Source organism: Campylobacter concisus, assembly GCF_902460595.1.
Taxonomy (GTDB): Bacteria; Campylobacterota; Campylobacteria; order Campylobacterales; family Campylobacteraceae; genus Campylobacter_A; species Campylobacter_A concisus_BL.
This window is the reverse complement of record NZ_CABPVA010000004.1, coordinates 234,696-277,894: the sequence shown is the minus strand read 5'-3', so window position 1 is coordinate 277,894 and position 43,199 is coordinate 234,696. Positions and strand designations below refer to the sequence as shown.

Here is a 43,199-nt window from a genome sequence, read left to right as displayed (position 1 = left end):
ACGCTAAAGGGATTAAATTTAACGCTCAAGGGATAAAATGATAAATTTAGATAAAAGATATGGCATAAGTAAAATCTCACAAAGTAACAAGCGGATAAATGTAGAATTTTTTAAACAAAATAATGGCATCAGCTACCTAAAAAGCGAGATTTTATGCAACGATATCATAAAAAGAGAGAGCGAGGGAGATAAAAAATATCTATTTTTGATGTTTAACGAAGCAAAAGATAATCTTTGCTTCAAGCTTGATAAAAAAGAGTATCTTTTAAGCAGGGATGAGTTTTGCATAGGACTGGTAAATGATAGCTTAAAAGGTGTTTTTGAATATCAAAATAAATTTTATAAAACCAAAACCTTGCTTTTTGAAGAGCACTACGCAAATAAGCTTGAAATTTTTAGTGAGCTTAGGTTTGAAGAGAAATTCGATCTTATAAAATACAAAAAAGATAAGGATCAAATTTGCGTTTTAAACGAGCTTGAGACGACAAATTTATATGATGGCATGATGAGAGAGATCTTTATAGAGTCAAAAATTTTAGAGCTTATCTACAAGAGCAAAGCTTTAAAAGATGAGAAAATTTATTTTAGTAGCGACGAAGAAAAAGTGCTTTTAAAGGCTAAGAAAATCTTACTTACTCGCATGCAAAATCCCCCAAGCATCAAAGAGCTAGCGCATCTTTGCGGCACTAATGACTTTTGGCTTAAGAAAAATTTTAAACTCTTTTTCAAAGATACGATCTATCAGCTTTTAGCAAAAGAGCGACTAAAGCTGGCATTTGCCCTTTTAAAGCAAAATGATATCAGCATAAAAGAGGCTGCCAACATCGTTGGCTACACAAATGCAGCGCATTTTGCAAAAATTTTTAAAGGCACTTTTGGCTTTTTACCAAGCGAGCTAATAAGGCAAAAAAGCTACTTTTAAACTACGCTAAATGCCAAATTTCTTATAATCGCCAAAATTTGAAAAAGAGAGAAATTTGCAAGTTTATATCCACGTGCCATTTTGCGAGAGCAAGTGTCCTTACTGCGCCTTTGGCTCAAGCGATGACGAATTTAGCAAGGTTAGCGCCTATTTTAAAGCGCTTTGCCTTGATCTAAATTTCCAGCTAAAAAGCCAAAATGTAAAAGAAATTTCAACCATATTTTTTGGCGGCGGCACACCAAGTGCGGTAAATGCTAAGCTTTATGATGAAATTTTTAGCATTTTAGCTCCACTTTGCACGCCTAAAACTGAGATAACGCTTGAAGCAAATCCAAATTCTGCAAATTTAACCTGGCTAAAGCATATAAAAAATTTAGGCGCAAACCGCATCAGCTTTGGCGCGCAAAGCTTTTTTGAAGATAAGCTTAAATTTCTAGGGCGCATCCACAGCAGGGAGCAAATTTTTAAAGCAGTTGAAAATGCCCATGCAGCTGGCTTTAAGAGCATAAATTTAGACCTCATATATGACACTAAATTTGATACTAAAAAGCGCCTTTTAGCTGAGGTTGAAAATTTAAAAAGCCTTGCGATCACGCATCTAAGCGCCTACTCGCTCACACTTGAAGAAAACACCCCGTTTGCTGGCAAAAAAAGCTATAAAAAAGATAGCGACACTTTGGCTAAATTTATGATAGAGCAAACCCAAAGAGCTGGTTTTAGGCAGTATGAAATTTCAAATTTCGGAGAAATTTGCAAGCACAATCTTGGCTACTGGCAAGGCAAAAACTACCTTGGCATTGGGGCTTTTAGCGTGGGCTTTAAGGACGCCACCAGATACTACGCCAAAAGTAGCATAGACGCCTATATCACGCAGCCAACGCATAGAGAAAGAGAAATTTTAAGCCAAAGCGAGCTAGCAAGAGAGCATATATTTTTAGGGCTTAGAAGCATCGTAGGCGTGGAAGCTGGGCGCTTAAATGAAGCTCAGAAAAAAAGGGCAAATTTACTTGTAGAAAATGAAAAACTGCTCTTTAAAGAGGGCAAATTTTACAACCCAAATTTCTTACTAAGCGACGAGATCGCACTCTTTATCGAGGGCTAAATTTATCAAAATTTGAGCAAAGTCAAGATAAAATACAAAGCTTAAATAAAATTTAACAGAGGCAAAAATGTTTGGAATGAGTTTTTCTGAGATCTTGGTCATCGCCGTGATCGCTGTGCTAGTTTTGGGCCCTGACAAGCTGCCAAGCGCTATGGTGCAGATCGCTAAATTTCTAAAGATGTTTAAAAAAGGTATAAACGACGCAAAATCAACTTTTGATCAAGAGATGAAGATAGCCGAGCTCAAAGAAGACGCTCAAAAATACAAAGAGAGCATAACTCAAAGTGCGCAAAGCGTGCGTAAAAAGCTCACATTTGAAGAGCTTGATGAGATCAAAAAAAGTGCAAGCGACGTCACTGAGAGCATACAAAACGTCGTAAGCGACACCAAAAAAACGGTAGAAAATATACAAAATCCAACAAATTTAGTTAAAGATGCGATCTTAAACGATAAAAAAGAGGCGTGATGTTTGAAGAGCTAAGACCCCATTTGATCGAACTTAGAAAGAGGCTTTTTATAAGCATAGTAAGCGTTTTTGTCTGTTTTGGCATCTGTTTTACACTTTGGAATCCGATACTTGCATGGATGAGCGAGCCGCTAAAGCAGGTCTTGCCAGCTGGCTCAAACATCATCTTTACACAGATTCAAGAGCCATTTTTCACTGCGATGAAGGTCGCATTTTTTGCTGGCTTGGTGCTTGCTTTGCCTATCATTTTTTGGCAGTTTTGGCTATTTGTCGCACCTGGACTTTATGACAATGAAAAAAAATATGTGATCCCGTTTGTCCTCTCTGCTTCATTTATGTTTGCGTGTGGGGCGGCATTTTGCTACTACGTGGTCATCCCGCTTGGCTTTACATTTTTGGTAAATTTTGGCGGTCAGCTCTTTACAGCACTTCCAAGCATCGGCGAATACGTTGGCTTTTTTACAAAACTGCTGATCGGCTTTGGAATTTCATTTGAGCTACCAGTCATTACATTTTTCTTAGCAAAGATAGGACTTGTCGATGACAAGATGTTAAAAGATTACTTTAGATACGCAGTAGTCGTCATCTTCATCTTCGCAGCCATTGTCACACCGCCAGATGTTATAAGCCAAATTTTAATGGCACTGCCACTCATTGGACTTTATGGAATTTCAATAATAGTCGCCAAAAGAGCCGGCAAAAGCGACGACGATGAGCAAGATAGCGACGCAGATGATGAGTGATATAAACGATATCTCAAGTTATGATTATTTTCTGCCTAGTGAGCTCATCGCAAAAGAGCCAGTTTTGCCCAAAGAAGAGGCAAGACTGCTTGTTTATCTTAAAAAAACAAAAGAGATAAAACACTATAAATTTAAAGATCTAACCAGTCTCATCCCAGAGGACGCGGCAGTCATTTTTAACAATACAAAGGTAGTTAAGGCCCGCATTTTAGGGCACAAGCAAAGTGGTGGAGCCTGCGAAGTGATGCTAAATCAACCACTTGGCGATAATAAATTTAGCGTCTATATAAGAGGCAGAGTAGGCGTTGGTAGCGTTTTAAATTTCGCTGATGATATAAAGGTAAATGTGCTTGAGCTAAACGATGATGGCTCAAGGGTGGTAAATTTTACCAAAAATGGCGTTATTTTAGATACGGCGCGACTTTTTAGCGAGCTTGAAAAGATCGGTCATGTTCCGCTTCCGCCATACATAAAAAGAGCCGACACAAAGGACGATGAGAGCTGGTATCAAAGCATTTTTGCCAAAAATAGCGGCGCAGTGGCAGCTCCGACAGCTAGTCTGCACTTTAGCGAGCAGATGCTAGAGAGAATAAAGGCAAAACACGAGGTCGCCTACATCACGCTTCACGTGGGCGCTGGGACATTTAAAGGCGTGGAGTGCCAAAACATAAACGACCACAAGATGCACTCAGAATTTTACGAGCTAAGCGAAAAAGCTCAAGAGATCATAAGCTCAAATAAGCCCATCCTTGGCGTTGGCACGACAGTTACTAGATGCGTTGAAGAATTTGCTAGAAGCAAGCAGCCAAGTGGCTTTTGCAAGCTATTTTTAAATCTAAACAATAAGCCTATCAGACAAAACTACCTTTTAACAAATTTTCACCTACCAAAATCAACGCTGATAATGCTAGTTACTAGCTTCATAGGGCTTGAGGAGACGATGAGGATTTACGAAACGGCGGTTAGCGAAAAGTATAGATTTTACTCATATGGCGATGGGATGCTTGTGATATGAAAAATGTCGATTTTATCGCGCAGATGGAGCTATTTTTGGAGGCACTTTTTAAAGACGCAACCACTAGAGATAACGCCATCGTCTTTAACTACAATCCAAACTACCCACGCTATCTAAGCTTTGAAGCACACAAGCTAATAGGCGCGATCAAAAATTTAAGCAAATTTTACCTAAATAGCGTTAGCAACTCAAAACTGCTAATCTCCTTTACTCTAGTAAGCTATAGCCTAAGTTTGGTGCATTTTGACATACATATAAGATGTACTTCATGCCCGCAAAAGCCAAATGAGAAGCTAGTAAAAGAAGCTGGCGAGTTACTAAAAGAGCTAAATGCCAAGATGAGCAAAGCAGAGGACGGCTTTAATATAAGCATAAGCGTGCCACTACCAAAAAGCGGGACATTTAAAAGGCAAAGCGTCGAGATAGCCAGCCTTCTAGGCAAAAATGCGATAATAGCTTGCGATGATGAAAATTTATTTTTAACGCTAAGTCATGAGCTAAGCTTTACTGGGCTGAAGCTTAGCAAACAAAAGAGCTTTGAGAGTTTAAATTTACACATAAAAGATGCTATTTTTAAGCCAGACATTATCTTCGTGCAAAAGGAGTATCTAGGCGATAAAGCAAGGCTTGATGAGATGCTAACTTATCAAAAGCTTAAGAATTTCTACATCGTCATCATCAGCAAGGATGAAGCCAAAAGCATCAAAAGCGAGAAGATGACTACGCTTAGACAGCCATTTACTAGCGATAGTTTGCACGAGACTTTAGGGATAGTGGCTAGGAATTTATAAAATTTTTAGGTATCTCTTTAAGATGATGGTGGCTGAGACGCTATCAAGCCTGCCATCTCGCTTTGTGTTTGTGTAAATTTCACTTGCCTCGCTGCTGCTAAAGGCCTCGTCTTGATAGACGATATTAGCCTGCACGTCAAGAAGCGAAACAAAGTGCTCTATGCGCCTTCTCATCTCATCTTCGCTGCTACCACCGATCGGAACGCCCACCACTAGCGTGTTTGGAGCGTATTCATTTACTTTTTGGCTCACATCTCTTGCGGCTTGGTTTCTGTTTTTTCTGAGAACTGGCTCAAGGGGCGTCACGACCTCGCCAAAGCCAAAAGCAAGCCCTATGCGCTTTAATCCAACATCGATCGCCATAAATTTCTCTCTCATAGCGCGCTTTTTACTCTTAAATTTGAAATTTCAACTAGCCCATCAAGCTCGTACTCGTAGATGATCTCACCAAATTTAGACAATGCTTCATCAAGGCTAACTCCGTTTTTGCAAAATTTCAAGATCTCATCGCTTGTTTTTTCTTGCTCTTTTACCTCGCCAAAAAGCGAAGCAAATTTAACGTAATCATCGATAAGCTCGGCCTTTTTGCTGGCTAGCAAGGCATTTGTCCCATTGCTCTCATTTATGCGTTGAGGTAGGACAAAGAGAGGGATTTTAAGCTCATTTGCAAGCCTTGCACTTTGCATCGAGCCGCTTCTTAGATCAGCCTGAGCGACAACCAGAGCTTGCGCAAGCCCCACAACTATGCGGTTTCGCTCTAAAAACCTATACGCAATCGGCGGCTCGCCCTCGTCATACTCGCTTAGAGCCAAGCCTTTTTCGTAAATTTCTTTTATCGACGCCCTATTTTGAGCTGGATAGATGATGTCAAGTCCATTTGCAAAAACACCGATAGTTAGTGGCATGGCAGCCTTGTGCGCCGTGATATCCACGCCGATAGCCCCACCGCTCACCACGCAGACATTTGCGCTTTTTAGCGCTACGCAAAGTGCCGTGACACACTCTTTTGTATAAACGCTTGCCTTTCTTGAGCCAACGACTGCGACTTTTGGCATGCTAAGAAGCGAGGTGTCGCCTATAAAATTTAGCTCTTTCGGGGGATTTTTTAGCCTATTTAGTGCCTCTGGGATGGTTTCAAGCTTCATAAAATATCTTTTAGATAAACAACTTCTACATCTTTTAAGATATTGTTTTTGCTAGCTTTTATCACTGCGATCGTGTTTTTCTTTGGATGTCCGATAGCGATCGCGTAGCCCCTTTTTTTGGCTAAATTTACAGCAGCTATAAGCTCTCGCCTAACCGCACTAGCCGATGGATCATCATCTAAAAATATATCTCTTGAAATGTAAGGCTGGTTGTACTTTTTAGCAGCCCTTGCCACGGCTGTTTGAGCGATCGTCTTACTATCAACAAAGATAAAGCCCTGCTCTATCAGCGCTCTATAAGCCTTGTCCATCGCGTCATAATCACTTGTAAATCGTGATCCTGTGTGGTTATTTGTATATTTTGCGCGAGGGAAGTCTTTGCGTATCTTTTTTATCTTTTCATGCATGCTCTCAAAGCTCTCATTTACCGTGAGCGTGCCTATCTCTGGACTATCAAAGTGCTTTGCCTGCATCGGCAGATGTATCATATAAAACTCAAATGACCTAGCGATATTTGGCGTATCTGGATGAGTTTTTGTCGCTGGAAAAATGGACGGCGTTATCTTTAGACCAAGCGACTTTATCATGCTAGCATGCTCAAATGTCGCCACATCATCGATTATTAGCACTAGCTTAGCACGCCCTTTTACGCTACTATTTGGAGTAAATGGCACAACCGCAAAGTCATCTTTTTTCGCACTCTCTTTTTGCGGTTTTTCGCTGTAAATTTGCTTCTTATCTTTTTTGCCAGGCTCAACCTCACTTTTTTTAGTAGGTTCTGGCTTTAAAATTTCACTATGCTTTAAATTTTCTTTTATGCTTAAATTTGCTTCAGCGCTTTTGTTTTGCTCTGTTTTTGCATCTGCTTTTACTTCATTTTTGCCTGCGTAAAATGGCTCGATTATTTGCTCGACCTTTTGCTCAGGCTTTTCTTCACTCTTTGCTTCAGAGCTTGTATCTACGCTACTTTGCATATTTTTATATAAATTTGCAAGCAAATTTTTAGTATCGTTTTGCTCTTTTTTTGGCTCTTCTTTTTTAGCTTCTACTTTTACTTCAGGTTTTATCTCAGGAGTTATCTTTTTTTGCTCTTTTGGCTCAGTTTTTGGCTTTAGAGCAAGTTCGCTTTTGTGTTTAGGATCGGTAAAAATTTTACTTAAATTTTCATCTTCATCAAATTTTAGAGGGTATTTTCTCTTCTCATACTCTTGTTTTTTATCTTTGCTAGCAACTTTTTGCTCAGCTTTTTTTAAAATTTGCTTCTCGATCTTTGGCTCATTTACTTTACTTATCTGCTCAACATCTTTGTTTTTGATACTAAGAGCTGCGATGAGTGCTACTATCAAAATAGCAGCGATGACGCCAATACCAAGTAAAATTTTATTATGAGAGCGACCTGCACTCTTTTTCGCAGGACGCTTCTTTGTAGTCTTTTTTTCGCTCAAGGCTTAGTTTTTGCTTTGATCTATAAGTTTGCCGTTAGTTATCCAAGGCATCATTGCGCGAAGTTTTTTGCCAGTTTTATTTAGCAAGCTTCTCTCAGCTATACCGCGCTCAGCGTTCATTCTAACATATCCTGCTTTTCTCTCTAGGATGAAGTCTTTTGCAAATTTACCATTTTGAATTTCTTTTAAAACTTCTTTCATAGCTTTTCTGCTCTCTTCGCCAACTACTCTTACACCGCTTACGTAGTCGCCGTATTCAGCTGTGTTTGAGATAGAGTAGCGCATATCAGCCATGCCACCTTGATACATTAGATCAACAATTAGTTTTAGCTCGTGCAAGCACTCAAAATACGCCATCTCAGGCTCATATCCAGCCTCTACAAGTGTATCAAAGCCAGCATTTACAAGCGCGCAAAGACCACCGCAAAGCACAGCTTGCTCACCAAATAAATCTGTTTCAGTTTCATCTTTAAATGTTGTCTCAATGATGCCAGTTCTACCGCCACCTATGCCGCAAGCATAGCTTAGAGCGATCTCTTTAGCCTTTCCACTTGCATTTTGCTCAACAGCGATAAGATCAGGTATACCGCCGCCCCTTAAAAATTCACTTCTAACTGTGTGTCCTGGAGCTTTTGGAGCGATCATGATGACGTCTATGTTTGCTGGAGCTTTGATCTGTCCAAAATGAACGTTAAAACCATGTCCAAATGCGATAGCAGCGTGATCTTTTAAATTTGGCTCGATCTCATTTTTATAAATTTCAGCTTGAAGCTCGTCCGGTATTAGGATCATAACTACATCAGCGCCTTTTGTAGCTTCACTTACAGTTTTTACTTCAAAGCCCTTTGCCTCAGCTTTTGCCCAGCTTTTGCCACCTTTTGCAAGACCGATTACGACGCTTACACCATTATCTCTTAAATTTTCAGCGTGTGCGTGACCTTGTGAGCCAAAGCCAATGATTGCTACTTTTCTACTCTGAATAAGGCTTAAATCACAGTCTTTATCATAATAAACATTTATAGCCATTGTTTCTCCTATTGTTAAAATTTGGCGAAATTATACATTTTAGCAACAAAAACGTTGCTGAAAAAGAGCAAAAAAGTATCTTTAAGTTTTATGCTGCAGCTTTTTGCTATAATGTGACAAAATTTTTAACCAAAAGAGTCACTTTACATGAATGAATCAATTTTTAAAAAAATCAAAGCGCTTCCGCCACTAGACGACACTGTCATACAGATCCAGCGCCTACATGCTGACGAAAATAGCTCGATAAATGACCTCACAAAAGTGGTCGAAAAAGACCCTATGCTAACAGCAAATATCTTGCGTTCAGCAAACTCACCACTTTACGGATTTTCTCAAGAGATCACAACTATCGCAAGAGCCATTTCACTTTTTGGTATGGCTACTATCCGCGGTTTTGCGCTATCAAGTGCTATTAAAAAGACCTTTTCTATAAATTTAGAGCCGTATGACATTACCGCACAAGATTTTTTAAATATCTCAATCATGCAAAATGCTTTGATGTATCACTGGTACTCTAAGATAAAACCTAAAAATCTAGAAATTCTCTCTCCTGCTTCATTTATGCTTGAAGTTGGCAAGATCGTTTTAGCACATGAGCTCACAGAAAATAATCAAGTTGCTGAGTTTAAAACAAAGTTAAAACAAATTTCATCTACTTATGACCTTGCGCTTTTAGAGTCTGAAATTTTAGACATCACAAACGAAGAGGTTACAGCTCAAATTTTTGAGCAGTGGAATTTAGAGATCGAGCTTGGAAATTCTATCCTCTACTCAAACACTCCTGAAGAGGCACCTGACCACATAAAAGAGTATGCAAGGGCTCTAAAGGTAGTAAAAACAGCGGTTAATATCTTTAACCAGCTTGACGATGTAAGCGTAAATAATGCAACACTTCTTATAAATGAATATGGCTTTGAGAGAGATACATTTTTAATGGCTGTTAGCAAAGTCAAAGACAATTTGTGAAAGAATTTTTAACATCACTTCTAGTTGGCATCAAAGAAAAAGAGATATCAAACGAAGATAAAGAGGTCTTACGTAATCTCCTAAATCTTGGTGCCGTAAGTTCCCATAAAGATAAATTTTACCTAAACAACGGCTATGTCTGCGGCAAGCTAGACATCAGCCAAAACGCAACTGGCTTTATCATGCCATTTGACAAGCGCTTCAAGCAAGATATCATCGTAGAAAATAAAAATTTAAACAACTCTCACCTTGGCGATATCGTGCTAGCAAAGCTTTTGCCGCTTAAGAAAAAACGCCAAAGCGCTAAAATAGTGATGAGCCTAAAGCTTGCAAATGAGACAAGCGTGGTCTATACAAAACGCTTTGGGGCGGCCATTTTAGGGGTAAATTTAAAAACTGGGCTAAGCACAACCCTAAAGGCAACTCAAAAAAGCCTAAAGATACTCCCGCTTGGGACGCTGCTAAAGATAAACAACCTAAATAACGAAATAGTCGAGGTTTTAGGAAATTTAGAAGATCCGCTAAGCGACGAGAAAATTTCGCTCGCTATTTATAATAAAAACGATAAATTTAGCGAGGCTTGCGAGCTTGAAGCAAAGGCATTTGGCGATGAAGTCGATGCTAGCATGTATCCAAACAGGGTCGATCTAAGAAATTTAGACTTTTGCACGATCGACCCAGTCGATGCCAAAGACTTTGACGATGCCATATATTTTGATGAGAAAAAGCGCGAAATTTACGTCGCAATCGCCGATGTAAGCGAGTATGTGACCGCATATAGTGCCATTGATAGCGAGGCTAAAAAAAGAGGCTTTTCTATCTACTTTCCGCACATCTCAGTGCCGATGTTGCCGCGCGCGCTAAGTGAAAATATCTGCTCACTAAAGCCAGACGTGCCGCGCCTTGCATTTTGTTTTAAAATTTCACTCGATGCAAACAACGAGGTAAAAAAAGAGGAGCTTTTTGAGGCGATCATCCTTTCAAAAAGGCGCTTTAACTACGATGAGATCGATGAAATTTTAGAGGGCAAAAGAGAGTGTGAAATTTCATGGGTCAAGCCACTTTTTAAACTCACCACAAAGCTTCGCAAAAAAAGGCTTTTGCACGCATTTGACTTTAGGACAAAAGAGCTTAGAATGAGCCTTGATGATGAGGGGCAAATTTCACAAACTAGGTTTGAAAGCGACTCTGACTCGCATAGACTAGTAGAGGACTGCATGCTTTTAGCAAACAAGGCTGCTGCAAAGCTCATCACAAAGGGCGTTTTTAGAAACCACGCTTCGCCTGATTTTAAAAAGATAGATACCTTGCTTGAGGACCTGCAACTTTTAGGACTTGACTTTACCTACGAGAGCGACCTTGCAAATTTAATAAGAAAGATCCAAGCAAAGGCCGATGAGATGGGCAACCGCGAAGAGATAGACAAGCTCATCATCAAGTCACAAAAAAAGGCTGAATATTCAAGTGAAAATTTAGGCCACTTTGGGCTTGGATTTGATAGATACACACACTTTACAAGCCCTATTAGACGCTATTCTGACCTTATTTTGCACAGACTTTTAAAGGCTAAAATTTCAAAAGACGAGAAGCTTTACAACTTCTTACTTTTAAACATCCAAAGCACATGCGCAACCTTAAGCGAGCTTGAAAGAGAGGCCGACAAGGTAGCCTACGACTTTATGGATAGGAAATTTGCACGCTGGGCAGCCGCAAACATCGGCAAAGAGGTGCGTTGCTACGTGAGTGAAAACCAAAGTGTTTTGGTTGCCAAGCTTGATGATCATTTTGTTGGCGCTAGGATTTTCATCACTGGATACAGCGCAAATTTACTTCAAAAGCTTGTCGTAAAGATCACAGAGGCCGACATCGCGAGCGCTAAAATTTTTGCAAAAGTGGTAAGAAAGATCGATGTATAGAAAAGATTTGGAGCTAAATTTAGCAAATGCAAATTTAAGCAACTACTTCTTGCTTTTTGGGGCAGACGAGTTTCAGATCGAGCTTTTTGGCAAGGAAATTTTGAGCTTTTATGCAAGCGAAGATGCAAATTTATTAAGCCTTTATTTTGACGAGTATAACTACGCGCAAGCAAGCTCTCACCTAAGCGAGCAGTCGCTCTTTGGCGGCAAAAATATCCTCTATGTAAAAAGCGACAAAAAGATCCCGGCAAAAGAGCTAAAAGAGCTCATCTCGCTTTGCTCAAAGAGCAAGGACAACTACTTTTTATTTGAGCTTTACGAGGCCGATATGAAGCTAGTTTTTGATACGCAAAAGGCTTTTGGAACAAATTTTGCTAGATTTTTCAAGCCCTCAACTCCAGATGAGGCGATAAATTTACTAGCCAAAAACTCAGCCAAAATAGGCCTAAATATAACCAAAAACGCGCTTTATGAGCTTTATTTTACGCATAATGAAAATTTATACCTTGCAGCAAGCGAACTTACAAAACTAAAGAGCCTAAACACCCACATCGAACAAGACGATGTAAAAAGGCTGGTTTTTGGACTTGGCGGGATAAATTTTGATGATTTTTTCAATAAATTTATGGCTCTAAAAGATATAAAAAGCGACTTTTTTACCTATCTAGAAGATCCAAATTTTAATGAAATTTTACTTCTAAACTCGCTCTACAAAGCATTTTTTAGGCTATTTAAAATTTACTCTTACATCAAGATAAATGGCCGCTTAAATTTAGATGAAGCGATCGGTTATCAGCCACCAGTAAATGTGGCAAATTTACTAAAAGCAAATAGCTTAAAGCTAAGTTTAAATGCCTATTTAGAGATATTTAAAACGCTAAATTTAGTCGAGCTAGAGCTAAAAACAAATACAAAAATGGATAAAGAAATTTTCGTTTTATCGACCATTTTAAACCTCCAACACCTAATATCAACAGCAAATATTAAGTAAATTTAAGCTAAAATCCACCCTTGCTTAACGCAAAATCCTTGCTCACAAAGTGAGCTAAATATCCATAAGGAGAAAAAATGAAACATTATGAGCTTTTATTTATTCTTAAGCCGACATTGACGGAAGAGGAAGTTAAAGCTAAGGTTGATTTCGTAAAAGAAGTCATAACAAAAAACGGCGGTGAGATCGCTACTGTCGTTGAGATGGGTACTAGAAAACTAGCTTATGCCATCAAAAAATATGAGCGTGGAACATATTTTGTTATCTACTACAAAGCTCCACCAGCACTTCTTGCAGAGCTTACAAGAAACGTAAGGATCACAGAAGATATCATAAGATTTTTAAGCGTTAAATATGAAAACAAACGCGAAATCGCAGCTTGGGAAAGACTTTGCAAAGGTATCAAGCAAACTATAAAAAAAGAGACTCGCGAGCCAAGAGCACCACGTGAGCCAAGAGCTGAAAAAGTAGACGAGCAAACATTTACAGAAGAATAATCAAGGATAAAAAATGTTCAATAAAGTAGTATTAGTTGGAAATTTAACCAGAGATATAGAGCTTAGATATACTACTAGCGGCGTTGCCATAGGAAATTCTAGTATAGCTGTGACACGCAAAATCACCTCAAATGGGGAAAGAAGAGATGAGACTTGCTTTATTGATATATCATTTTTTGGCAAGAGTGCAGAGATAGCAAACCAATATCTCAACAAGGGATCGAAGCTGCTTATCGAAGGAAGACTTAAATTTGATCAGTGGACCGACAATAACGGACAAAATCGCTCAAAACACTCTATCGCCGTTGAGAGCATGGAAATGCTTGGCTCAAATAACCAAACGCAACAAGGCGGATACTCTATGAATAGCCAAAATAGCGGTGGCTACGGACAGCAAGGCGGATATCAAAATAACCAATATAACCGCCAACAAGAAGCTAGACCACAAGCTGCGCCGCAAAGAAAGCAAGAGAGTTATTCAGAAGTTCCTGATATAGACGTTGATGCTGATAGTTTCAACAATGAAGAAATACCGTTTTAATTTTAAAGGATAAAAAATGGCAGAAAAAAGAAAATATTCACGCAAATATTGCAAATTTACAGAAGCAAAAATTGATTTTATAGACTACAAAGATACTTCACTTTTGAAGTATTGCTTGTCAGAGAGATTTAAAATCATGCCAAGACGCCTAACTGGCACATCAAAAAGATACCAAGAGATGGTAGAAAAAGCGATTAAGAGAGCTCGCCATGCAGCTATCATACCTTACATAGTTGATCGCAAAGACGTAGCTACAAACCCTTTTGAAGGTCTATAATCCATAAATTTTAGCCCTATCTTGGGCTAAAATCTTTTAAATTTAACTCTTAATTTTTACTATTTCTAAGTTTTTATAAAATTTGCTCATCAAAATCTTAAATTTATAAACATTTTAAAATCACCAAGCTAGCCAAATTTATTTAGATGTTGTCTGGTTTTTAAATTTGCATCTTAAATTTTTATCAAGTTTTGGAAAACTTTTTTACAAATTTCACTCGCTAAATTCTTAAATTTATACGCCACTTCTAAACAACAAAATACTCCACGAAGGATTTAAATTTGGCTATGCAGTTTTATATTATTTGCAAGTTAAATTTAGAGCTTGTCCATGAAATTTCCGCTGCACAATACAAAATAAAATTTGAAATTTAAAACAAGAGTTAAAAGTGGGTAATAAATTTAGGGGCAAAGCTGCCCCCTAGTTTTAGTAAAGACCGAAAGTTCCGTCTGTTCTTTTGTAGATGACACGCATTTTGGCATCGACGTCGTTAAATACGTAAAATTGCTTATCGCTTGATTTTAGTTTATCAAGTGCCTCTTCGATCTCGAGCGGTTTGTAAATTTCAAGCTCCATTGGCACGATCTCCTCGACACCTTCGATCTTTTCTTCGCCTATTCTCGAGCGAAAATCTTTATCATCAGCCTTGCCTTTTACAGTAAATTTCTTATCATGCTCTCTTCTTAAAACTTTTGAAGCCTTTTCGATAGCAATATCTATCGCCGCATAGAGATCTTTGTCCTTTTGGCGAACGACTATCGTGTCTTTATGTGCCATATTTAGAGAAAATTCTGCATTAAAGCCCTTTTTGCCTTGCTTTTCGTCTGCTCCTACTACGCATCTTGCTGAGATGATGTCAAGGTTGTACTTGCCAAGGGTGTCAAAAGCGTCTTGGATATAGTTTTTGATGGGCTCTGTTAGCTCAAATTGTTTTCCTACAATGCTTATGTTCATCGCAATCTCCTTTATAGAAAGTATGATGATTATAACACGGCGAAACTAAAAGCAAATTAAAGTAAAATCTTTATAAAATTTTAAAGTTTCTGAAGAGTTCGTTTGTGAAAATTTATAGGATTTGAGGCTTTTCCTGGTTTTGAGCTGACAAAGACATCGAGCATTATCGTGCCTTGATTTGTTCCTTTTACTATTACAGCATCTTTGTTTTTGCAAGCATTGCCCATATCGCCAAAGTATTTTACATATACTTTAAAAGTAAAGAGATCGCCAAATTCACCAGCTATTGGATTATGCTCGTCGCCAAGGCAAACTGCTCCAGTTTTATAAAAGTCATTGCTTATGATAGCTAGCATGGCGTATTCTGTCGCCGCACGAGCCACAAGCTCGCTTTGCTCTCTTAGATAAATTTCACTATTTTGCTTCACTGACGTTGTAGCGATCGAAAGGGCTAGCATGCAAATAGAGCTTGCGATTACCACAAAAAATATCGCCGCAATGAGTGTAAATCCTCGTCTCATCAATAAACCGCCTTTGATTTACAGATAGTTATCTCTGAGTTTTTTGCCCTCATGCAAAGTTTTAGCACGATGACGCCGTTTTTTTCAGTAAAGACAAATCTCGTCACATTTTTAACAAGAGTTGCCTTTTCGCCGGTTTTATAGCCCTGCCCCATCCATGGCTTGTAGTTGTAATATAAATTTAGATCAAATACACCATTATCTTTATCTGCTTGGCTCTGGCTCTGCTCTGGTACTATGGCATTTGCTGTGTAGGCTAGATGATACTGCTCTGAAATTTGCTTGCCACCAAAACCCGAAATTTCTAGCGTATCGCCGTTTAACCCACTTTGACCGCCTTTTACACCAACTTTTGCTATGTCTAGACTGACAGGCACAGTTCCGTTGCTATAGCCAAAAGAACTTTGCACATTGTAATAAACATCAGAAAATATCGCTACAACGCCACCATCTTTATTTTTAAAATCCACGCATTTACTATTTCTTGTGTCATCTTTGCAAGTTAGATCTTTTATGGTCTCGACCACTCCAGTAGTGAAATTGCTTCCAGGACTTATTAGACCAGTTGCTGGTGAGCTCTTAGCAAGATCCGCATAGCCACTATATCTGCCTGCCTTTCCGTCCTGCTCTATGACATGGTCATTAGCATCAAGAGATATAACGTCATTAAAAATTTCATACGCATAAGGTATAAATTCTAAAATTTCATAGTCTTGTGCCAGCGTAACCCCGCTATCGTTTAGTGCCAAAAAATCTCCATCAGTTTTTCTAGCGATCACACTTGGCTTTATGCGGTGCTCTAGCCTCTTTGAAATTTGCTCCAGTGCGATCTCTGTTTGCGTTTCGAGCTCATTTACTGTCCTTGTTTGAAAGTAGTTTGAGTAGATGTTCATTATGGCATTAAAGCTCATCATAGCGATGATACCAAGTACGACGATGACGACTACAAGCTCAAGGAGAGTAAAGGCTCTTTTCATTTCCACACTTTCGTATTTAGCGAGCCGCCCTCACCTAGGTTAAAAGCGTAAGCTCTTAGCACCGACGTTGTCTTTTGTTTTGTATCATTTTTGTATGAAGTTGCAGTTACTACTATCTCTTTTACGTCGCTGTTGTCTAGCCCTAAATTTGGCTTAAACCAGCCATTGCTCTCATTCACAATTACATTATAGTCTGAGCCAACTATGTAGTCTCTGTTTTGATTAGCTGTGTTTAAATTTTTATTTCTTGTTTTGTAATAATCCACAGACCTCACTGCCGTATCGCGCGCTAGATCTGATGTGTTTGTATAGGCAAAAACTCTATGCCCGTCGCCTGTTATTTTATTTATCTTATAAAATTCGCTTCTTTTATCACCTGGTTTTAAGATGATAGGAAAAAAGTAGGCTGTCTCAGCGCTACTGCCGCCGATGTTTGTCGAGACCTTGATGACCTTGTCGCTAAAAGGAGCTTTCAAGATAAGCCCCATGTAGGTCTTAGCATTCATCAAGCTCTCTTGTGTAACTGCCTTTTGATTTAGCTCAGATGTGGTCTTTAGTACAAGCGGTATCGACGTGCTGATGATCGCCACAACGACTATCGAGAGGATAAGCTCTATAAGAGAAAAGCCTCTTTTTACCAAGAAATTCTCCTATTTGTCTTATCGCTTAGATCATTAAAGTTATTTTCGCCGCCTATGACATTTCCTACGTCACCTTTACTAGAGCCACTTTTTAGGGTCTTGCCAGCCCAGTCGCCATTTGGCACGAGAAATCTCACTGTGAAATCATTTGTCGCCGCATCTTTATCAAATTCATTATATATGAGCCAGTTTTTCGTATGCATCTTGGCTATATCTGTAACTGCTCGGTCATTTTTTACATAAATATAGCTGATGCCGTCACTAAGTGCTGTCTCTTTGGCTGTATCTCGTGTAGTGTGATTTGAAAAGCTGTAACTATCTACATTGCCATAACTAGCATCGTGCAGAGGATTTACATACCATGAGTGCGTACCCGCAAACTCCTCCCAGCGAGCGCTTGATCCTAGTTTTTGCAACATAAATTTACTCTCGTCGCAACCATTACAATACACTCCGTAGTAAATTTTTGCCTTAAAGCCAGTGTTTGGCCCCTCATAGTAAGGTGCGTATGTCCTAGCGTAGTAAAATTTTGCCGATGTTTTTGTGGTTGGCTTTTTGTAGTTATCTCCCTTTGTTTTATTTCTACTACTTTGTTCCTCAGCCAAGCTTTCAAAAGTGAATATATCGCTTGTCACCTCAAAAGGATTTTTGGCTACGTTTTTTTCGCGCGCGAAGTTAAATTTTAGACTTACATCAGCATAGCCGTCACTTCCAAATGCCTCTTTCTTAACACTATAAGCTCCATCATGTGGAGATAAATTTACCTTTTTTACAAGTGCGGCAGGATTGCTATCATCAAAAAATATTATTTCACTATTTAGCTTGTCTACCCCAGCAGCATCACTGCTTAACTTTGAGCCACTATTATCAGTATATTCAGCTATGATCTCTCCGGCTTTTATTTTAAATGTTGTATTGTTTGCATAGCAACCATTTTGGTAAAGAAGTGCTGGATTGTCATTAAAAAGTCTTGCTCTTACTTTAAAACTTAAAGTTGGCGATGGGGCTTCTTTTTCGTTTGCAATATAACTAACACCACCCCCTAATATCTTAAAGTCGCTTACCTCAAGATCCTTTGGCGCAAAATTAAATTTATGCTGATTAAAATTTATATCACAACCAAATTTACCATCCCCATCCTCTTCATTATAACTCTTGCCAAGTGCGCAGTCACTGTCTTGCTGTGTTGCTTTTTGATCTACCTTTGTATAGCTAGCATCCCTTACATCAAAGTAGGCTTCACCTATATCAGAAAAAGAAAATCCACTATCATCATCGCTTGTAGATCCAAGCTTGCTTATAATCCCTATAGCTTTATCAGGATCATTAAAACTTACTTGAAGCTGATCGCTACTTCCATCACTTATAGCTGTTGGCAAGATGCAATCACTTGTTCCTTTTTTTACTGAAGCAAGTAGTACTTTATCAGTTGTGCTATCAGCTTTTAAGGTGTTTGTATAGCCGTTTGCCAAGCCCCCATTTGCGTCATAAGCTCCAAGAGTGATCTCACTGTAGCTTTTGCCACCTATTAAAGTTTTGTCCGTATAGGCTGAATTTGTAATCGCATCATAAAGACCAAATGTCGCTGGCCTTACTGCAAAACTATCAAAAGCAGCACATTTTTCATCGGTTAAATTTGTGATTTTATTTTGATAACTAAGCTTAACGTGTAAGTCAGGATATGGTCTTGGCACGATCACTCTTCTTGTGATAGTGTGAGTTGAAGTAGTAAAGTGCAAAGTCTCAGCTGGTATGACTGATTTATCAGAACCACAATCAGTCACTAGTTTTAATGTCACATCAGTATTTGAGTCAGGTGCCTTTAGAGTACCATCAGTCTTTTTATAGTTTGAGATAGTGATATCAAAAGGCTTGTTTGCTATCTTTGTATAAAGCTTGTTTTTAAAATTCCCACTTGGATCATTTGCTTGACTTCTTGGATAAAAATCATTTTCCTCTTCATTAACGATCTTTAAGTCGTAATTCGTTGGCACACACTCTTTAATCCTGCCATTATATTTTAACCCTATAGCAGCATTTTCAAATTCAGCCTCATATTTTGTCTTTTTATATTCTGAATTTAGTACCCCAACAAATTTTAATCTTGCAAAATTTCCTGAATCATGCGTAAGCGTTCCACCAACTCCGGTACTTGCATTTTTACCTATTACGTATTTTAATGTATTACCTATGATTTGAACACGATCCCCACTATCTTGCAATACTTGACAGTTTCCATATTGAGAATCACTTGGTCCAGATGTATTTATCTGAAGGCAACTTGAACTAGGCTTATAGCTTATAAATTTAGGATCAAAATTTATCTTTAAAAAAGCATTATTTGCATCTTCGTGACCTTTATTTTGTATGGTTACAAGCGTTTTAAGTTCAGTTCCAGTTTTTACTTTTCTTATTTTATTTGGATTATTATCTCCTTTAACAGCAACATCTACCCATTTATTTGCAACACTATCCCATATCTGAAGCTCCTCTGTATAACAAACCTCAGGATCATATAGTGCAGTAGAAAAAGCAACCATACCGATATTTAACCTATCGCCTTGAGTATTTCCAGATATATTTGAAGCGGTTGCTTCAAACTGCATATCAACTCTGCTTTGTTTATTTGACATAAAATTTGATATATCAAAGAGATCTAGATCCATTTGGCTATTAAATTTTTTATCAACATTAGCCAGATAGCCAAACCTTGTGATAGAAGAGTTAAATTGATTATGGCTTGGATTGCCTACCGAGTTTGGATCAGATGGATTGGTTCCTGAAGTGAGGCTTTGAAAAGTTCCATCATTCTTCTTTATCATCACATCTTCGCCTGTTATCTCCTTACGTCCACCAAAGCCCATAAAAGCAAGACTTGAATTTACAGTGCCTGCAGTCGGAGTATAAAAGTCATCAAATGTTAAATTTAGTTTTGTATTTTGTGTAGTTTGAGTTGATATTGTCTTTTTTCTTTTAACAAGGGGTGAGATATCTGACATGCCGCTATAGATGTTTACAGCTTTTGGTTTGATCTTACCTTCATCCTCTTCACCAAAGTCATAAACTATAACCAAACTCCAGCCGCCATACTGTGAGACAACATAGCTAATACTCCAGTCCCCATCAGCGTACAAAGCTGTACCATGAGCTACCTTTGCATCTTGCTCTTGTGCATCTATCGTGACTTTATAGCTTCTTGGAGTAGTCTTTTTGATAGTTGATGCTATACCGCCAACTGCAAATGTCCTACCCGTATCACTCTTACCAAGACTAGCCTTAACTAGATCAGTCACATCAGCGCTCGCCTGATAAGTAAAGTACATACCACTTCTTATACCAACAGTTGATTTTGCAGCATTACCATCTTTGTCAGGGTGAAGTGGTATAGTATATTTTGTATCACAACCGCCAGTATCATCAGGGTCGTTTGGATCTTTGCAGTATTTATAATATGTATCGCGTGTTACAGCATTTGGATTATAAGGCGTAAAAGAGCTATCCCATTTTACATCTTCTTCTTTAGCCTTTACAAGATGCACTAATCCATCAGGGGTTTTAAATTTAACACTAGTATAGCCAAAGATATTTTCATACATAGCATTTAGCAGTCCTTTATCTTTTTTCCACTCATCATAAACTGCTCCACCCCAGTAAAGTCTGGCGTATTTAATCTTTGTCTTATCTATATTTTTTCGTTCATATTCACTTTTATCTTCAAATTTAAAAGTTGCACGAGATGAATTTGGAAATTTACTAGTGCCAAGACCTGGCTCTTCGTTAACATATCTTTTTTCTATTATTTGAGAAGTGTTTGCACTAGGATCATCTGTTGTGCCACTTAGCGATGGTTCAAACTTAAAGCCATTTACCCTTGGCACGATGACACTAGCACCGATAACATCCATGTCGCCGATAACCCTTATAAATTTATCTCTTTTTTTCATTTGGCTACTATCGTTTAAATTTTTATAGTAACTCACATCCCTATATCCACTTAGGCTTACTACTCTACCATTTACTACATTTGGAGTTTCTGGATAAACAGCTCCGGTATCCTGACTAGCGCCTACACAGTGTCTAATGTTGTCATAGTCGATCCTGCAAACAATGCCTGCACCACAAGCTGCTTGTTCAGCAGTAGTACAAGCTCTAACGGTGCTTGGCAACTCTAGATCATCAGGATCAACATCACTAAAAACATAGATAAAAGAAAATAGGAATAAAAAAAGAATTTTCAAATTACAATCTCCTTAATGTAATTAGAGCTAAGAGCTCTAAACGTCCTTGTTTGTTATTTTTGTATGAAATTTTCTATCATTTCAGCTTGTCCGTATTGTGGATATTTTGTAACGTCAAGCACTACTTGAGATAAAGTCATATTGTCCATATTGCAAACGATAGGAGCCACGAAATTCACGGTTGATTTCTCAAGTGGAAGGGCAACTACGATGATGTTGTAAATTCTAAGTTGCGAACTCTCTTTGATATCCATAAGCTCTTCGTAGTAGCTTGGGATGTCAAATTCATAACTTCTTAACGCGAAAGGATTTATCATTGTAAAAGATGTTTCGTCATCTTTACTTGCTAACTTAACAAAAAATTTATCGAGCTCAATAAGTTCCATCGTCTTGATATGCTCGAAGCCTAAAATAGGGCTTTTAACACTAAAAATCATACTAACTCCTGTTTTGTAAAATTGCCTTATTTTAGCATAGTTTTAAAAAATTTATACAAAAATAATGCCAAAAAATGTAAAATAAGCGAATTTAAAATTTTTAAGGAAAAGCATGAAAAGATTTTCTAAATTTCTAGCAGTCGTAGCTCTTTTAGGGCTTTTTAGTGGTTGTGCTGAAAAATACACCGAACTTTACAATCTAACTCCAGACGAGTGGTACGCTCAGGTCATCGCTGATATCAAAGATGGCGATCTGGAGTCAGCTGATAAACACTACGTTTCAATGGCTAGCGAGCACGTTGCAAGCCCACTTTTGGAGCAAATTTTACTCATCCTTGCCCAAGCTCACGCAAATGACGAAGAGTATCTCATGGCAAATCACTATCTTGATGAATACATCAAAAGATACGGCGATAATGGTCCAAAAACAGAATTTGCCCAGTACCTAAAGATAAAAGCAAATTTTGACTCATTTACCCAGCCAAACCGCAACCAAAAGCTCATGGAAGATAGCGTAACCGAGATCGAGAAATTTCTTTATATGTATCCAAATACCGAGTATAAGCCACTTATAGAGACTATGCTTATCAAATTTAAATTAGCGCTTTACTTCTTAGATATGCAAATAGCAGATCTTTACAAGAGAACTGGCCGTGACGTTTCGGCTAAAATTTACGAGCAAAAGCTAGAAGAGTCGCCGTTTAAAAACTCAGACCTTATCAAACCTGACGTGGCATGGTATAGAAAACTGTTTGAATAGGAGAAATTTTGCAAATAAACGAAAACAAAAGCTTCCCAACTGAGATCCCTATCATAGTTGAGGACGAGCTATTTTTATATCCATTTATGATAACACCGCTTTTTTTAAGCGACGAAGAAAATTTAAAAGCGCTTGAGCTTGCCATACAAGGAGAGACGCCGATCCTTGTCGTGCCTACAAAGCCCCAGCAAGACGGCGCTAGAGACTTTGACGGCATCTATGACGCAGGCGTGATCGGCACAATAATGCGCCGTGTGCCTCTACCTGACGGACGCGTAAAAGTGCTATTTCAGGGCATCGACAAAGGTAAAATTTTAAAACAATCAGGCATAAACCCACTCCGTGGCATCGTCGATATGCTCCACGTAAAGCGCCCATCGCAGGTCAAAACTGACGCTCTTATAGTAGTTTTAAGAGAAAAAGTAAGAGAGCTTTCGCAGTTTAGCCACTTTTTCCCACCTGATCTTTTAAAAACGATCGAAGAGAGCGCTGAGGCGATCAGAGTTTGCGACCTAGTCTCAAGCGCACTTCGCCTAAAAAAACAGATCGCTTATAGCTTTTTTGTCGAAGAAAATTTAGAGCAGCGCCTGCTAAAGCTCATCGACTACGTCATCGAAGAGATCGAGGCAAACAAGCTTCAAAAAGAGATCAAAAACAAGGTCCATTCAAAGATCGACAAGACAAACAAAGAGTACTTTTTAAAAGAGCAGCTAAAGCAAATTCAAGCTGAGCTTGGAGCGGATACGAGCCGTGAAGAGGAGCTTGAAGAGTACCGCAAAAAGCTTGATGCGAAGAAGAAATTTATGGCTGAGGATGCCTACAAAGAGATCAAAAAACAAATAGACAAGCTCTCTCGCATGCACCCAGACTCAGCCGACGCGAACACTTTGCAAAGCTACCTTGACTGGGTACTTGAAATTCCATTTGAGAATGTAGCTAAGAAAAAGTCATCTATCACCGAGGTGAGCAAGCACCTAAATGCTGACCACTACAGCTTAGAGAAGCCAAAAGAGCGCATAGAGGAATATTTTGCATTGCGTGAGCTTTTGGAGCTTAGAGGAGTTGGTGAGAAGGTAAATAATGGCGCCATTTTATGCTTTGCAGGCCCTCCAGGTGTGGGTAAAACCAGCCTTGCAAACTCGATCGCAAAGGCGCTAAAGCGTGAGCTAGTTAGGATCGCACTTGGCGGACTTGAGGATGTAAACGAACTAAGAGGCCACCGTCGCACCTATATAGGCGCTATGCCAGGTCGCATCGTGCAAGGGCTCATAGAAGCCAAGCAGATGAACCCAGTGGTTGTACTAGATGAGATCGACAAGGTTGGCAGAAGCTACAGAGGCGATCCGACCGCTGTTTTACTTGAAATTTTAGACCCAGAGCAAAACAACAAATTTAGAGACTACTATCTAAATTTTAACATCGATCTTAGCAAGATCATCTTCATAGCCACAGCAAATGACGTGAGCATGATACCAGCTGCACTTCGAGACAGGATGGAGTTTATCGAGCTTAGCTCATACACCCCACAAGAGAAATTTGAGATCGCTAAAAAATATCTCTTGCCCCAAGAGCTTAAAAAGCACGGTCTAAAACCAAGTGATGTAAGCATCAGCAAAGAGGCACTTGAGCTAATAATTAGCGACTACACAAGAGAGAGTGGCGTGCGAAATTTACGCCGTAGGATCGCTGACATACTAAGAAAAGTCGCCAAAAATATCCTTACCAAAAAGAACGAAGGCAAGATCAGTGTCACGGCTAAAAATTTAAAAGAGTTTTTAGAGAAAAAGGTCTATGAGATCGAGCCAGCGGACAAAAAAGACCAGATCGGCTTAGTAAATGGCCTTGCGTGGACGAGTGTCGGTGGTGACGTGCTAAGGATCGAGGCTATCAGGATCCAAGGCAAAGGCAATATGCAGATCACTGGCCAGCTAGGCGACGTGATGAAAGAGAGCGCTCAGATCGCATTTAGCGTCGTAAAAGTGCTGATCGATAACAAAAAGCTAAAAGTGCCGATGGCTATCGTACCAAAATTTGACGATGACAAGCACAAGCTAGAAGCCAGCGATGTTTATAGACGCTACGATCTTCACTTGCACGTACCAGAGGGCGCGGTGCCAAAAGACGGCCCAAGCGCTGGCATCACGATGACAACTGCGATCGCATCGATACTTACTGATACAAAAGTAAGACACGATGTGGCGATGACTGGCGAGATCACGCTAAGTGGCAGAGTGCTACCTATCGGAGGGCTAAAAGAGAAGCTCATCGCCGCTCACAAAGCTGGCATCAAAACAGCTCTGATACCTCGTAAAAACTATGATCGCGACCTTGTTGATATCCCAGCAGAAGTAAAAGCTGACATGAAAATCATCGCCGTAGATACGATCGATGATGTGCTAAAAAACGCTCTTGTAGCTAAAAAATAATCCCTACTCTAGCCCCATTTTCTCTCACTCGGGGCTAGAAAAAATTATAAATTTTAACGATCCTAAAATCCAAAAAACGCCATATGACACATATAAGTAGTTAATAAATTAAACAATATAACGCAAAAATTTCTAGTAAATTTTAAAATTTCATGAGCGGTAATTTAGGCTCTAAAATTTGAGCTAAGCGGTAAGCGAAGCCAAATTTTAGTAGTCAATTCTTGCGAGTGAATGAAAATTTAAAATTTGCAAAATAGCAAATTTCTATTTTTTGAAATCACAACTTTAAATTTATAAACTCTTTTATCCAAAAGGGAGACAAGGGGACTCAAGTTACGAGGCCGTCCCCTTATCCCCCTTTTTTTAATCCCTCCTCTGCTCGCAGTTACGAGACGAAGTTGAAGTAAAAACCCCTCGCACGTTCAAGGTGCATGCAATGGCGCCAAAGCGCTGCATGCGGTTTATAACAAGAAACTCAAACAAATTTTAAAATTTATGAGCAAGCATATCATGCTTTTAAATTTAGTGTCTAGTGACTATGAGCCATAAATTTTAGTAATCTGCTAAAGCGAGTGAGTAAGATTTTAAAATTTGACTTGCGATATAAAATTATCAAAAAAGAGACAAAAAGGCTTAAATTACGCTCTGCTTGTAGTTACGAAGCTCACGAAACAAAAAAGCTCCCTTCTTCCTTAAACAATCCCTCTTCTCTGGCACGTTCAAGATGACATGCAACTGTGCAAAAACTCTGTATACGGTTTTGGTTAAATTCGAGCAAATTTTAAATGGTATTTTTTGCTCTAAAATTTGAGCTAAGCTGCAAGCAAAGCCAAATTTTAGTAGTCAATTCTTGCGAAAGAATGAAAGTTTAAAAATTTGCAAACTTTATATTTTTTTGTTAAAAAAGGATAAAAAACTTGAATTACATTCTGCTTGTAGCTTGAAAATCAAAATTTAAAAAAAATATACTCAAAAACTTCCTCATATTTACATATAAGCTTCAAGATCCTAGGGCTTGTCTCTATATACTCAAAAAATTCTATTTCTTCTCTTTCTCAGTCTGGACTTTATCTAGCTTTATATATCCCATTTCAACTAGCTTGTTATAAATTTGAGAGATTTTTGGTCCAGCAGCGCTACCACCGTGACCGCCGTGCTCGACAACCATCGTTATGACGTATTGTGGATCCTCAAAAGGCGCATAGGTCGTCATCCACGCGTGAGATCTTTGCAGATACGCCATATCCTCCTCTTTCATACGTTTCTTTTCAGTTTGCGAGATACCAACGACCTGAGCTGTTCCAGTCTTTGCTGCAACCTTTACAAGACTTCCCACAAAGTGCCTATTTGCCGTACCTCTTGGGTGATTTGCCACCTCATACATTGCATGCCTAATGGCAGGTAGCTGCGACTTTTCAAACGGCGTAAAAGCATCATCTGTTGGCGTAAAATCAACATCCTTACCATCGATGCTCTTTAAAAAATGTGGCGTCACATTTAGCCCAGTTGCAAGGCCTGCTGTGTATTTAGCCACCTGCATAGGCGTGACTAGGAAATTTCCCTGTCCGATAGAAGTGATGAGCGTCTCGCCTTGAAACCACGCCTTGCCATACTTCCTCATCTTCCACTCCCTACTTGGCAAAGTCCCCACAAATTCATTTGGCAAATCAATCTCCGTTTTCCTACCAAAGCCCATGCGCTCAAGTATCGGCACAATGGCGTCTATGCCTATCTTTTGGCTACCCTTGTAAAAATAGTCATCGCAGCTCTCTCTAATGGCCGTGTTCATATTAACCGTGCCGTGACCATGCGAGTTCCAGCAGCGAAATTTACGCCCTCCAAGCTCATACGAGCCACTACAAAAAAAGCTATCATATTTACTCATGCCATTATCCAAAAAAGCAAGCGCCATACCCATTTTTACGACAGATCCTGGCGGATAAAGGCCGTTTATCAGCTTATTTGTAAATGGGTGATCGACGTTTTTTACAAGCTCCTCCCACTCAGCCTGGCTGATACCAAGCACAAATGGGTTTAGATCATACTCTGGAAAGCTTCCAGCAGCGATGATAGCGCCATCTTTTAGGCTCATAACTATGACGCTTCCTGCATCTTTGCCAAAGACGTCAGCGACAAACTGCTGCAGCTCAAGATCGACGGCAAGCTTTATGTTTTGGCTTTGTGGCGCTTGATAGCTCACCTGCTCGATCTCCTCATTTAGTGCATTTACCTTGATCTTTTTAAAGCCTTGAATTCCTTGCAAGATCGGGTTATAAAAGCGCTCTACTCCACTTCTGCCAATATAGTTTGTAAGCTTTGTCAAGGGGTCATTTTCCATATCTTTTTGGTTTGCCCTGCCGACGTAGCCGATGATGTGAGAGGCTAGGTCGTTGTATGGATAGTGGCGCTTTGAAGCGGGTCTTATCTCTAAATTTTCACGCAGAGAAAGGGGTGCAAAAAATGGCAAAAATTTATCATAATCAACAAATTCGACCACGTTTATGAAATCTTGGTTGTAAGCTGAGTCGTTTTTAATATATTCATTTTTAAGCTTGGTGACGTTTAGATCGCCAAATAGCGAGCCGATATAGGCTAGCTCATCATCTAAAATTTTCACCTTTTTGTTTGCGCTAAGATGCGGCTTTACATAGATAGAAAAGCCAAGGCGATTGACTGCCATAGGCTTGTCGTGTGCATCAAAGATGATGCCTCTAACTGGCGGGATGTAGATAGTTTTTATCGCATTTTGCTCGGCGATCTCGTTGTAATAAGTATTTGAATTGACACTTAGGTGGTAAATCCGCCCCAAAAGCATGATCCAAAAAAGAGCGATCACGCCAAAAACTATACGCATCCTCATAGCACTTTGTCCCTAAAAAGCACGATAGCAAGCACACTTTCAAGCGCTATAAAAAATAGATACTCTGCGCTAAAAGTCAAATTTGGCTCGTTTAAGACGTAGGCAAAAAGATTATTTACAAGAAAAGTTAGCACATAGCCAGAGGCGACAAAGATGATGAGCAGGCAGTTTCGCCACTTCATCGTCGTATAGAGCCAGTCTAGCACGAAGTTGTAAAATAGCAAAAATGCAATGATCGTTGAGAAGAGATAAAAGCCATGAATTTGCTCGGCAAAGACCAAGAAAATGAGCGAAAAATACCACGAAAGCTTAAACTCATCATACTGCTTTTGCTTTCTTGAATACTCCAAAATCATATATGTAAAAAAAATGCCAATGAGTGGCGGCAAGAAACCAAACTGCGTAGTTGCGATCTCATAAGATAGCAAAAAAATGACCCACCAAAAGCCTTTAAAAATTTTAATGTCTAAGCTGCTTATGGTTTGCATTTTACCTACCAAGAGCGTGGTTTATGATAGCTTCCCGTGCCTTGTCTATGCCGCTTTTACTGAGTGTCGAGACCAAAATGCCACTTGGATCAAATTTCATTATCGCACTCTTTTGGCTTTGATTTAGCTTGTCGCTTTTTGTGTATAAATTTAAAATTTTTTGATCAGCTCTTAAAAAGCTTTTTAGGTAAGAATCCACGTTTACGTCGATGTCTAGGTCAAAATGTCTAGCGTCTATTAGATGTATAAAAAGTCTGATGTCGCTTCTAAATTTCAAAAACTCATCTAAATTTTTGCGCCACTCGTCGTGTTTTGACTTTGCAACTTTTGCGTAGCCAAAGCCTGGTAGATCGACTAAGATGAGCTTAAATTTCTCTTTTTCGCTCTCTTCTTTTTCCTCACAAAACTCAGCCTCAAAGAAATTTATAAGCTGCGTTTTGCCCGGCGTAGACGAGCTTTTGGCTAAATTTTTTTGATTTACAAGTGCATTTATGAGGCTACTTTTACCCACATTTGACCTACCCAAAAAGACCACCTCGCTTGTCACAAAGCTTGGAGCCTCCTTTATGCTTGGGCTTGATGTGATAAATTTAGCGCTCAAGGCTCTTATCACTTGGTTTTATCCTCGATCTGAAAGATAAATTTAACCGGCTTTTTCTCGTCGCTATTTACGCTATATGTGCCATCTTTTTGATTGACCACGATCTTGTCGCCATAGACATTTTTATCAGTCTCTACCTCGTGCAAGTAGCCATTGCCAGTTACTGTGTATATCTGCTTTGCTGGCTCATATGTGAGCGTATCGCCCTTGCCGTCATAGTGCTTATCTTTCATGAAAATTTTAACTCTAGCGTTGCCTGTGGCTACATATTTTACTGGCTGGCGCTTTTTATCAAAATGCACAACGACTTTGTTTGCCTTTAGCTCATCGTATGAACCTTTTTTGATATTTACATTGCCTACAAATTCGCTGATCTGCTTGTTTTCGTCAGCAAAAAAATCGTTTGAAGTGATCTCAACCTGCTCTGCATTTAAAAATGTAAAGCCCAAAATCATCGCTAAAATCGCTGTTTCTCTTCTACCCATGCCCTTAACCCTTTTATCTGCGTTTGTTTTTTACCAAGATCGTAGCTTCCACTATCACCTAATGCTTTGTCGCCATTTCTAGTGATGGTGAAATTTGCTTCTGATCTTACTATTTTTGTCTTTGTATTATATATAACTTCATCGCTTTTAAATTTCAAACTATCATTATTTTCATAGTTTGCATTTTTTTGAAAGATTATCTCATCGTTTTGCGAGATAGCCTTGTCTGAGCTTAGAAAATGTCTTAAATTTCCCCTTAAAATTCTCGCTTTAAAGTCTAAAAATTCATCCCTGTCGCTATATCTGTTTAGCTCGTCACTCTCATAAACTCCGCTTATTTTGGTCGAGTTTATCTCATAATCAACCACGTCATTTACCTGCATATTTGATATCTTAGTATCAACCTTTAGCACGTTTGCTAGGTATGGGTCTTGAGCCGCTAAAAATATCATCACAGCACTAAAAATAGCCACGACGAAGTAGAAAATTTTTACAACCAACGCTTAGACCACTCATCATATAAATTTTCTGATTTTATGATCATCTCGATCATCTCTCTAACAGCGCCATTGCCACCTTTGTGCTTTAGCTTTGTCTTTACATCAAGCTCTTTAATGGCATCTTTTGGCTTAAAGCTCCATGCAACTGCGTCTAAAATTTTATAGTCATTATAGTCATCGCCGATAGCTGCTGCGTTTTTGAAGCTAAGTCCTTCAAATTTCAATATCTCACTTGCTACCTCAAATTTATCGCCAACGCCTTGATAGACGTGATTTATCTTTAGATCCTCAGCTCTTCGCTCAACGATAGCCGACTTTCTGCCAGTGATGATAGCCACTTTCTTACCAAGCTTTAGCCAGCTCTCTATCGCGTATCCATCTTTTACATCAAAAAATTTAAGCTCTTCACCGTTTGCATTGTAGATGATCTTGCCATCAGTGAGGCACCCATCAACGTCTAAAAATATAATCTCTATCATAAAACGCCCTTAGTGCTTGGGGTGCCGATCTTTGCGTTTTTGGCAAGCGCTCTGCGGAGTGCTACGGCAAATGATTTAAATGTTGCTTCGATGATGTGATGAGTATTTTTGCCACGAATTTGATTTAGATGAAGAGTGATGGCTGAATTTATAGCAACTGCTCTAAAAAACTCCTCCACAAGCTCAGTGTCAAACTCACCAACTTTGGCATTTTCATTAAAATTTTCATATACAAGATAAGCTCTGTTGCTAAGATCTAGCGCGCAAAAAACAGCTGCCTCGTCCATAACAACGCTCGCCTCGCCAAACCTCTCAACACCACTTAATGGATATAAAGCCTCTTTTAAAAGCTGCCCTAAAACTATGCCTACATCCTCGACGCTGTGGTGAAAATCCACATGCGTGTCACCCTTGCATGAAATTTCAAGATCAAGCAAAGAGTGTTTTGTAAATGCCTCAAGCATATGGTCAAAAAAGCCTATGCCTGTGCTTATCTTTGCAACCCCAGAGCCGTAAATTTTGAGCTTCATTGAAATTTGCGTCTCTTTTGTGTTTCTAGTTAGTTCTAAAATTTCCTCTCTCACGCCCTAACCTCTTACTATAAATGCACCTTGGAATTTACCGCTTCTTGCGTAATCCCTAGCCTCGTCCTCGCTTCTAAAGCCATTTAAAAATACCCTATAAATGGTTGAGCCATCTATCGTAAATGTCTTAACAACTGATCTATAGCCATCTATGCTTTTATGCTCTCTTTGGTATCTGTTTGCGCCTTCAAGGTTTTTAAACGAGCCAATTTGTACCATAAAATCTCCACCCACAACGCGTTGCTCTGATGAGATCACGATGCCGCCAACTGGGGCCGTTGGAGAGACTGGATTTGGCACTTTTATGCCAGTGCTTGTTGGTTTTGTTGGTTGCGCGCTAGCAGTTGTAACAGCGTTAATGTCTTCATTAAAGCCGATAACCTCCATACTAACTGGAGCTGTGCCGGTGCCGATGACATCAAGCTTTATCGCAGCTGCTTTTGAAAGGTCAAGCACTCTATCCGCTACAAAAGGTCCTCTGTCATTTACACGCACGATAACACTTTTTTGATTTCTTAAATTTGTTACTTTAAGTATTGTATTCATCGGCAAAGTCTTATGCGCCGCAGTCATATTGTACATATTATAAACTTCGCCATTTGAGGTCGTTTTGCCGTGAAAATTTGGACCATACCAGCTTGCCGTTCCGCTAGCTTTATCGCCGACGCTTACGACTGTCGGATAGTATGTTTTGCCATTTATCGTGTATGGTCTCATTGTTGCTTTTTGAACTGAGGCGGAGTTATTGCCTCTTACATTAGTTGGGCCACTTGGAGTAAATGGAGCCCCGCTCCAAGAACAACCAGTGATTAGAAGTGTAAAACTTAGTCCTAAGTAGAAATTTAGGCTCTTACGGTATGACAATATTTGCTCCGACATTTAAATTTGAACTAGCCAAAGAATTTGCATCTTTTATATCTTTTTCACTTACATTAAATTTCTTTGATAAAGATGCGATAGTATCGCCTGTTTGAACTACGTAGTTGTGAGATTTGTTTTGAGTAGAAAAAGGGATTATTAGTTTTTGATTATAGCTTACAGCGTTTGTGCTAAGCTCGTTGTAGTCCTTGATCGCTCTGTGGCTAACGCCAGTTTTTTTAGAGATAGAAAGTAGCGTCTCACCCTTTTTAACTGTGTAGGCATAGAAGTTGTTTTTGCCATTAAATGGTTTGAAATTTTCAGAGAAAAGCTGCTTTTTATTTTCAGGGATATAAACGTAATAATCTTTTAAAGTTGGAGGTGTAAATACAAATTTTAAATGTGGGTTATTGCTTTTCATCTTTTTTGTGCTAAGACCGATGCTATCGCCTATCTGAGCTAAATTTGTACCGCCTGGCACTTTTACTTTCGTAAGTCTTAATCCCCCATTTATGTTTAGCAAAGATGACTCTTTAGATATCAAAAAGTCCGCATCTTTTGCTATATATGCCGCTCTTAAAATTTTAATGATGAAATTTCTAGTCTCAGCTGGAAGGTATTTTTTCTCAGCATCAAGAAGTGTTACAAGATCGTCTGTACCAGCTTTTTGTATAGCTTTTTTTAATGCACCATCGCCGCAGTTATATGCCATTGCTGCCAAGTACCATTTGCCAAATTGATTTTTAAGTGATCTTAGATAGTTTGTAGCTGCGACAGTTGATTCGACTGGATCTTTTCTCTCATCGGTGTATTGCCCTACTTTTAGGCCATGAATTTTTGCTGTTTGCTCCATAAACTGCCACATACCAGTAGCTTTAGCATTTGAAACAGTGTGATTTGAAAAGCCTGACTCTATCATCGCTAGATAGAAAAACGACTCAGGCACGCCTGATTTTTTGATCTGCTCTTTTATCATTGGTATATACATATAGCCATTTTTCAAGGCATCTGTAAATGTTCTTACCTGTGAGTTTTGTATGCCTTGTCTCATCTTTGCATAGTGAGAAGTTTTCATAAAGCTAGCATCGATGTCTAGCTCCTTTAAAATTTTAACCTGAGTGTCATAAGAGCTCTTCTCAGGAGCGTTTGCTAGTAGCAAGGTGCTACATGCGAATAGTAAAAATATCTTAAGCATTGCTTTCATTTCTATCCTTTTTCGTGTCAAAGCTTAATGATGCTAGCATCTTAAGCAAGCACAATGCCCAAAATTTAGGCAAAGCACTTAAATAACCTTTTGGCATTATCTGAAGTCGTTTTACAAACTACTTCAAATTCAAGGTTTAAAATTTCAGCTATCTTTTTAGCAACAAATGTCGTAAACGCCGGCTCATTTCTCTTGCCACGATTTGGTTCTGGCGTGAGATAAGGGGCGTCAGTCTCTATCAATACCCTATCAAAAGGAATTTTTGGCAGAATTTCAACTAAATTCTTAGCGTTTTTAAATGTCAAAACGCCACCTATGCCAAAGTAAAAATTCCCAAATTTACAAAGCTCCAAAAGAAGTGGCGAGGCATTATAACAATGCAAAACCGCTCCAGCTTCAAGCTTTGGCGCATACTCTTTTAAGATGTTAAAAGAGTCCTCATTAGCCTCTCTGATGTGGAGGATAACGGGTTTTTTTAACTCAACTGCCAAATTTAGTTGAGCTAGAAAAACACGTTTTTGATCTTCTTTTTCTCTTAGCTTTTCTTCTTCATCTTTTGGCAAGCGGTAGTAGTCAAGCCCACATTCACCGATAGCCACGCACTTTTTATCTTTGGCAAATTCTCTTAAAGTCTCTATATCAAAATTCTCTTTATCGTATGGATGAACTCCAACGGCAAAGAAAATATCATTTTTTTCGTGCGCTATTTTAGCCGCTTTTGGTAAATCATTAATATCAGCTCCAGGGATAATAAAGCCTTTTAGCCCTAAATTTCTGGCTTCAGATAAAATTTGCTCTAGGTCAAAATCATAAACTTTACTATCCAAATGGCAATGCGTATCTATAATCATAAAGCTATTTCTACCCTATTTCTACCATTTTCTTTTGCAACATAAAGCGCCGAGTCGCAAGCTTCGAGCATATCATCTATCTCACAGTGACCTTTTCCAAAAGATATGCCAATAGAAACGGTCACTCTTATGATCTTATCTTTTATGATTACCTCATTTTCAGCCACTTTTGCTCTTAAATTTACAAAAAATTTAATCGCCTCCTCTTTTGCTATCTTTTTAAGAACAACACAAAATTCCTCGCCACCAAACCTAGCGACCACATCTCTTCCTTTTGTGTTGTCAGTTAGTATCTTTGCGAGTGATTTTAGTATCTTGTCGCCACCATCGTGTCCGTATGTGTCATTTATCTTTTTAAAGTGATCTATATCAAGCATAGCAAATGCATAAGGCTCATCAAGCTCTTCAGCTGCTTGGACGTACTCTTCTATATCTTGATAGAAAAATCTTCTATTGTAAGCGCCAGTTAAAAAGTCGCGGTTGGCAAAATTTGCTATCTTATTTATATTTTCCATCGCCTCAATGGTGTTATTTACACGGCAAATGAGCTCTTCTTTTGAAAATGGCTTTGCTATAAAGTCGCTAGCTCCATTTTTTAAAAATATCGAAGCATCAGTCTTTTCGCTAGGAGATGTCATGACGATCACACCAAGGTGGTTTTTATCTTTCTCTTTTCTAACCTCTTTTAAGACCTCTAAACCATCTTTAACAGGCATTCTATAGTCAGTTATGATTAAATTTATATCAGGATTATCTGCAAAATAGCTCATCGCCTCTTCGCCATGAGCTGCTGCCAAGACCTTAAACTGAAGACTAGTTAAGATTTTTTTTATCATATTTCTAAAAGGCAGTGAGTCCTCAACGACTAGAACTTTGTATTGTCTATTTTTGCTTAGTCTGTTTATCATTTGAAAGATGTAGTTGATATCATCCATGTTGCCCTTATAGACGTAATCAACTATGTCTTTGTTTATAAAAAATTCTTTCGTCTTATCATCGATGCTACCAGTTAAAACGATAGCACAGAGCCCTTGAGCAAGGACATAATCAACGATCTCACCATTTGGTGCGTCAGGTAAATTTAGATCCAAGATAGTCATAAAATAATCTTTGCCGTGCTCGCTAATTAGCATCTGGGCTTCGGCAAAATCGTACGCAACGTCGATCGCCATATCCTCAATGCTCTTTTCCATCTGCATGACGATTAGCTTAGCAAGTGCCTTATTATCATCAACTACTAGAATTCTTTCCATATTATTCCTGTGATTTTTTATTAAACTAGCTCGGATTTTAACAAATAAACCTAATCACAAAGCTTAAATTTAAAACTTAAATTTCAAGCTATTTTAAAAGTCCTTTTGCGAAATTTATCGCCTCTTCGCTGATGTGCTCGCCACTTATCATACGCGCAAGCTCATTTACACGCTCCTCTTTGTCAAGCTCTCTTACGACTGAGCTCTCGCCGTCGCGCTCTACTAAAAAGTGCGAATTTGCTTTTGAGCTAAGCTGCGGCTGGTGCGAAATGGCAAAAATTTGATAAAAATTTGCAAGCTTAAGCAAGACATTTGCGATACTCATCGCCTCTTTTCCGCTTAAATTTGCATCTATTTCGTCTAAAATTATGACATCTCCGCCCGTTTTTGTGATCTCACTAGAGGCAGCTATGAAGGCCAGCCTTAAGCGGTTTAGCTCGCCTGAGCTTAAATTTTTAAGCGAAGTCTCATTTAAATTTAGACAAATTTCATCAGCACCTAAAATATCAAGTTTTTTAGCCTCAATACTCAGCGTAATATCTGGCATATAAAGCTCTCTTAGGTATAAATTTATCATCGCCTCAAGCTCTTTTAAATTTACGCTCCTTGCCTTGCTCAAAGTGCTGGCTAGCTCATTTGCCTTTTTGCTTAAAATTTCAAATTTCTTCTCAAGCTCGCTCTTTTCAAAGCTTAAATTTTCATATCTGGCAAGCTCTTTTTCCTTTTTATCAAGCGCTTCTAACGCCTCTTCTTCGCTGCCATAGCGCCTAATGATGGCATTAAGAGCTTCTATCCTATCAAGCACGCTCTCCACATCGATATCGTCAAGCTCCTCCATATTTAGGCTATCTCTTGCGACCCTTAGCTCGTTCATCGCATCTTCAAAAAAGCCGTTGTCAAGGTCGCTGATGCTTAGCGCCTCATTTACGCTGTGCTCTAGCTCAAATATCCGCTCAGCCCTAGCCCACGCTTCATTTATCTTATCTTTTTTACTAAGCCTTTTTTTAGTCTCCATAAGCTCTTCAAACTCGCCTTTTTTAGGCCCGACGCTTCTTATCTTCTCGATCTCAAAGCTAGCAAGCTCCTTTAGCTCCTCGACCTTTTTCTCTTCCTCTTTTATAGTGGCTAGCTCTTTTGAAATTTTAGAAAATTCCAAAAACGCCTCCTCAAATTCTTGTTTTATCTCTTTAAATTTCTCATTTTTTGAAATTTCAAGCCTGTCAAGCAAATTTAGAAATTTCTCATTTTCAAATTCATTTGCCTCTTTTGCCGAGAGATATTTGATGTGCTCGCGCGCCACTTGGGCTAAATTTTTCTTTGAGATGGCTTGTTGGTTTATAAAATATCTCGTGCTCTTATCTTTTAAAAGTTTGAAAATATTGACCTCTTCGTTTTCTATGCCAAACTCATCAAGCTCAAATTTGTGTTCTACGTCAGCTTCTATCAGCCTTGCCTCGCTATCTTTTAGCCCAAAAACAGCCATTATGGCACTCATCAGCACCGATTTACCAGCACCGCTAACGCCCGTAAATACGCTAAGACCCTCTTTGAAATTTAGCTCGACATTTTTAAAATTTAGATAATCCTTAATCAAAATTCGATCAATCATTATAACCCCAGTGAAGTTTCTCTTTTAAAATTTGAAAATAATCCCTACCGATATGACGTATCAGCCTCGCTTTTTTATCGCTCAGACTCATGCTAACGGCTGAAATTTTACTCATATCAAAGCGGTCTTGTCCGTCTATAACCAAAATGGCGTCGCTATTTGTTCTAAATTTGACCGTGTGATTTTTCGTAAGCACGACTGGGCGCTGCGTGAGCGAGTGCGAACAGATGGGAGTTAGCGCAAAGACCTCGCTTAGCGGATAGATGATAGGGCCATTTGCACTCATGTTATATGCCGTGGTTCCTGCTGGAGTTGCCACTATGACGCCGTCGCCAAAATATGAGTTAAAATACTTTTCATTTAAAAGTGCCTCGATATGCGTCATCGAGCCGCCATTTTTACTAACGATGACTGCGTCGTTAAATGCTATCTTTTGCTCGGTTTTGCCATCATTTTTATGAAGTGTGACATCAAGCATAAAAGGCGTTTCTACCTCAAATTTATCATCAAAAAAGTCTTTAAAAAACTTCTCACTCTCATTTATAGTGATATCTGTCAAAAAGCCTAGCCTGCCAGCGTGTATGCCTAGGATTAGTGGCGAGACGTGAGCTAGCTTTCTGCAAGTTGAGATGATCGTGCCGTCACCTCCAAGCGTGATAAGAAATTCGCACTCTTTGGCTAGTTTTACAAGCTCAAAGCCACTTTTTTCTACCTGTTTTGCACAGTTTTTTTCAAGCAAAATTTCTGCGTTATACTTTTTTAAAATTTTTTCTAGCTTTGCTAAATCCTGCTTAAATAATGGATAATCTTTCGCGATAAGTCCCACTTTTTTGGCGCTTGTGGTATTAAATTTTTGTTCATTTTTCATAGAAATGATTGTAACATATTTTATTTTAACAAAGCTTTTCAAAAGAAAAAAGCGATTATAATTGCCTAAAAAACATTGCAAAGGAGCATTTTATGCGAAGTCATTATTGCACCGATCTTAGCAAAGCTGATATCGGCAAAGAAGTAATACTTTGTGGCTGGGCAAACACATATAGAGACCACGGTGGCGTTGTTTTCATCGACTTAAGAGACGTTAGCGGGCTTATACAATTAGTCTGTGACCCTGCTGATAGCAAAGAAGCACACGACGTGGCTGCAAAAGTAAGAGATGAATATGTCTTAAAAGCAAAAGGTAAAGTAAGAGCCAGAGGCGAAGGACTAACCAATCCAAAGCTAAAAACTGGTGAGATAGAGGTGATAGTAAGCGAGCTCATCATCGAAAATCCAAGCGAGCCACTGCCATTTATGATAGGCGATGAGAGCGTAAATGAGGATATCAGGCTAAAATACCGCTTTTTAGACCTAAGAAGCGAGCGCTTGCAAAATATCTTTAAAATGCGCTCTCGTGCGGCGATAGCAGCTAGAAACAGCCTAGATAAAATGGGCTTTATCGAGTTTGAAACTCCAGTTTTAACACGTGCAACTCCAGAAGGCGCAAGAGACTACCTAGTGCCAAGCCGCGTATATCCAGGTCAGTTTTACGCACTCCCACAAAGCCCGCAGCTATTTAAACAACTTTTGATGTGTTCTGGCTTTGATAAGTATTTTCAGATAGCAAAATGCTTCCGTGACGAGGACTTAAGGGCTGATCGCCAACCAGAATTTACTCAAATAGATATCGAAATGAGCTTTGTTGAGCAAGAAGATATCATAAATATGGCTGAGACGATGCTAAAAGATATCTTTAAAGCCTGCGGGCACGACATCAAAACGCCATTTAGACGCATGAGCTACAAAGAGGCGACCGAGACTTACGGCTCAGACAAGCCTGATCTTAGATATGATCTAAAAATGATCGATGTGATCGATATTTTTGAGCGCTCAAGCAACGAAATTTTTAGCTCTATCGCAAAAGATAAGAAGAAAAACCGCATAAAAGCGCTAAAAGTACCAAATGGTGACAATATATTTAGTAAGCGCGAGATGAATAGATTTGAAGAATTTGTACGTAAATTTGGCGCACAAGGTCTTGGCTACTTCCAGATGAAAGAAGATGGTTTAAAAGGCCCACTTTGTAAATTTTTCGAGCAAAGCGATCTTGACGAGATCGTCTCAAGATGTGAGCTAAAAGTTGGCGACGTAGTATTCTTTGGTGCTGGCAAGAAAAAGATCGTGCTTGATTATATGGGAAGATTTAGAATTTTCCTAGCAGAACAAATGGGTATTATCGATCAAGACAGACTTGAGTTTTTATGGGTGCTTGACTTCCCAATGTTTGAGCAAAATGACGATGGCAGCTACTCTGCGATGCACCATCCATTTACTATGCCAAAAAATATAGACGAGCCTGATCTTGAAGACATCCTATCTATCGCTCACGACGTCGTCTTAAACGGCTTTGAGCTTGGTGGCGGAAGTATAAGAATTCACAAAAATGACATCCAACAAAAGGTCTTTAAGCTTCTTGGCATAGATGAAGCCGAACAGCGTGAGAAATTTGGCTTCTTGCTTGATGCTTTGACATTTGGTGCGCCTCCACATGGCGGTATCGCGATCGGCTTTGACAGGCTAAATATGCTTGTAAATAAAGCAAGCTCGATCCGTGACGTCATAGCCTTCCCTAAAACACAGCGCGCTCAGTGCCCACTCACAAAGGCGCCAAGCTACGCTAGTAACGAGCAGCTTAGGGAGCTAGGACTAAGGATAAGAGAAAAAGAGCAAAAGGCTTAAAATTTGCCTTTAAAAAGAGATGGAATTTTGTCTTTAAATATTTTTCTTAGACAAAATTCCATCCTAAATTTAAATTTATAAAAAGATGCCTCCAACTTGGCGGCTAATTAAATCAAAACTTGCCTAAGTAGTTTGAGATGATTTTTGTGGTTGCGACGTAAAATTTTGCACAGATAGAACACTTGGTTCATCAAGCTAAATTTTACTAGCTCCGCAAAAAGCGCTCAAAAGACAAAGGCAATAAAAGGGAAAAAATGAAAAATTTATTTTTAATCATCGGCGCTCCAGGCAGCGGCAAAACAACAGACGCATCGATCATCGCACAGCATGATGAGAAATTTGCACACTTTTCAACTGGCGATCTTTTAAGAGCTGAAGTCGCAAGTGGTAGCGAGCTTGGCAAACTGATAGACGGCTTTATCTCAAAAGGAAATTTAGTCCCACTTGACGTCGTCGTAAATGCGATCGTATCAGCCATCAAAAGCTCAAATAAATCAAATATCATAATCGACGGCTATCCAAGAAGCGTTGAGCAAATGACCGAGCTTGACAAAGTCTTAAGCGAGCAAGATGAAATTTCTCTAAAAGGTGTCATAGAAGTGGATGTTAGCGAAGATGTGGCAAGAGCTAGAGTGCTTGGCCGTGCAAGAGGCGCTGATGATAACAACGAAGTCTTTAACAACCGCATGAAAGTATATCTTGATCCGATCAAACCTATCCGCAAATTTTACAGCGAAAAAGAGCTACTTCACGTTGTAAATGGCGAGCGTGGCATCGACGAGATCGTAGCTGACATCAAAAATTTACTAGCTAAACTTATATAAATTTACAGACCTTGCATCAAAAAGGTGCAAGGTTTTAAAACTTACCATTTATTAACACCAAAAATGTAATATCCTTTTAAAATTTCACAACCAATTTTAAAAGGATAAAAATGAAAAAAATCATTATCGCTTCACTAGCTGCTAGCATCGCAATGGCTGGAGGCTTCGCATCAAAACACTCAAGCGAGACGATAAGCGTAAAAGAGGCTTTAAAACTAAATGACGACGCAAAAGTCGTACTTGAGGGCAAGATAAAGTCACACATCAAATCAGACAAATATGAATTTGTTGATAAAAATGGCGACGTTATCGTAGTTGAGATCGACAACAAAAAATGGGGCAATGTAACAGCCAACGAAGATACGCTTTTAAGGATAAGAGGTGAAGTGGATAAAGACCTTACAAAAACGAAGATCGACGTAGATAGCGTAGAGGTTGTAAAGTAGTTAAATTTACGAGTATTTAATGCAAAAAATACTAAAATCACGAAAATTTCTAATAAAAAGGACAAATATATGGACGTTTCAAAGATCAAATTTGGCTCAAACCCAGACAAAATCAATGCCGTAATCGAAATACCTTATGGCTCAAATATCAAATACGAGATCGACAAAGATAGCGGTGCAGTCGTAGTTGATCGCGTGCTTTACTCAGCTATGTTCTACCCAGCAAACTACGGCTTTGTGCCAAACACACTAGCAGCTGACGGAGATCCAGCTGATATTTTGGTACTAAACGAGTATCCACTCCAAGCTGGTAGCGTCATCCCTTGCCGCTTGATAGGCGTTTTGGTGATGGAGGATGAAGCAGGTATGGATGAGAAGCTTTTAGCTGTGCCAGTTACAAAGATCGATCCAAGATATGAAGCGATAAAAAGCTACGATGACTTGCCAACTGCGACACTAAATAAGATCAAAAATTTCTTTGAAACTTATAAAATTCTCGAGCCAAACAAATGGGTTAAGGTGAAAGAATTTAAAGATGCAAACGCTGCAAAAGAAATTTTAGACGCTGCTATTAAAAATTATAAATAATCTATAAGCCCTATTTTAGGGCTTTTTCTTTTTAAATTTATCCGTTTTATACGGCACATAAAAAAGGCTATTTTTATATTTAGATAAGCTTTTTCTTGTATAATACGATTTTCTTTCAACTGTGGGTTCATAGCTCAGTTGGTTAGAGCATCCGGCTCATAACCGGATGGTCCCAGGTTCGAGTCCTGGTGAACCCACCATTTTATGTTTTTTATAATTCCTTATACTTCTTTTTAATTCTTTTTAATTCTTTATAATTCCGATTTCATGGGCTAAAAGTAGCTATCTAATTCTTTTTACTTCTTTTTTATATACAATTACTTCCAGATAATTCTAGTTACATATAAGGTAATTCTTACTGCATAAAGGTAACTTTTAAAAAAGGAGTAAAAGATGCCAAGAGTTTCTACCGCAAATTTGTTTGATAAAGATATAAGGGCAATGTTGCCAGCCAATAAAGTATATAAAAAGGCTGTGGGCAACCCAAAAGAACTTTATATAAAAGTGTATCCAAGTGGTATGAAAACATTTTTTATACAACATAAAAACACTACACATTTTAAATTGAAAGAGTTTAGGGAGGGAATTTACTCAGTTGCTGAGGCAAGAAGAGATGCGATAGAAATTATAAGAAAATTTGAAAGTGGTTTTGTAAGATCCAAAGATAAATATCGAATTTCAGAGCTATTTGATAGATATATTGACAAAAAAGAGAAAATAGACCAGCTAGACAAGGTTTATATAGATAAAATTAAATCTAGGATAAAAAAATACATCTTGCCTAAATTTGGTAATGTTGATATTAAAGATATAAATTTTAATGATCTAAAAACCATATTAACACCATTATTTAATCCATATAATCCAAAGAAATCAAGACTTGAGACTATACACAGAATTATAAATACGCTAAATTCGCTATATGAAAATGCCATTAAAGATAGATATATAGATTATAACCCTTGTAAGGCTTTACACGATGAATTTCCAACTTCCAACAGCTTTAGCCTTAGAAATGGCATCGACACAAGATACCCAGCTATTACAGATGAAAATGAGTTAAAGGAGTTTTTGACTGATTTACGAAATGACAGCAAATTAGATCTACAAGTCAAAAGAGCCGTAATGCTCCAAATTTTATGCGTTAATCGTCCCATTAACACCGTAAGTGCTGAATGGAAAGATATAGATCTTAAAAAAGGAATTTGGACTATTCCGCCTATCCAAATGAAAATGAGGCATGCACACCAAATAACACTCTCAAAGCAAGCTTTATCAGTTTTACTAGAGCAAAAACAATATACACCATTAGAAAGTAATTTTGTATTTCCGTCTCTTACAAAAACAGGTCATATTAACAGAGATAGCATTAGTAATGCCATAAGAAATATAGGTGGCAGAGAAAAATATAATTCTAAAGCTTCTGCTCATGGTTTTAGAGCCACGTTTAAAACAATTTGCTCTTTACATCTTACGGATCTGACACAATTGGGCATAAGCGAAAAAACAATAGAAAATGCTCTAGCGCACACAGAAAGCAATGCAGTTAAATATGCCTACGAAAGACAGACAGCAACTATTGATCAAAATAGAATTTTAATGCAATGGTATGCAGATTACCTAAACAATCTAGTTCAATTTGTTTAAAAGTTAATATCTTAAAGTCATACGATATAAAGCATCAGTAAAAGGTTCGGTTTTTTAAAAATTTATATCGTTTTTTTAATGCTATTTCATCGGTTTTTTACTGGTTTTTTAATACAGCTTAAAAAACCGATAAAGCCCTTTAAATAGCCATTTGCATAGCTATTTTTTTCGGTTTTTTAACTTTTTCAGCGCGTGTATGAGAAAACTTAAATCGTTTCCAAGCTCGGTAATAACGATATTTTAAGGCATTAAAAAAGTAAAAATTCATGTTTTTATTTAAGGTAAAAAACCTATTTTAAGACCATTTTTTGTTTAAAAAGAGGTATTTTTATCTAAAATCTCTTAAGAATATAAAAATATCTTTCGGTTTTTTACTGGTTTTTTAACTTAAAAAAGTCTATTTTTAG

General features: G+C 38.6%; 42 protein-coding genes and 1 tRNA gene. 20 read left to right on the top strand and 23 right to left on the bottom strand.

Annotation, left to right across the window (positions count from 1 at the left end; genetic code table 11):
• Positions 1-37 precede the first annotated feature (37 nt).
• From F3G86_RS08400 to F3G86_RS08370, 6 genes are all read left to right on the top strand, one after another.
• The gene (locus tag F3G86_RS08400; RefSeq protein ID WP_149723594.1) at positions 38-922 is read left to right on the top strand and encodes a helix-turn-helix domain-containing protein; all 885 of its coding nucleotides are present in this window, start codon (positions 38-40) and stop codon (positions 920-922) included.
• A 55-nt stretch (positions 923-977) separates the two neighbouring features.
• Positions 978-2,024 carry a radical SAM family heme chaperone HemW gene (gene hemW / locus F3G86_RS08395; protein WP_149723593.1) on the top strand — a complete coding sequence of 349 codons (1,047 nt, stop codon included), beginning with the start codon at positions 978-980 and terminating at the stop codon, positions 2,022-2,024.
• 67 nt (positions 2,025-2,091) lie between these two features.
• The gene (tatB, locus tag F3G86_RS08385; protein WP_012140063.1) at positions 2,092-2,490 is read left to right on the top strand and encodes a Sec-independent protein translocase protein TatB; all 399 of its coding nucleotides are present in this window, start codon (positions 2,092-2,094) and stop codon (positions 2,488-2,490) included.
• A complete protein-coding gene (tatC, locus tag F3G86_RS08380) occupies positions 2,490-3,233 on the top strand; it encodes a twin-arginine translocase subunit TatC (RefSeq protein ID WP_149723592.1) in 744 nt (247 codons plus the stop codon). Before tatB ends, tatC begins: the two co-directional genes overlap by 1 nt.
• On the top strand, positions 3,226-4,248 hold the full coding sequence (queA, locus tag F3G86_RS08375; protein WP_149723629.1) for a tRNA preQ1(34) S-adenosylmethionine ribosyltransferase-isomerase QueA: 1,023 nt from the start codon (positions 3,226-3,228) through the stop codon (positions 4,246-4,248). Before tatC ends, queA begins: the two co-directional genes overlap by 8 nt.
• Positions 4,245-5,039 (top strand): hypothetical protein, encoded by a 795-nt coding sequence (locus tag F3G86_RS08370; protein WP_149723591.1) that lies wholly within the window; start codon positions 4,245-4,247, stop codon positions 5,037-5,039. The genes queA and F3G86_RS08370 overlap by 4 nt, the downstream gene beginning before the upstream one ends.
• Here F3G86_RS08370 and ruvX read toward each other — a convergent pair.
• Genes ruvX through ilvC form a run of 4 tightly spaced genes read right to left on the bottom strand, consistent with a single transcriptional unit; the run spans position 5,034 to position 8,655 of the window.
• Positions 5,034-5,417 (bottom strand): Holliday junction resolvase RuvX, encoded by a 384-nt coding sequence (gene ruvX, locus F3G86_RS08365; protein WP_004317765.1) that lies wholly within the window; start codon positions 5,415-5,417, stop codon positions 5,034-5,036. The two genes, F3G86_RS08370 and ruvX, sit on opposite strands and share 6 nt — an antisense overlap.
• Complete coding sequence (locus F3G86_RS08360; protein ID WP_149723590.1) at positions 5,414-6,184, bottom strand: DNA-processing protein DprA; 771 nt, start codon at positions 6,182-6,184, stop codon at positions 5,414-5,416. The genes ruvX and F3G86_RS08360 overlap by 4 nt, the downstream gene beginning before the upstream one ends.
• Positions 6,181-7,629: a divergent polysaccharide deacetylase family protein gene (locus F3G86_RS08355; RefSeq protein ID WP_149723589.1), complete on the bottom strand. Its 1,449-nt coding sequence runs from the start codon at positions 7,627-7,629 to the stop codon at positions 6,181-6,183. Before F3G86_RS08355 ends, F3G86_RS08360 begins: the two co-directional genes overlap by 4 nt.
• A gap of 3 nt (positions 7,630-7,632) precedes the next feature.
• Positions 7,633-8,655, bottom strand: a complete 1,023-nt coding sequence (ilvC, locus tag F3G86_RS08350) for a ketol-acid reductoisomerase (protein WP_149723588.1) — start codon at positions 8,653-8,655, stop codon at positions 7,633-7,635.
• Between the two features lie 147 nt (positions 8,656-8,802).
• Here ilvC and F3G86_RS08345 point away from each other — a divergent pair, with 147 nt between their 5' ends.
• From F3G86_RS08345 to rpsR, 6 genes are all read left to right on the top strand, one after another.
• Entirely contained in the window at positions 8,803-9,621 is an 819-nt protein-coding gene (locus F3G86_RS08345) for an HDOD domain-containing protein (protein WP_103567760.1), read from the top strand.
• Positions 9,618-11,537, top strand: coding sequence for an RNB domain-containing ribonuclease (locus F3G86_RS08340; RefSeq protein ID WP_149723587.1), 1,920 nt, complete (start codon positions 9,618-9,620; stop codon positions 11,535-11,537). The genes F3G86_RS08345 and F3G86_RS08340 overlap by 4 nt, the downstream gene beginning before the upstream one ends.
• Entirely contained in the window at positions 11,530-12,528 is a 999-nt protein-coding gene (holA, locus tag F3G86_RS08335; RefSeq protein ID WP_148785078.1) for a DNA polymerase III subunit delta, read from the top strand. Before F3G86_RS08340 ends, holA begins: the two co-directional genes overlap by 8 nt.
• A gap of 77 nt (positions 12,529-12,605) precedes the next feature.
• A complete protein-coding gene (gene rpsF / locus F3G86_RS08330) occupies positions 12,606-13,025 on the top strand; it encodes a 30S ribosomal protein S6 (RefSeq protein WP_103573239.1) in 420 nt (139 codons plus the stop codon).
• A 13-nt stretch (positions 13,026-13,038) separates the two neighbouring features.
• Entirely contained in the window at positions 13,039-13,566 is a 528-nt protein-coding gene (locus F3G86_RS08325; protein ID WP_021087759.1) for a single-stranded DNA-binding protein, read from the top strand.
• A gap of 16 nt (positions 13,567-13,582) precedes the next feature.
• Positions 13,583-13,843, top strand: coding sequence for a 30S ribosomal protein S18 (gene rpsR, locus F3G86_RS08320; RefSeq protein ID WP_021089765.1), 261 nt, complete (start codon positions 13,583-13,585; stop codon positions 13,841-13,843).
• 426 nt (positions 13,844-14,269) lie between these two features.
• Here rpsR and hpf read toward each other — a convergent pair whose 3' ends face one another.
• From hpf to fliW, 6 genes are all read right to left on the bottom strand, one after another.
• Positions 14,270-14,797: a ribosome hibernation-promoting factor, HPF/YfiA family gene (hpf, locus tag F3G86_RS08315; protein ID WP_149723586.1), complete on the bottom strand. Its 528-nt coding sequence runs from the start codon at positions 14,795-14,797 to the stop codon at positions 14,270-14,272.
• Between the two features lie 80 nt (positions 14,798-14,877).
• Positions 14,878-15,321, bottom strand: a complete 444-nt coding sequence (locus F3G86_RS08310; protein WP_188116448.1) for a type II secretion system protein — start codon at positions 15,319-15,321, stop codon at positions 14,878-14,880.
• Positions 15,318-16,295, bottom strand: a complete 978-nt coding sequence (locus F3G86_RS08305) for a prepilin-type N-terminal cleavage/methylation domain-containing protein (RefSeq protein WP_149723585.1) — start codon at positions 16,293-16,295, stop codon at positions 15,318-15,320. The genes F3G86_RS08310 and F3G86_RS08305 overlap by 4 nt, the downstream gene beginning before the upstream one ends.
• Complete coding sequence (locus F3G86_RS08300; protein ID WP_103645313.1) at positions 16,292-16,936, bottom strand: type II secretion system protein; 645 nt, start codon at positions 16,934-16,936, stop codon at positions 16,292-16,294. Before F3G86_RS08300 ends, F3G86_RS08305 begins: the two co-directional genes overlap by 4 nt.
• Positions 16,930-21,174, bottom strand: coding sequence for a hypothetical protein (locus F3G86_RS08295; RefSeq protein ID WP_149723584.1), 4,245 nt, complete (start codon positions 21,172-21,174; stop codon positions 16,930-16,932). The genes F3G86_RS08300 and F3G86_RS08295 overlap by 7 nt, the downstream gene beginning before the upstream one ends.
• Before the next feature lie 53 nt (positions 21,175-21,227).
• The gene (fliW, locus tag F3G86_RS08290) at positions 21,228-21,611 is read right to left on the bottom strand and encodes a flagellar assembly protein FliW (protein ID WP_012140104.1); all 384 of its coding nucleotides are present in this window, start codon (positions 21,609-21,611) and stop codon (positions 21,228-21,230) included.
• Between the two features lie 112 nt (positions 21,612-21,723).
• Here fliW and F3G86_RS08285 point away from each other — a divergent pair, with 112 nt between their 5' ends.
• A complete protein-coding gene (locus F3G86_RS08285; RefSeq protein ID WP_009294177.1) occupies positions 21,724-22,371 on the top strand; it encodes an outer membrane protein assembly factor BamD in 648 nt (215 codons plus the stop codon).
• An 8-nt stretch (positions 22,372-22,379) separates the two neighbouring features.
• Entirely contained in the window at positions 22,380-24,797 is a 2,418-nt protein-coding gene (gene lon, locus F3G86_RS08280) for an endopeptidase La (protein ID WP_149723583.1), read from the top strand.
• Positions 24,798-25,836: 1,039 nt separating this feature from the next.
• Here the strand turns inward: lon and mrdA are convergent.
• The 13 genes from mrdA to F3G86_RS08215 all read right to left on the bottom strand — a co-directional run bounded on the left by mrdA (position 25,837) and on the right by F3G86_RS08215 (position 37,437).
• Positions 25,837-27,657, bottom strand: coding sequence for a penicillin-binding protein 2 (gene mrdA / locus F3G86_RS08275; RefSeq protein ID WP_149723582.1), 1,821 nt, complete (start codon positions 27,655-27,657; stop codon positions 25,837-25,839).
• On the bottom strand, positions 27,654-28,145 hold the full coding sequence (locus F3G86_RS08270) for a hypothetical protein (RefSeq protein WP_149723581.1): 492 nt from the start codon (positions 28,143-28,145) through the stop codon (positions 27,654-27,656). Before F3G86_RS08270 ends, mrdA begins: the two co-directional genes overlap by 4 nt.
• A 1-nt stretch (position 28,146) precedes the next feature.
• On the bottom strand, positions 28,147-28,758 hold the full coding sequence (gene yihA / locus F3G86_RS08265; RefSeq protein WP_004317590.1) for a ribosome biogenesis GTP-binding protein YihA/YsxC: 612 nt from the start codon (positions 28,756-28,758) through the stop codon (positions 28,147-28,149).
• Positions 28,755-29,231: a lipopolysaccharide transport periplasmic protein LptA gene (gene lptA, locus F3G86_RS08260; protein ID WP_149723580.1), complete on the bottom strand. Its 477-nt coding sequence runs from the start codon at positions 29,229-29,231 to the stop codon at positions 28,755-28,757. The genes yihA and lptA overlap by 4 nt, the downstream gene beginning before the upstream one ends.
• Positions 29,204-29,731 (bottom strand): LPS export ABC transporter periplasmic protein LptC, encoded by a 528-nt coding sequence (lptC, locus tag F3G86_RS08255; RefSeq protein WP_021086384.1) that lies wholly within the window; start codon positions 29,729-29,731, stop codon positions 29,204-29,206. Before lptC ends, lptA begins: the two co-directional genes overlap by 28 nt.
• Positions 29,722-30,210, bottom strand: coding sequence for a KdsC family phosphatase (locus F3G86_RS08250; protein ID WP_004317467.1), 489 nt, complete (start codon positions 30,208-30,210; stop codon positions 29,722-29,724). Before F3G86_RS08250 ends, lptC begins: the two co-directional genes overlap by 10 nt.
• Positions 30,207-30,782, bottom strand: a complete 576-nt coding sequence (gene hisB / locus F3G86_RS08245; RefSeq protein ID WP_181000097.1) for an imidazoleglycerol-phosphate dehydratase HisB — start codon at positions 30,780-30,782, stop codon at positions 30,207-30,209. Before hisB ends, F3G86_RS08250 begins: the two co-directional genes overlap by 4 nt.
• 15 nt (positions 30,783-30,797) lie before the next feature.
• Positions 30,798-31,658, bottom strand: coding sequence for a septal ring lytic transglycosylase RlpA family protein (locus tag F3G86_RS08240; RefSeq protein ID WP_107945912.1), 861 nt, complete (start codon positions 31,656-31,658; stop codon positions 30,798-30,800).
• Entirely contained in the window at positions 31,645-32,856 is a 1,212-nt protein-coding gene (locus tag F3G86_RS08235) for a lytic transglycosylase domain-containing protein (RefSeq protein WP_103617655.1), read from the bottom strand. The genes F3G86_RS08240 and F3G86_RS08235 overlap by 14 nt, the downstream gene beginning before the upstream one ends.
• 65 nt (positions 32,857-32,921) lie before the next feature.
• The gene (locus F3G86_RS08230; RefSeq protein WP_103635317.1) at positions 32,922-33,707 is read right to left on the bottom strand and encodes a TatD family hydrolase; all 786 of its coding nucleotides are present in this window, start codon (positions 33,705-33,707) and stop codon (positions 32,922-32,924) included.
• Positions 33,704-34,960, bottom strand: coding sequence for a diguanylate cyclase (locus F3G86_RS08225; RefSeq protein ID WP_103612025.1), 1,257 nt, complete (start codon positions 34,958-34,960; stop codon positions 33,704-33,706). Before F3G86_RS08225 ends, F3G86_RS08230 begins: the two co-directional genes overlap by 4 nt.
• Before the next feature lie 88 nt (positions 34,961-35,048).
• Positions 35,049-36,569, bottom strand: a complete 1,521-nt coding sequence (locus F3G86_RS08220; RefSeq protein ID WP_188116447.1) for an AAA family ATPase — start codon at positions 36,567-36,569, stop codon at positions 35,049-35,051.
• Positions 36,562-37,437, bottom strand: a complete 876-nt coding sequence (locus tag F3G86_RS08215) for an NAD(+) kinase (protein WP_149723579.1) — start codon at positions 37,435-37,437, stop codon at positions 36,562-36,564. Before F3G86_RS08215 ends, F3G86_RS08220 begins: the two co-directional genes overlap by 8 nt.
• Positions 37,438-37,529: 92 nt before the next feature.
• Between F3G86_RS08215 and aspS the strand changes: the two genes are divergently transcribed.
• From aspS to F3G86_RS08185, 6 genes are all read left to right on the top strand, one after another.
• Positions 37,530-39,287 carry an aspartate--tRNA ligase gene (aspS, locus tag F3G86_RS08210; RefSeq protein WP_012140086.1) on the top strand — a complete coding sequence of 586 codons (1,758 nt, stop codon included), beginning with the start codon at positions 37,530-37,532 and terminating at the stop codon, positions 39,285-39,287.
• Between the two features lie 254 nt (positions 39,288-39,541).
• Entirely contained in the window at positions 39,542-40,111 is a 570-nt protein-coding gene (locus F3G86_RS08205) for an adenylate kinase (protein ID WP_004317610.1), read from the top strand.
• Positions 40,112-40,221: 110 nt separating this feature from the next.
• Positions 40,222-40,557: a NirD/YgiW/YdeI family stress tolerance protein gene (locus F3G86_RS08200; protein ID WP_149723578.1), complete on the top strand. Its 336-nt coding sequence runs from the start codon at positions 40,222-40,224 to the stop codon at positions 40,555-40,557.
• Between the two features lie 69 nt (positions 40,558-40,626).
• Positions 40,627-41,145 (top strand): inorganic diphosphatase, encoded by a 519-nt coding sequence (ppa, locus tag F3G86_RS08195; RefSeq protein ID WP_149723577.1) that lies wholly within the window; start codon positions 40,627-40,629, stop codon positions 41,143-41,145.
• Positions 41,146-41,268: 123 nt separating this feature from the next.
• Positions 41,269-41,345 (top strand) — tRNA-Ile (locus F3G86_RS08190).
• 193 nt (positions 41,346-41,538) lie between these two features.
• Complete coding sequence (locus F3G86_RS08185; protein ID WP_149723576.1) at positions 41,539-42,792, top strand: tyrosine-type recombinase/integrase; 1,254 nt, start codon at positions 41,539-41,541, stop codon at positions 42,790-42,792.
• Positions 42,793-43,199 lie beyond the last annotated feature (407 nt).

Coding starts and splice junctions, on each gene's coding strand:
- F3G86_RS08270 (WP_149723581.1), bottom strand. CDS start 28,145: ATGCAAACCATAAGCAGCTTAGACATTAAAATTTTTAAAGGCTTTTGG.
- F3G86_RS08200 (WP_149723578.1), top strand. CDS start 40,222: ATGAAAAAAATCATTATCGCTTCACTAGCTGCTAGCATCGCAATGGCT.
- F3G86_RS08305 (WP_149723585.1), bottom strand. CDS start 16,295: ATGAAAAGAGCCTTTACTCTCCTTGAGCTTGTAGTCGTCATCGTCGTA.
- F3G86_RS08185 (WP_149723576.1), top strand. CDS start 41,539: ATGCCAAGAGTTTCTACCGCAAATTTGTTTGATAAAGATATAAGGGCA.
- ruvX (WP_004317765.1), bottom strand. CDS start 5,417: ATGAGAGAGAAATTTATGGCGATCGATGTTGGATTAAAGCGCATAGGG.
- F3G86_RS08235 (WP_103617655.1), bottom strand. CDS start 32,856: ATGAAAGCAATGCTTAAGATATTTTTACTATTCGCATGTAGCACCTTG.
- F3G86_RS08285 (WP_009294177.1), top strand. CDS start 21,724: ATGAAAAGATTTTCTAAATTTCTAGCAGTCGTAGCTCTTTTAGGGCTT.
- ilvC (WP_149723588.1), bottom strand. CDS start 8,655: ATGGCTATAAATGTTTATTATGATAAAGACTGTGATTTAAGCCTTATT.
- F3G86_RS08345 (WP_103567760.1), top strand. CDS start 8,803: ATGAATGAATCAATTTTTAAAAAAATCAAAGCGCTTCCGCCACTAGAC.
- aspS (WP_012140086.1), top strand. CDS start 37,530: ATGCGAAGTCATTATTGCACCGATCTTAGCAAAGCTGATATCGGCAAA.
- rpsF (WP_103573239.1), top strand. CDS start 12,606: ATGAAACATTATGAGCTTTTATTTATTCTTAAGCCGACATTGACGGAA.
- F3G86_RS08230 (WP_103635317.1), bottom strand. CDS start 33,707: ATGATTATAGATACGCATTGCCATTTGGATAGTAAAGTTTATGATTTT.
- F3G86_RS08220 (WP_188116447.1), bottom strand. CDS start 36,569: ATGATTGATCGAATTTTGATTAAGGATTATCTAAATTTTAAAAATGTC.
- fliW (WP_012140104.1), bottom strand. CDS start 21,611: ATGATTTTTAGTGTTAAAAGCCCTATTTTAGGCTTCGAGCATATCAAG.
- F3G86_RS08215 (WP_149723579.1), bottom strand. CDS start 37,437: ATGAAAAATGAACAAAAATTTAATACCACAAGCGCCAAAAAAGTGGGA.
- F3G86_RS08370 (WP_149723591.1), top strand. CDS start 4,245: ATGAAAAATGTCGATTTTATCGCGCAGATGGAGCTATTTTTGGAGGCA.
- F3G86_RS08325 (WP_021087759.1), top strand. CDS start 13,039: ATGTTCAATAAAGTAGTATTAGTTGGAAATTTAACCAGAGATATAGAG.
- tatC (WP_149723592.1), top strand. CDS start 2,490: ATGTTTGAAGAGCTAAGACCCCATTTGATCGAACTTAGAAAGAGGCTT.
- F3G86_RS08225 (WP_103612025.1), bottom strand. CDS start 34,960: ATGGAAAGAATTCTAGTAGTTGATGATAATAAGGCACTTGCTAAGCTA.
- F3G86_RS08250 (WP_004317467.1), bottom strand. CDS start 30,210: ATGATAGAGATTATATTTTTAGACGTTGATGGGTGCCTCACTGATGGC.
- tatB (WP_012140063.1), top strand. CDS start 2,092: ATGTTTGGAATGAGTTTTTCTGAGATCTTGGTCATCGCCGTGATCGCT.
- holA (WP_148785078.1), top strand. CDS start 11,530: ATGTATAGAAAAGATTTGGAGCTAAATTTAGCAAATGCAAATTTAAGC.
- F3G86_RS08205 (WP_004317610.1), top strand. CDS start 39,542: ATGAAAAATTTATTTTTAATCATCGGCGCTCCAGGCAGCGGCAAAACA.
- ppa (WP_149723577.1), top strand. CDS start 40,627: ATGGACGTTTCAAAGATCAAATTTGGCTCAAACCCAGACAAAATCAAT.
- queA (WP_149723629.1), top strand. CDS start 3,226: ATGAGTGATATAAACGATATCTCAAGTTATGATTATTTTCTGCCTAGT.
- rpsR (WP_021089765.1), top strand. CDS start 13,583: ATGGCAGAAAAAAGAAAATATTCACGCAAATATTGCAAATTTACAGAA.
- hpf (WP_149723586.1), bottom strand. CDS start 14,797: ATGAACATAAGCATTGTAGGAAAACAATTTGAGCTAACAGAGCCCATC.
- mrdA (WP_149723582.1), bottom strand. CDS start 27,657: ATGAGGATGCGTATAGTTTTTGGCGTGATCGCTCTTTTTTGGATCATG.
- lptA (WP_149723580.1), bottom strand. CDS start 29,231: ATGGGTAGAAGAGAAACAGCGATTTTAGCGATGATTTTGGGCTTTACA.
- F3G86_RS08360 (WP_149723590.1), bottom strand. CDS start 6,184: ATGAAGCTTGAAACCATCCCAGAGGCACTAAATAGGCTAAAAAATCCC.
- F3G86_RS08400 (WP_149723594.1), top strand. CDS start 38: ATGATAAATTTAGATAAAAGATATGGCATAAGTAAAATCTCACAAAGT.